General features: G+C 41.6%; 54 protein-coding genes and 2 tRNA genes. 20 read left to right on the forward strand and 36 right to left on the reverse strand.

Features of this window, described 5'->3' with window-relative positions; all coding sequences use genetic code 11:
• From G561_RS0108855 to G561_RS0108870, 4 genes are all read left to right on the forward strand, one after another.
• On the forward strand, nucleotides 1–331 hold a 331-nt coding region (locus G561_RS0108855), incomplete at its 5' end, for an IS5 family transposase (protein WP_028859232.1).
• Between the two features lie 186 nt (nucleotides 332–517).
• Nucleotides 518–593 (forward strand) — tRNA-Val (locus G561_RS0108860).
• 57 nt (nucleotides 594–650) lie between these two features.
• Nucleotides 651–727 (forward strand) — tRNA-Asp (locus G561_RS0108865).
• A gap of 309 nt (nucleotides 728–1,036) precedes the next feature.
• Nucleotides 1,037–2,464, forward strand: a complete 1,428-nt coding sequence (locus G561_RS0108870) for an aldehyde dehydrogenase family protein (protein WP_028859233.1) — start codon at nucleotides 1,037–1,039, stop codon at nucleotides 2,462–2,464.
• A 138-nt stretch (nucleotides 2,465–2,602) separates the two neighbouring features.
• Here the strand turns inward: G561_RS0108870 and G561_RS0108875 are convergent, their stop codons facing one another.
• Nucleotides 2,603–3,115 (reverse strand): Rrf2 family transcriptional regulator, encoded by a 513-nt coding sequence (locus G561_RS0108875; protein WP_028859234.1) that lies wholly within the window; start codon nucleotides 3,113–3,115, stop codon nucleotides 2,603–2,605.
• 141 nt (nucleotides 3,116–3,256) lie between these two features.
• Here G561_RS0108875 and G561_RS0108880 point away from each other — a divergent pair, with 141 nt between their 5' ends.
• Nucleotides 3,257–3,697 carry a CopD family protein gene (locus G561_RS0108880; RefSeq protein WP_028859235.1) on the forward strand — a complete coding sequence of 147 codons (441 nt, stop codon included), beginning with the start codon at nucleotides 3,257–3,259 and terminating at the stop codon, nucleotides 3,695–3,697.
• 51 nt (nucleotides 3,698–3,748) lie between these two features.
• Here the strand turns inward: G561_RS0108880 and G561_RS0108885 are convergent, their stop codons facing one another.
• Nucleotides 3,749–4,981: an NnrS family protein gene (locus tag G561_RS0108885; protein WP_028859236.1), complete on the reverse strand. Its 1,233-nt coding sequence runs from the start codon at nucleotides 4,979–4,981 to the stop codon at nucleotides 3,749–3,751.
• A gap of 504 nt (nucleotides 4,982–5,485) precedes the next feature.
• On the opposite strand from G561_RS0108885, the gene G561_RS0108890 reads away from it, so the two are divergent.
• Nucleotides 5,486–6,253 (forward strand): HesA/MoeB/ThiF family protein, encoded by a 768-nt coding sequence (locus G561_RS0108890; protein ID WP_172462173.1) that lies wholly within the window; start codon nucleotides 5,486–5,488, stop codon nucleotides 6,251–6,253.
• Nucleotides 6,254–6,339: 86 nt separating this feature from the next.
• On the opposite strand, the gene G561_RS0108895 is transcribed toward G561_RS0108890, so the two are convergent.
• Nucleotides 6,340–7,638 carry an ABC1 kinase family protein gene (locus G561_RS0108895; RefSeq protein WP_028859238.1) on the reverse strand — a complete coding sequence of 433 codons (1,299 nt, stop codon included), beginning with the start codon at nucleotides 7,636–7,638 and terminating at the stop codon, nucleotides 6,340–6,342.
• A 158-nt stretch (nucleotides 7,639–7,796) separates the two neighbouring features.
• A complete protein-coding gene (aroQ, locus tag G561_RS0108900; RefSeq protein WP_028859239.1) occupies nucleotides 7,797–8,282 on the reverse strand; it encodes a type II 3-dehydroquinate dehydratase in 486 nt (161 codons plus the stop codon).
• A gap of 473 nt (nucleotides 8,283–8,755) precedes the next feature.
• On the opposite strand from aroQ, the gene G561_RS0108905 reads away from it, so the two are divergent.
• Both G561_RS0108905 and G561_RS0108910 read left to right on the forward strand, forming a co-directional pair.
• Nucleotides 8,756–8,971 carry a cold-shock protein gene (locus G561_RS0108905; RefSeq protein WP_037032066.1) on the forward strand — a complete coding sequence of 72 codons (216 nt, stop codon included), beginning with the start codon at nucleotides 8,756–8,758 and terminating at the stop codon, nucleotides 8,969–8,971.
• A 351-nt stretch (nucleotides 8,972–9,322) separates the two neighbouring features.
• Entirely contained in the window at nucleotides 9,323–10,474 is a 1,152-nt protein-coding gene (locus G561_RS0108910; protein WP_028859241.1) for a DEAD/DEAH box helicase, read from the forward strand.
• A 192-nt stretch (nucleotides 10,475–10,666) separates the two neighbouring features.
• On the opposite strand, the gene G561_RS14360 is transcribed toward G561_RS0108910, so the two are convergent.
• The 8 genes from G561_RS14360 to ilvA form a co-directional block, all read right to left on the reverse strand.
• Nucleotides 10,667–11,509: a sulfite exporter TauE/SafE family protein gene (locus G561_RS14360; protein WP_051584473.1), complete on the reverse strand. Its 843-nt coding sequence runs from the start codon at nucleotides 11,507–11,509 to the stop codon at nucleotides 10,667–10,669.
• Nucleotides 11,510–11,566: 57 nt separating this feature from the next.
• Nucleotides 11,567–11,845: a cbb3-type cytochrome oxidase assembly protein CcoS gene (gene ccoS, locus G561_RS14365; protein ID WP_037032067.1), complete on the reverse strand. Its 279-nt coding sequence runs from the start codon at nucleotides 11,843–11,845 to the stop codon at nucleotides 11,567–11,569.
• A 165-nt stretch (nucleotides 11,846–12,010) separates the two neighbouring features.
• Nucleotides 12,011–12,964 (reverse strand): YdcF family protein, encoded by a 954-nt coding sequence (locus tag G561_RS0108925; RefSeq protein ID WP_227674019.1) that lies wholly within the window; start codon nucleotides 12,962–12,964, stop codon nucleotides 12,011–12,013.
• Between the two features lie 21 nt (nucleotides 12,965–12,985).
• The gene (gene murB / locus G561_RS0108930) at nucleotides 12,986–14,140 is read right to left on the reverse strand and encodes a UDP-N-acetylmuramate dehydrogenase (protein WP_051584474.1); all 1,155 of its coding nucleotides are present in this window, start codon (nucleotides 14,138–14,140) and stop codon (nucleotides 12,986–12,988) included.
• A 102-nt stretch (nucleotides 14,141–14,242) separates the two neighbouring features.
• Entirely contained in the window at nucleotides 14,243–14,743 is a 501-nt protein-coding gene (locus tag G561_RS0108935) for a low molecular weight protein-tyrosine-phosphatase (protein ID WP_081794425.1), read from the reverse strand.
• Between the two features lie 267 nt (nucleotides 14,744–15,010).
• Nucleotides 15,011–15,439 (reverse strand): RNA-binding S4 domain-containing protein, encoded by a 429-nt coding sequence (locus tag G561_RS0108940; RefSeq protein ID WP_028859245.1) that lies wholly within the window; start codon nucleotides 15,437–15,439, stop codon nucleotides 15,011–15,013.
• 144 nt (nucleotides 15,440–15,583) lie between these two features.
• A complete protein-coding gene (locus G561_RS0108945) occupies nucleotides 15,584–15,970 on the reverse strand; it encodes an energy transducer TonB (protein ID WP_028859246.1) in 387 nt (128 codons plus the stop codon).
• A 133-nt stretch (nucleotides 15,971–16,103) separates the two neighbouring features.
• Nucleotides 16,104–17,657 (reverse strand): threonine ammonia-lyase, biosynthetic, encoded by a 1,554-nt coding sequence (ilvA, locus tag G561_RS0108950; protein WP_028859247.1) that lies wholly within the window; start codon nucleotides 17,655–17,657, stop codon nucleotides 16,104–16,106.
• A 344-nt stretch (nucleotides 17,658–18,001) separates the two neighbouring features.
• On the opposite strand from ilvA, the gene rpiA reads away from it, so the two are divergent.
• Nucleotides 18,002–18,661, forward strand: a complete 660-nt coding sequence (gene rpiA, locus G561_RS0108955) for a ribose-5-phosphate isomerase RpiA (protein ID WP_028859248.1) — start codon at nucleotides 18,002–18,004, stop codon at nucleotides 18,659–18,661.
• A gap of 176 nt (nucleotides 18,662–18,837) precedes the next feature.
• The gene (locus G561_RS0108960) at nucleotides 18,838–19,671 is read left to right on the forward strand and encodes an alpha/beta fold hydrolase (protein ID WP_028859249.1); all 834 of its coding nucleotides are present in this window, start codon (nucleotides 18,838–18,840) and stop codon (nucleotides 19,669–19,671) included.
• 122 nt (nucleotides 19,672–19,793) lie between these two features.
• Here G561_RS0108960 and argF read toward each other — a convergent pair whose 3' ends face one another.
• The 6 genes from argF to G561_RS0108990 form a co-directional block, all read right to left on the reverse strand.
• Entirely contained in the window at nucleotides 19,794–20,714 is a 921-nt protein-coding gene (argF, locus tag G561_RS0108965) for an ornithine carbamoyltransferase (protein ID WP_028859250.1), read from the reverse strand.
• Nucleotides 20,715–20,914: 200 nt separating this feature from the next.
• Nucleotides 20,915–22,060 carry an alanine racemase gene (gene alr / locus G561_RS0108970; protein ID WP_028859251.1) on the reverse strand — a complete coding sequence of 382 codons (1,146 nt, stop codon included), beginning with the start codon at nucleotides 22,058–22,060 and terminating at the stop codon, nucleotides 20,915–20,917.
• A 212-nt stretch (nucleotides 22,061–22,272) separates the two neighbouring features.
• On the reverse strand, nucleotides 22,273–23,913 hold the full coding sequence (locus tag G561_RS0108975) for an ABC1 kinase family protein (protein WP_028859252.1): 1,641 nt from the start codon (nucleotides 23,911–23,913) through the stop codon (nucleotides 22,273–22,275).
• Between the two features lie 276 nt (nucleotides 23,914–24,189).
• The gene (locus G561_RS0108980; protein WP_028859253.1) at nucleotides 24,190–24,900 is read right to left on the reverse strand and encodes a ubiquinone biosynthesis accessory factor UbiJ; all 711 of its coding nucleotides are present in this window, start codon (nucleotides 24,898–24,900) and stop codon (nucleotides 24,190–24,192) included.
• A 74-nt stretch (nucleotides 24,901–24,974) separates the two neighbouring features.
• The gene (ubiE, locus tag G561_RS0108985; RefSeq protein ID WP_081794426.1) at nucleotides 24,975–26,060 is read right to left on the reverse strand and encodes a bifunctional demethylmenaquinone methyltransferase/2-methoxy-6-polyprenyl-1,4-benzoquinol methylase UbiE; all 1,086 of its coding nucleotides are present in this window, start codon (nucleotides 26,058–26,060) and stop codon (nucleotides 24,975–24,977) included.
• Nucleotides 26,061–26,309: 249 nt separating this feature from the next.
• Nucleotides 26,310–26,990 carry a DUF8198 family protein gene (locus G561_RS0108990; RefSeq protein WP_028859255.1) on the reverse strand — a complete coding sequence of 227 codons (681 nt, stop codon included), beginning with the start codon at nucleotides 26,988–26,990 and terminating at the stop codon, nucleotides 26,310–26,312.
• A gap of 449 nt (nucleotides 26,991–27,439) precedes the next feature.
• Between G561_RS0108990 and G561_RS0108995 the strand changes: the two genes are divergently transcribed.
• A complete protein-coding gene (locus G561_RS0108995; RefSeq protein WP_028859256.1) occupies nucleotides 27,440–29,101 on the forward strand; it encodes an ATPase in 1,662 nt (553 codons plus the stop codon).
• 235 nt (nucleotides 29,102–29,336) lie between these two features.
• On the forward strand, nucleotides 29,337–30,950 hold the full coding sequence (locus G561_RS0109000) for an inorganic phosphate transporter (protein ID WP_028859257.1): 1,614 nt from the start codon (nucleotides 29,337–29,339) through the stop codon (nucleotides 30,948–30,950).
• Between the two features lie 191 nt (nucleotides 30,951–31,141).
• Here the strand turns inward: G561_RS0109000 and G561_RS0109005 are convergent, their stop codons facing one another.
• On the reverse strand, nucleotides 31,142–31,663 hold the full coding sequence (locus G561_RS0109005; protein WP_028859258.1) for a hypothetical protein: 522 nt from the start codon (nucleotides 31,661–31,663) through the stop codon (nucleotides 31,142–31,144).
• A 330-nt stretch (nucleotides 31,664–31,993) separates the two neighbouring features.
• Between G561_RS0109005 and recJ the strand changes: the two genes are divergently transcribed.
• Nucleotides 31,994–33,772: a single-stranded-DNA-specific exonuclease RecJ gene (gene recJ, locus G561_RS0109010; RefSeq protein ID WP_028859259.1), complete on the forward strand. Its 1,779-nt coding sequence runs from the start codon at nucleotides 31,994–31,996 to the stop codon at nucleotides 33,770–33,772.
• Nucleotides 33,773–33,895: 123 nt separating this feature from the next.
• Here the strand turns inward: recJ and G561_RS0109015 are convergent, their stop codons facing one another.
• The 10 genes from G561_RS0109015 to mrdA all read right to left on the reverse strand — a co-directional run bounded on the left by G561_RS0109015 (nucleotide 33,896) and on the right by mrdA (nucleotide 42,790).
• Entirely contained in the window at nucleotides 33,896–34,531 is a 636-nt protein-coding gene (locus tag G561_RS0109015; protein WP_028859260.1) for a trimeric intracellular cation channel family protein, read from the reverse strand.
• Nucleotides 34,532–34,697: 166 nt separating this feature from the next.
• Entirely contained in the window at nucleotides 34,698–35,141 is a 444-nt protein-coding gene (locus G561_RS0109020; protein WP_028859261.1) for a ClpXP protease specificity-enhancing factor, read from the reverse strand.
• A 28-nt stretch (nucleotides 35,142–35,169) separates the two neighbouring features.
• Nucleotides 35,170–35,784, reverse strand: coding sequence for a glutathione S-transferase N-terminal domain-containing protein (locus G561_RS0109025; protein WP_028859262.1), 615 nt, complete (start codon nucleotides 35,782–35,784; stop codon nucleotides 35,170–35,172).
• Nucleotides 35,785–35,939: 155 nt separating this feature from the next.
• Nucleotides 35,940–36,659, reverse strand: a complete 720-nt coding sequence (locus G561_RS0109030; protein WP_028859263.1) for a cytochrome c1 — start codon at nucleotides 36,657–36,659, stop codon at nucleotides 35,940–35,942.
• The gene (locus G561_RS0109035; protein WP_028859264.1) at nucleotides 36,659–37,864 is read right to left on the reverse strand and encodes a cytochrome b; all 1,206 of its coding nucleotides are present in this window, start codon (nucleotides 37,862–37,864) and stop codon (nucleotides 36,659–36,661) included. The genes G561_RS0109030 and G561_RS0109035 overlap by 1 nt, the downstream gene beginning before the upstream one ends.
• 23 nt (nucleotides 37,865–37,887) lie before the next feature.
• Nucleotides 37,888–38,472 carry a ubiquinol-cytochrome c reductase iron-sulfur subunit gene (gene petA, locus G561_RS0109040; RefSeq protein ID WP_028859265.1) on the reverse strand — a complete coding sequence of 195 codons (585 nt, stop codon included), beginning with the start codon at nucleotides 38,470–38,472 and terminating at the stop codon, nucleotides 37,888–37,890.
• Between the two features lie 307 nt (nucleotides 38,473–38,779).
• Nucleotides 38,780–39,166: a 30S ribosomal protein S9 gene (rpsI, locus tag G561_RS0109045; RefSeq protein WP_028859266.1), complete on the reverse strand. Its 387-nt coding sequence runs from the start codon at nucleotides 39,164–39,166 to the stop codon at nucleotides 38,780–38,782.
• A gap of 21 nt (nucleotides 39,167–39,187) precedes the next feature.
• Nucleotides 39,188–39,616 carry a 50S ribosomal protein L13 gene (gene rplM, locus G561_RS0109050; protein WP_028859267.1) on the reverse strand — a complete coding sequence of 143 codons (429 nt, stop codon included), beginning with the start codon at nucleotides 39,614–39,616 and terminating at the stop codon, nucleotides 39,188–39,190.
• A 260-nt stretch (nucleotides 39,617–39,876) separates the two neighbouring features.
• Nucleotides 39,877–40,659: an RsmD family RNA methyltransferase gene (locus G561_RS0109055; protein ID WP_028859268.1), complete on the reverse strand. Its 783-nt coding sequence runs from the start codon at nucleotides 40,657–40,659 to the stop codon at nucleotides 39,877–39,879.
• 142 nt (nucleotides 40,660–40,801) lie between these two features.
• A complete protein-coding gene (gene mrdA, locus G561_RS0109060) occupies nucleotides 40,802–42,790 on the reverse strand; it encodes a penicillin-binding protein 2 (protein WP_028859269.1) in 1,989 nt (662 codons plus the stop codon).
• Nucleotides 42,791–43,091: 301 nt separating this feature from the next.
• Here mrdA and G561_RS0109065 point away from each other — a divergent pair, with 301 nt between their 5' ends.
• The 6 genes from G561_RS0109065 to adk all read left to right on the forward strand — a co-directional run bounded on the left by G561_RS0109065 (nucleotide 43,092) and on the right by adk (nucleotide 50,679).
• Nucleotides 43,092–44,420 carry a DUF445 domain-containing protein gene (locus G561_RS0109065; RefSeq protein ID WP_028859270.1) on the forward strand — a complete coding sequence of 443 codons (1,329 nt, stop codon included), beginning with the start codon at nucleotides 43,092–43,094 and terminating at the stop codon, nucleotides 44,418–44,420.
• 474 nt (nucleotides 44,421–44,894) lie between these two features.
• Nucleotides 44,895–46,847: a heme lyase CcmF/NrfE family subunit gene (locus G561_RS0109070; RefSeq protein ID WP_028859271.1), complete on the forward strand. Its 1,953-nt coding sequence runs from the start codon at nucleotides 44,895–44,897 to the stop codon at nucleotides 46,845–46,847.
• Nucleotides 46,848–46,948: 101 nt separating this feature from the next.
• Complete coding sequence (locus G561_RS0109075) at nucleotides 46,949–47,569, forward strand: DsbE family thiol:disulfide interchange protein (RefSeq protein ID WP_028859272.1); 621 nt, start codon at nucleotides 46,949–46,951, stop codon at nucleotides 47,567–47,569.
• A gap of 20 nt (nucleotides 47,570–47,589) precedes the next feature.
• Nucleotides 47,590–48,150: a cytochrome c-type biogenesis protein gene (locus G561_RS0109080; protein ID WP_051584475.1), complete on the forward strand. Its 561-nt coding sequence runs from the start codon at nucleotides 47,590–47,592 to the stop codon at nucleotides 48,148–48,150.
• 183 nt (nucleotides 48,151–48,333) lie between these two features.
• Nucleotides 48,334–49,725, forward strand: coding sequence for a c-type cytochrome biogenesis protein CcmI (gene ccmI / locus G561_RS0109085; RefSeq protein ID WP_037032071.1), 1,392 nt, complete (start codon nucleotides 48,334–48,336; stop codon nucleotides 49,723–49,725).
• Between the two features lie 300 nt (nucleotides 49,726–50,025).
• Nucleotides 50,026–50,679, forward strand: a complete 654-nt coding sequence (adk, locus tag G561_RS0109090; RefSeq protein ID WP_172462172.1) for an adenylate kinase — start codon at nucleotides 50,026–50,028, stop codon at nucleotides 50,677–50,679.
• Between the two features lie 308 nt (nucleotides 50,680–50,987).
• Here adk and secB read toward each other — a convergent pair whose 3' ends face one another.
• The 4 genes from secB to rsgA all read right to left on the reverse strand — a co-directional run bounded on the left by secB (nucleotide 50,988) and on the right by rsgA (nucleotide 53,784).
• Nucleotides 50,988–51,437, reverse strand: a complete 450-nt coding sequence (gene secB / locus G561_RS0109095; RefSeq protein ID WP_028859276.1) for a protein-export chaperone SecB — start codon at nucleotides 51,435–51,437, stop codon at nucleotides 50,988–50,990.
• 65 nt (nucleotides 51,438–51,502) lie between these two features.
• On the reverse strand, nucleotides 51,503–51,766 hold the full coding sequence (grxC, locus tag G561_RS0109100) for a glutaredoxin 3 (RefSeq protein WP_028859277.1): 264 nt from the start codon (nucleotides 51,764–51,766) through the stop codon (nucleotides 51,503–51,505).
• A gap of 247 nt (nucleotides 51,767–52,013) precedes the next feature.
• On the reverse strand, nucleotides 52,014–52,448 hold the full coding sequence (locus G561_RS0109105; RefSeq protein WP_037032072.1) for a rhodanese-like domain-containing protein: 435 nt from the start codon (nucleotides 52,446–52,448) through the stop codon (nucleotides 52,014–52,016).
• A 154-nt stretch (nucleotides 52,449–52,602) separates the two neighbouring features.
• The gene (gene rsgA, locus G561_RS0109110; RefSeq protein WP_028859279.1) at nucleotides 52,603–53,784 is read right to left on the reverse strand and encodes a ribosome small subunit-dependent GTPase A; all 1,182 of its coding nucleotides are present in this window, start codon (nucleotides 53,782–53,784) and stop codon (nucleotides 52,603–52,605) included.
• A 303-nt stretch (nucleotides 53,785–54,087) separates the two neighbouring features.
• Here rsgA and orn point away from each other — a divergent pair, with 303 nt between their 5' ends.
• Entirely contained in the window at nucleotides 54,088–54,669 is a 582-nt protein-coding gene (gene orn, locus G561_RS0109115; protein WP_037032075.1) for an oligoribonuclease, read from the forward strand.
• A 113-nt stretch (nucleotides 54,670–54,782) separates the two neighbouring features.
• Here the strand turns inward: orn and G561_RS0109120 are convergent, their stop codons facing one another.
• From G561_RS0109120 to G561_RS14370, 3 genes are all read right to left on the reverse strand, one after another.
• Complete coding sequence (locus G561_RS0109120; RefSeq protein WP_028859281.1) at nucleotides 54,783–55,658, reverse strand: UDP-2,3-diacylglucosamine diphosphatase; 876 nt, start codon at nucleotides 55,656–55,658, stop codon at nucleotides 54,783–54,785.
• A gap of 37 nt (nucleotides 55,659–55,695) precedes the next feature.
• Nucleotides 55,696–56,208 carry a peptidylprolyl isomerase gene (locus G561_RS0109125; protein ID WP_028859282.1) on the reverse strand — a complete coding sequence of 171 codons (513 nt, stop codon included), beginning with the start codon at nucleotides 56,206–56,208 and terminating at the stop codon, nucleotides 55,696–55,698.
• 337 nt (nucleotides 56,209–56,545) lie between these two features.
• The coding region (locus G561_RS14370; RefSeq protein WP_028859283.1) for a transposase at nucleotides 56,546–56,829 on the reverse strand (284 nt) is incomplete at its 5' end.

A 56,829-nucleotide genomic window follows, 5' to 3' on the forward strand; every position in this document is an offset into this window, starting at 1 on the left:
TGAAGTGCACGACAGTCAAGTTGCAAACGACCTAATAGAAGTGATTGAACAGGCAGAATATTTTATAGCTGATAAAGGATACGATTCGCAGAAAATCAGAGATAAAGCGATAGAACATGGCATGAGAGCGGTTATTCCTAGAAGAAAAAATACGAAACAACCTAACCCAGAGTTTGACAGTTACCTTTATAAATTACGCCATCTAGTTGAAAATATGTTCGCTCGATTAAAGCATTTTCGCAGTATAGCAACACGCTATGAAAAGCTAGCACGCAATTTTAAATCTATGCTTTACCTAGCTTGTACTATTATTCACTGTAGGTTAAATTGAGGACACGCCCTAGTGTAACCAATATTTAATCTCCTATATTTTGCTGTATTATCAACATATTATAAAACAAGTGCAGCTTTTCAAGGCTTAAACCAAGGCATTTAAAATTATTTCAATTTTTTTGCAAAAAAGGTTTGACACCAAGTTTTAAATGTATATAATACACACCCACAGAGCGATAGCTTAGGGTGATTAGCTCAGTTGGTAGAGCGTCTGCCTTACACGCAGAATGTCGGCAGTTCGAGCCTGTCATCACCCACCATATTTTAGATACAATCACTTCCTTTAGAAAGTGGCTAAATATTCTAAAGCGACCTAAGCAGCGGTAGTTCAGTTGGTTAGAATACCGGCCTGTCACGCCGGGGGTCGCGGGTTCGAGTCCCGTCCGCTGCGCCATATCTTAAAACTTAATAAGCTTTATCTAGCTTAACAGTTTCAACCTCAAGTATTTATTGCTTGAGGTTTTTTTGTGTCTATTGATTCTACCTACTGTAATATAAATCCCATCTATTTGGTGTTATTTGGGCTAAACATCTCTTATAAAATCAACAACAAAAAACAATGGTATCCACATTGTGCATTATCTATCCTATTAACTGTGTTATATCATCACGAACGTATAAATAAGGCTTCTTTAAGCCAAGAAAACTTTAAAAATTAAATCAATAAAATCTCTAATAATACCAACAAAATAATAGGTGAATTATGCAGCATTTTTATCCTTTATATTTAGCCAATAAAGCCCATGAAGGCGCGGATGAGGCTTTAGAAGTGGTCAATAAGTATGATCAACAAATGGTGGCTGAAGTGGCCCGTGCCGATGAACAACTATTGGAAGAAGCCATTGCTGCAGGGGTCAAAGCTATTCCGGCGATGCAGGCCTTAAAGCCTTATCAAAAGCAGCGTATTTTGCTGGACTGTGTTGCTAAATTTAATGAAAGGTTTGATGAGTTTACTGAAGCATTGATTGCAGAAGGGGGTAAGCCAGAAGGTGCTGCTAAAGCAGAAGTTAAGCGTTTAATTGCTACCTTCCAGTTTGCTGCTGATGCAGTGACTAATCTACCTGAAGGCGAGGTTATCCCATTAGAGGTTACCGAAGCCGGTGCCGGGTATCGCGGCTTTAGTAAGAGAGTGCCTATTGGGCTGTGCGGCTTTGTCTCCCCATTTAATTTCCCCCTAAATCTAGTGGCTCATAAAATAGCACCAGCCATTGCTGCAGGGTGTCCTTTTATCCTAAAACCAGCGAGTTACACCCCTATTGGGGCACTGTTAGTTGCTGAAGTATTGGCCGAAACAGATCTGCCTGAAGGAGCTTTCTCTATCTTACCAATGTCGTCAAAGATTGCCGATAAGCTAGTCACTGATGAGCGTATCAAACTCTTGTCCTTCACAGGTTCTGATAAAGTGGGCTGGGATATGAAAGCGCGTGCTGGTAAGAAAAAGGTAGTGCTAGAGTTGGGCGGTAATGCAGCGGTGATGATTGAGCCAGATGCGGATCTAGAAACAGCACTGCCTAGAGTGATTACGGGCGGGTATAGTCAAGCAGGGCAGGTATGCATTAGCGTGCAGCGGGTACTTATTCATAAAGATATTTACTCACAAGTCAAAGACAAGCTTGTGGCTTTAGCCAAAGAGGTGAAAGCGGGCGACCCTAGCGATGCTGACGTGGTCATTGGTCCTATGATCGATAAAGCAGAATTAGAGCGTGTTGATCAATGGATTCAAGAAGCAGTACAAGAAGGGGCGACGTTATTGTGCGGCGGTAAGATTGAAGGCCCAGTTATGAATGCCACTATTCTTGAAAATGTGAGTCATGACTCTAAACTATATAAAGACGAAGTTTTTGGTCCTGTTATGATTTTGGAAGCTTATGATGACTTTGATAAAGGAATTGAGCTTGCCAATGACAGCCGCTTTGGGCTACAAGTAGGGGTGTATACCTCCAATATCAAAAAGGCAATGCAGGCCTGGGATACTATTGAAGCGGGCGGTGTGATTATTAATGATGTGCCTACCTTCCGAGTTGATAATATGCCCTATGGCGGTGTGAAGGACTCAGGCTTTGGCCGTGAAGGGGTCAAATATGCCATTGAAGATATGAGTGAAATACGTTTGATGGTGGTAAAAGACTAGAGCTTAAATATATAGCCATACAAATGGCTATAGATGAGTCACTGATGTATAAGTAACTTATGTATAAGTAACTGATATTTAAACAATAAAAAAGCAGCCTTACTCTATGGCAGGGCTGCTTTTTTTATTAAAGAGCTTTTAGTTCGACGTTTTTTGGAATTTAAGAATTTGCCATAATTCTTCTTCATTGGCGACTATATCAGCAAGAGTATAGCTGTCCATGACTTGCAAAAAGGCTTGAGTCGCCTGATAAAACACCGACTTTAATTTACAAACTGGGGTTATTTCACATATTTCAGCTGGTTTTTTAGGGGTTTTGACAAGGCTAGGCTCAGTATTCTTGCCCGTTAACTTCGTAGTGACTTGAGCAAAACAGGGGACCATTTGAAAATCAGGCTCTGTTTGACGAATAACTTCACCAACAACGATATCTTCCGCAGGCTTTGCCAAACGGATGCCCCCATTTTTACCACGAATACTTTCAATGTAACCAATTTGAGCCAGCTGGTGAATAACTTTAGTTAGGTGACTGCGAGAGATTTGATAGCTATTGGCAATGTCGGTTATCGTCGCTAATGTTTCACTTTCTGGAGTGACAGCAAGGTACATCAAGGTGCGTAGTGCATAATCACTATAGTTGGTAAGGCGCATATATTTTACCCTTTAGATAATAATAAAATAGAATAAAAGTTAAAGGGATTAACCGCTTTATTCGTCTTGGCTTTAGTCAATACTGTTATAATTGTTGTTAATACGCTTTGGGCGTTAGACAACAGGCAGGTAGTGGTGGTTATGATAAATTATATATTGATAGCTCATTTATTAGGAGCGACAATTTGGACTGGAGGGCATTTAATACTATCTTTGGTTGTGCTGCCAAAAGCATTAAAAGCCCAAGAGTTGACGGGTTTAATGGCCTTCGAAGAGCAGTTCGAAAAAATAGGAATGCCGGCCTTGGTGTTGCAAATTATAACAGGGTTGTGGATGGCCTACAGACTGCTGCCTGATGTTAGTCTGTGGTTTGGTTTTGACAATGATTTAAGTCTGTTAATTACGACAAAAATAACGCTATTGGCTATGACTATTTTGGTTGCATTGCATGCCAGATTTAGAGTTATACCTACTTTATCAGTCGCTAAACTAGGTTTCTTTGCCCTACATATTGTGACCGTCACGCTACTGTCCGTAAGCTTCGTTGTCGTCGGTTCGTTATTTAGAACGGGGCTAAGTTAATTATAACAAACTGACTAAATCTTTATAATTAACTTGTCTCGCTAAATCTACTTAACCAAATAAACCATCACCTCTGGGTTTAGCAAGGATAGCCAAATAACTGAAGCAAAATAAAACGAAACAGGCTACCCAAGCACTTTGAGCCAGCATAATCCACATTAGGTAAGCATCAGGTGCAATCAGCGGCATTATTACTCGAAATACGAAAGCCAGTGCCATCAAAGCAAACATTAGGTTTAAGGTTGTTGGTGGTGAGTGAATGCTGCGCCCGGTATGTCCTAAAGAAACTCTTGCCATCATTGCTACAGTCATCATGCCCACGCCCGATAAAGCTAACGCGTGAACAGCAATGCTATGATTAAAGGCAAGCCAAGGCTGGAGGGCAAACAAAAAGAAGCTGATACACATGCCCATAAAGGCGACAAACAGCGACCAGAGTAACGGTTTTTGCCACAATCTAGGATTATACCAACCTATTAGGCGTAGGGAATTAACGACAGCCACAATAAAGGCACTAGCACTGACCAGATAAGGGTTGGGGTAAAACACATCGGCAATCATAAATATCAAAAATGAGCCTAGGCTAAGGGCATCTAACGTTTTACTGTTTTTGACATTAACTTCCTGATCACTATCGAAGCTGAGTCCTCGCTCAATGAAGAAGGGGACCACTCGGCGACCAATGGTGAGCACTATTCCCATGACCAGATATAAGCCCAAATAGACCCCAATACGTAAATAATCCTGATCTGCTGTAAAAATTCCCCAGTAACATAAGCCATTACCTACCGTCAGTAACACAAGCTTCGAGATAATCCCCATCTGCTTGTATTGCTTGACCGCCATTACTGCCTTAATAATTACCCAAGCAGTCAGTCCCATAAATAGCAAATCAAATATAATGGCCATGGCCAACCAAACAGGGAAGGCAGTTAAACCAATGCCTAATGCTGCCCAAGCAATACGTGCCAGCAACCAACAGCCAAAAATGGCCCCTAAACGATAACCATAAGGCATCATTATCCCAGTCCAAGTTTTCACCGCGGTTAATAAAAAACCAGAAATGATGGCCATAGCGTAACCATAAAGCATCTCATGCGCATGCCAATAAAAAGGATTAATCTGGGCCGCATCGATCTGGGTGTGGCCAAAAAAGATAACCATCCACAGCACCATGATAAGGATAGCAAAAATAGCACCCCCGCTAAAAAAAATGCGGAAGCCTAGGTTTAAAATAGGGTGAGGGGAGTAAGGGGCTTTATTTGGGGGCTGAATCTGTAACATATAGCGCCTTTAAGTAAGCAGAATAAATGAATACGCTAAATAGAAAATATTGAGGGTGGATGATATTTTAAACATTCATAAATAATGAATGTTATTATACCCAGTTCATAGCCAGATTGATAGAGTGTTGATTTAGGTTTATAGGAGCCACGAAAAAACCCCTAGATGACCGTAGTCAATTAGGGGGTGGAGAAAGCGATATTTATGGTTCTAGTTATTATTATACGAATGTTAAAGCTTAGACTTAATATAGTTAATCTTTATAAATCAAAAGAATATATTAGTAATTGATAATTATTAACTAACAAACATTATAAAGTAAAACTATTGAAAAGTAAATGATAGTAATTATCATTATCGAGGATTAGAGAAAGTTTATCGTTCTCTCTAAACTCAGTAATTTGTTACTATAGGCACAGCCTAATCGCTATAAAAAAGAATTTGTAAAAGGATAAGTTTGTGTCAAATCAAGTGTACGATGTCACGCTAAGCGATAATGAATTAATGCGTTATTCGCGTCAGATACTACTGCCAAGTTGGGATATCTCTTCTCAAGAGAGGTTAAAGGCCAGTACGGTGGTTATGCTAGGGGCAGGTGGGCTGGGCTGTCCAGTTTCAGAAACTTTGGCCCGAGCAGGAATTGGCGCAATTCACCTTATTGATGATGATGTTATTGAGCCGAGTAATCTACAGCGGCAAACCTTGTTTACGGTAGAGGATATTGGACAAGGCAAAGCAAAGACGGCGTATGAAGCGTTATTAAAGATCAACTCATTTGTAAAGGTAAGCTATGCTGATCAACGGCTGACTGCCGCAAATGCTGCCTCATTGCTATTGGTCGATAAGGCCAAAGCCAGCGATAATCCATTTCTACTGCTGGACTGTACTGATAACTTCGCAGCTAGAGAGTTACTGAATCAGGTCAGTGTGACGCACAATATCCCCTTACTGTCTGCCTCTGCAATTGGGATGTCAGGACAGTTGGCCTTATATGAGCCAAGCAAAAAAAATGGGTGTTATCATTGTGTATTTGGTGAGGCGCTAGAGTCTGAGGCAACTGACAGCAGCCAGACCCAGACTTGTGCCAACTCTGGGGTATTGGCCAGCACCACTACGATTATGGGTAATCTTCAGGCCAATGCGGCGCTGCAGTACTTGGGCCGAGGACTTAATCCCCTTGAAGGTCAGTTACTTATTTGGGACGGCAGTGCCATGACCCAGCATAAGCTGCGTTATAGGCAAGATAAGAAATGCCGAGTCTGTGCCGGCTAGCTGATAGTCTGATTAACCCTGTCAAGCCAACCGACCAATATCAGAATTACAGCTTAATATTAACATTTAACATCAGGATATTAAGCTTAAAACTCAATATACTGCTCAACTAGCGGGCTAAGATCAATCTCAACCCCTAGGTTAACCAGGTTCCAGTATTGTCCAGACACGGTGCGATCTACCATCATCGTCGAGGCTGAGGGCTGAAATTGCTTAAAGTATTTTAGCCCTTGTTTGGCTTGGCTCATCACATCAAAGTGAATGCTGCTGTTGCCAAAATCAAATGGCCCGGTATGGTAAGGGGCGATGGACAAAGGCGTTAGCCCTATCTGCAGCCACTGCTCATAAAAGCTGCCCGGCACCAACACTTCATCTTCTCGGCGGATACCTAGTGCCACCAAATCTTGCTCCAGTGCGGTAACATCTCCTTTTAAAGCATGCTTGGCAAAGCGTCTAAACAATTGGATTTCTGCATCACTGTAGGTTCGAATACCGCCGAAGTCATAGGCAATAACGCTGCCATCTGGACGAAAAGCAAAGTTACCTGGATGGGGGTCACAATGCATACGATATAGCTCAAACAGCTGCCCGGCACTAAAGTGAAATAGGCGAGTAGCAATCTTTTGTTTTATCTCATTATCCCAAGTAGCGGCCACACTCAGTGGCTCACCCAACTCCTCAGTGAGGGTTAAAATACGTTTGGTGGAGTGGCTTTTGATAACCTTGGGTATGATCAACCCTGGGTCATCAGCATGAAAAGCACCAAATATGGCTAGGTTTTGAGCCTCTTTGAGGTAATCTAGTTCGTCTCTTAAACTGTCACGTATTTCGGCAAATATCTGATCTTGTAGTTCGCGGCTCATGTTTAGAACGCCGGTCATCTTCAGCGCCATCCTGACTTGTTTTAAGTCGCTGTCACAGTTTTTATCAACATCTGGATACTGAACTTTGACTACCACAGCTTGACCGCTAGGCAATACCGCTTTGTGCACTTGTCCGATAGAAGCGGCTGCAAAGGGCTGTTCTTCAAATTCAAGGTAAGCTTCATCAATAGGCAGGCCAAGCTCACTCTCGACTTGTGACTTAATTTGGGAGTAGGGCATAGGCGGGGCGTTGTTTTGTAGTTTCTCTAACGCAGTGGCAACCTCGGGAGGAAATACTTCTTTATACTGTGAAGCTATTTGACCCACTTTCATGACGGCCCCTTTCATCTCGCCTAAAGTTTCGGCGATTTGAATTCCCACTTCTTGCAGCATTTGTGAGCGAGCTTCTGCGCGCTTATTTTCATCGCTTGAGAAGGTTTTGATAGAGTTTTTTGCCGCTTTACCTGCGATGCTTGCCGTCATGCCGGCGAGTTTCATAAAACGTTTGCTTGAGGATGCCATAGTAAATTGCCTTAACCCTTAATCGGGCTTTTAAAAGGGGGACAAATATTCAAAAATGTCAAAACCAGTAGTCATAAGTATAGGTCATTTTCTGACCTATATCGTTAGTGTAGCGTTGGCTAATTATTAATTATATAAAGAGTGCTGATAAAGGGTACTTATGCCTTGTAAAAGCTTTCTATAAAATAGGTTAGCGCCATATCATAGCCTAAGTGACCTAAGCCACATATAACGCCTACCGCTTTATCACTAAAGTAAGAGTGCTCTCTAAAAGGCTCACGGCTGTGGATATTGGAGAGATGCACCTCTATAAAAGGCTTGTTGATTGCCAATAAAGCGTCGCGTAGAGCCACTGAAGTATGAGTGAAAGCTGCTGGGTTAATAATGACAGCATCAACTTTATCTTCACTGTCTGCTAACAAACCATGATGTTGTACCGCATCTACCAGATCACCCTCATGGTTGGATTGGATACTGATTAACTCAATATTATGCTGGTTAGCAGCGTTGTTTAGACGCTGCTCGATATCTTGCAGGGTAGTGTGCCCATAAATTTCAGGCTCGCGTAACCCCAATAAATTTAAATTAGGGCCGTTGATTAATAAAATTCTACGATGAATTGGCTGTGAAGTAGGCTGGGTCATAATAAGCTCGATAAAAATAGCGGTTATATAATTAGAGGCTATCTGTTATTTTGGTTTTTGGCTGAGTGATAGCTGAGAGATAATTATAATACTATACCGAGTTTTATATCATTAATATTGAATAAGTGCAGATATTTAAAGGTTTTAGTCGCCAAAAGATGAAAAAAAGGTCAAAAAAATAGCAAGATAGTGTGAAAGTTATGTTAAAACACTTTGTGTTAATAAAATGCCGTGCTATGATTAGTTTTAGATAACAAACATGTCTGTAATGTAACAGAAGTAGAAATATGCTGTTTTAATAGTTTATAAGATAGCAACTGACTCTTAAGTTGTAAGCATTATAAGGTATATGTTGGTTACTAAGTGGTAATAAGCCACTTCTTATACCCAGTATTAGCATTTCAGGCTTCAGCTTATATGCTTTAATTGGGGTCTAATTGAAGTTTTGTTAATTAAGTTTTAGGAAGTAAATTATGTCAGCTCGTGAGCAAGGTACTGTTAAGTGGTTTAATGATGCAAAAGGATTTGGCTTTATTCAACGTGAAAGCGGTGAGGATATCTTCGTTCATTTCCGCGCTATTCAAGGTGACGGCTATCGTTCACTTCAGGACGGTCAAAAAGTAGAATTTGTGGTTACTGAAGGTGAAAAAGGCTTACAAGCTGAAGAAGTTACTAAAATAGACGCTTAATACACTCAATACCACATACACTCAATACCACATACCCTCAATACCACAGAGGTTAATGCTGGTCATTAACCAACCTGTTTATTGATCCAAAAAGTCAATGTGTCAAATCTAAATAGCTTTACTGCTAAATTGGATTTGATATGTTGGCTTTTTTTTATGAACTGTCATAATTAACCCTATCTAACTTAGGCATTGGTGATGGCAATGACCTATAATAGCTTAAAAATAGCCAATAGCTAAGAAGCAAATTCCTTTATTATAAGGCGGTAAAGCATTTTGCCTGCACCGGCTTAGCAATCACCAAAGTAGCGTACTAATAACCATAAATGACGTAAACACTAAGGAAGTTTAATGGATGATTTTATTAAATTTAACGATTTGGAGTTAAGTGACAGTGTCCTAAAGTCTGTGGAAGAGTTAGGCTTCACTCAGTTGACGCCGATTCAGGCCCAAATTTTGCCGCACACGTTAGCGGGACAAGATGCCATTGGTCAAGCACAAACCGGCACTGGAAAGACAGCCACTTTTCTTATTACCATCATAGAAGCTTTATTAAAGCGCCCATTTCAGGCTGATGAAAAGCGATATCTGGGGGAGCCAAGGGCGTTAATTTTGGCACCAACCCGTGAGCTTGCTAATCAAATCTTTGAGGATGCCATTGCTCTGACCAAACATACCCAGCTGCATAGTGTCTGTGTGATGGGCGGGATAGATTATGAGCAGCAGACAGCAGCTTTGGATCAAAGCTTTACCGATATCCTGATTGCAACGCCAGGTCGTTTGATTGATCTAATACATAGGGGTCATGTCTTTTTGGACCGTATCGAAGCATTTGTATTAGATGAAGCAGATCGTATGCTGGATATGGGCTTTATTCCTGATATTAAGCGGTTGATGCGTTATATGCCGCCCAATACTGATAGACAGAGTCTATTGTTCTCAGCCACCTTTAACCAAGATGTTATGAATTTGGCTTATCAATGGTTACTTACCCCCGTCTTTGTTGAGATTGAGCCTGAACATAAAACCAGTGACCTGGTCGAGCAGCACTTCTACCTATTAGCAGAAGCCGATAAATATGAGGCATTGAGCCGTATCTTGGCCTCAGAAAAGGCGGATAAAGTCATTGTTTTTGCCAATCGAAAAGATCAGGTTAAGCGCTTGTATAACCGACTGGGAGCAGAACACAACGTGGTTATGCTCTCGGGTGATGTGGATCAAAGTAAACGTGAACGCTATCTAGATAAGTTCAAAAACGGTAATGCCAAAGTGTTGGTGGCTACAGATGTTGCAGGGCGCGGCATTCATGTGGATGATGTCAGCCATGTAGTGAACTACACTTTGCCCGATCAGCCTGATGATTATGTACACCGTATAGGACGTACCGGACGCGCAGGACAAAAAGGGGTTAGCATTAGCTTTGTGAGTGAAGATGATGCCTTTAATTTACCGGCTATTGAAGCTCATTTAGATACTAAACTGAAGCTTGAGCAGTTTGATTAATTGACAACTGCTGTAATTTAAAATAGAAAATATAAATAGGGCTACTGAATCAGTAGCCCTATTTGTTATTGCTTATTTGCAAGGTGCTAATTTCTATTTAGACAGTTTGCTATTTAGACAGTTTTCTATTTATAACTGCATTCTATTTATAACTGAATTCTATTTATAAAAGATATAGCAGGTCATACTATTTTAGTGAGCGTGATTCTGCATAGGCATCTCTTCTGTTGAATGCATTTCATGACCAGCCATGCCTTCATTAGGCATAGAGTGCTGATCGTGAGCACCGTGTTCGGCAGGCGCAGACATTGAGCTGTCGTGCATTTGATGTCCACCATGCGCTCCGTGATCGCCATGACCGCCCATATGTTTCATTGCCATAGGTAGAGCTATCACTGCCAATCCCGATAGAATCATAATGATCCCATTTAATTGACGTAATTTATAGCGGCCAATTTGTTTGTGTAGCCAGCCCACTGTCTCTTGGGTAGCGACCAGCATAGGAACTGTACCTAAGCCGAAAACGAACATCAATAATGCTCCAGTGGCAATATCATTACCAACTACCGCCATAAGTAGGGCGCCATATACCAAGCCACAAGGCAAGAAACCCCATAGTAAGCCTGCGGCTAAGGCTCTTGGGAAAGTGTTTAACGGAAAAACTTTTTGACGTAAGGGAGATAGTTTTCTCCAAACGCCCATGCCTACTTTTTCAAGTTTATCTAAAAAAGGCATACCCAGCATAGATAGGCCGATGAATACCAATACCAACCCTAATAAAATACGAGGGGTTGAGTTACCCATCAGTATTGGAGCCAAAACGGTAGTGCCAATAATGCCAGCAATAATCCCTAAAATTGAATAACTAATCAGTCGACCAAAGTGATAAGTGGCAATTAGCCCTCGTTTCTTTAAAGGACTGACCTCTTGCATTGATAAACCAAAAGCAGTAACCAAGCCACCACACATCCCTAAACAGTGTGGTGAACCAAAAAAACCCATAGCAAATGCTGCTAACAATAAAGGAGTTGTCATAAAAAATTATCCGTAAGGTTTGGTTTTTGGAGCAAATTGAAGGATCACAGTTAACAACTATTTGCCATCAGCTGATTTATCTTTACTATTAGCTTGAGAGGTATTGCTAGTATCCCATTGATTATTATTAATCTTTGTGGAAGCTGTATCGGTTTGAGGCGTAGCAGGATTGCCACCTAGAGCTTGTCTACGCTCTTGACGATCATCTAAGATAACGCGCTGCGACTCATTATCCAAATCTTCAAATTGATTGGATTTTACGGCATAGCGAACCGCCCAAATACCAATCACGAATAGCATAAGGCTTAACGGAATAAGTAAATACATGCTGACCATATTAGGCATCCATTTTTTAAAAGTACGGTTAATTGAATAAAAATATCAGCTAACAATAAAAGGCACAGTCATCAACTTCAAAAATATAATATATCTTTAAGTATATTATACTGATTTTTAGTAAAAAAATACTAAAAAACAAGGGTTTAATTCTAACAGAGTTGTCTAGAAAGTCTTCACATCTTCAGGCTTTCGACTGCGTAGTAAGGTCTCAAAGCTGACTTCACTGGCTTGACGACAATTATCTTGAGGCACAAACACATCACGAGCATACGCGGCTAACTCATATAAAGTACGACGAGAATGCTGCGCATTATTACTAGGTTCAAGCCAACCTTTTTCCATGGGGAGAGGGGCAGGAATAGGTAAAGCGCGAATACCATTTAATGCAAATTGTCGGCGAGCACGCGTCATATGATAGGCATCAGTGATCAAATACACATTTTGTAAATGCAGACGTTTGGCGGTGAATCTGGCATTTTCACAGGTGTTCATACTGGCATTTTCAGTGATGACATTGTCAATATTATAATTATACAACCAATCTTGCATCCAAGGGGCGTCCACTCCAGTCAATATTATCGGCAATGGGTTCTTGCGCTGATATTGCATCACTGTCTGCATACGCTTCAAGGTATAGTCATTAAGTACAATATCTGGCTTATGCAAAGAAGAGGTTGGGGACTTCTGTGCAGGCTCATCAGTCTTTTGTTTGGGCTGATAGCTGGCTGAAATACTAGATTTTATTTGCCGAGCGTTCTCGGTTTTATTGTTTTTGGCCGAGTTTTGTTGGTCCTGATAGGTATCTGCTTCGGTGAGACCGCCGCCCAACACTACATAAGCTGTCGGCTCATTATTGAAGGGTAGGCTCAAAGACATAGGCGTACTGGGCTGCTTATTATCGACGCTTTCCTTCACCGTAGTGGGGGAGGTCAACACTGGACTTGGGTGCTGTGCGACCTTGGGTATAGGCAGATGATTGAGTACCCACAATCCCACAGTAGAAAACACTGGGGTATAAAACCCAACCAAGGTCATCAAACCTAGTAATAAAAATACCAAAGAGGTCTTTATTACGATATTGACCATGGGGACTATCGGGGTGGGCGACTTAGTCATCGAAGGTGACACCAGGGTAAATTAATAATGGGCTTCATTATTTACCCAGACAGGCTCACGCTCTAAGGCAATACCAAACTGATCTTGGATGGTCTGCTGGATAAGCTGCTGTGTGGCTAAAATATCGTGCTGCGAGGCCGGTGTGTTACTGTCTGCTGCGCTGTGATTTACCAATACTAAAGCTTGTTTGTCATGGGTCAAAATGGGGGCGATACCTTTGCCTTTTAGGCCGGCGTTGTCTATCAACCAGCCTGCAGCGACTTTGGTATGCGTATCGTCCACAGGGTAGCCCACGATATTAGGGTACTCAGTAGATAAGGCGGCAAATTGACCATTGGCAATAATGGGGTTTTTAAAGAAGCTGCCGCAGTTCGGAAGCTGCTTTGGATCAGGTAGCTTCGACTGACGGATTTCGATAATGGCCTGCATTACATCTTTGGCGGTGATTTTTGAGCGTGAATCAGCTTCCGCTTTGGTCATTGCCAAGGTAGAGACATCGCCGTAGTTTGCGGTAACCTTATGGGCGTCTTTATGCAGTTTAAAGCCCACACGGGTAATAAGCCATTGGCCTGCTTGCTGTTTAAAGATACTGTCACGATAATTGAACTGACAGTCATCGTTATCAAATTCATGCCAGGTCTGGGTAGGTAAATGAAAGGCCTTGACATGGGTCATATAATCTTCTAGTTGCACCCCATAGGCTCCTATATTTTGTACCGGAGAAGCCCCAACCAGTCCTGGGATTAAAGCTAAGTTTTCTAAGCCATACCAACCTTGATTCACAGTATGAACCACCAGTTCGTGCCAATTTTCACCCCCCATAACCTCAAGCGTAATGCTGTCGCTATCTTCGGCTAAAATCTCGATACCTTTATAAGTAGGATGCAGCACGCTGGCGTGTAGTAGTTCTGGAAGAATGACGTTACTGCCCCCAGAAAGCACAAATATGGGGGTACCAAGCCTATCAAGCTCTGCCACCACAAGTTCGATATCAGACTCTAAGTTCAGGGTAATTAACCTATCTGCCTGACAAGACAGACGCATGGTATTGTACTCAATTAAGTCTGCAGCCACTGTGGTTAGGTCATTTAATGCAAAGCCCTTACTAGCTCTCTGTGCTGAGAGGTTAGTGGTATTGTCTTGTTGGGCGCTGGAGATTTGAGATATCGGGCACATAGGCGATTTGGAACTCAATTAAATAGACTTAATATTATAGCAATCACCCTATCAAATAAATATGACAGGGTCACCAGAGGATCAGAGACTAATAAAAGTCAATTATAGCTGCCAAGTATCTATCCAAGCATCTACCGACGACTCAAGTCTTTTGATCACCTCTTCAAAACCATCCTCACCGCCATAGTAAGGGTCAGGCACATCTTGGTTGAGATAGCTGGCATCTACTTCACTCATTAATGCCAAGCGAGCAAGGTCCTCAGCGCCAGTTTTTTGTGCGGCAATCTCGCGAATTTGTTGCAAGTCTTTTAGATTTTGAGAATCCATTGCCAAAATTAAATCAAAATCCAAGAAGTCTTGTGGGCTTACTTGACGAGCGACCAGTTTACTAATGTTATAACCATGTTGTTTGGCATGGCTTTGGGCGCGAGGGTCAGGGTGTTTACCGATGTGCCAGTCTCCAGTTCCTGCTGAATCAATTTTCAGAGTTAACCCAGCAATGGCGGTACGTTGTCTCATGATGCCCTCTGCTGTAGGAGAACGGCAGATATTGCCAAGACAAACTAGTAGAACTGACTTAGGTGTCGTATCTGACATAGGCATAAGATAACCTTTAATAATTATTTTAATGAAGTAGGAGAAAAGGGCGGTGTTAGTAGCTTCTTGCGCTAAAACTAGTTGCCGATAGACTAACTAAAGTTAAGTCGCTTAAATAAAAATAGCCCTCTTAAAGTGAAGGCTATTCTAACAAGGTTATAGGGTAAACGATAGTAGAAGACTGCTACGCAGAGGTCAGCATTTAGCACAAATAGCTGCGGTTATGAAGCTGATAATGAGCTTTATGTTAAGTATAGCCCATTAACAGCCTTCTTAATCGGCTTGGTATTTAAAGCGCTGTAAATCACGGCGCTGTTTTTTATTAGGTTTGGTGTCTGGACGAGCTAGATTGGCAAGCTTTCTTTGTTCTGCAAAGTATTCGCGTCTTTTGATACTCTCTTCTGTCTCTTCATACAAAGTTTGAGCCACGGTAGCATTACCGCGTTGAACCGACAAGTCTTTAACCACCACTGTTTTTTCGGTCATAGCAGTGGCTGAGCCTTGACGAATAGTAAGCTCATCACCGACGCTAATCTCTTTACTGGTTTTAACTCTACTTCCAGCAAAATGTACCTTACCGCCCTCAATGGCTTGCTTGGCTAGGCTACGGGTACGATAAAATCGTGCTGCCCATAGCCATTTGTCTAAGCGAACCTTTTGTAGCGAATTGCTATTGTTATCACTGTTTTTTGATTTTGCCATAATTGCCTTACTAATTTTAACCACTGAAGTAGTTGGTTTTTTATGAGCACCTTCTTTATATATGGGGCTAAATTTAATAAGTTCAATTGAAGAGCTTTGATGAAAGTTAGATTATAAGGGTTTTAGCCATAATTTTGTTAGTAATCACTCATTGGCATAGACAATAGGGAGTATAACTCTACCCATTACCGCCTCACCATTGTGATAAAAAGGATGAAGCTTAGCCTGCCTTACTGAACGTACAGCGGATTCATCTATATAACTATTCCCACTAGATTTAGCAATATCAACAGCAACAATATTCCCCAATTTATCAACGATTAAACTTAATATGACCTTATATTCAGCTCCAGATTGGACCTCTGTTATAGCTTTCCAAGGCACTTTTATTTTAGGTTTTATTTTCCAAGAGGCACCACTGGTAGATAAATCGTAGACATAGCCATTTGTGAGATCTACAAGCTCGGCTTGTGCCGGAACAACAGCTATTAAACAGGCGCTAAGCAGCCATTTTAGAGGAGAGTTAGACATAAATTTATCACTTTAATAAGTGGTAGATTAAGGTGCAGTGCTGAAATTAAGTCCTGTTATATTTGGAGCGGGTCAGAGCTAGACTAATTAATCTAATATCAGCACTTATAATCAGCACGCATTTATTCATTATTTACTTCAAAAACAGCTGATAACCCACATTGTCAGTTACTGGGGTACAGTCATAACCAATCTCTTGTAGCATATCTCGTACCTCAAGTGAACTGGTGGCTGTGGCCTGAATTCCAACCAATACTCTGCCATCGGCAGCCCCATGATTTCGATAGTGGAATAGGGTAATGTTGTAATCTGTGCCCAACCTTTCTAAGAAATTGAGCAAAGCGCCAGGACGCTCTGGGAAGCTGACTTTAAACAACTGCTCATCCGTCAGTCCGGCATGACCCCCAATTAAGTAGCGGATATGAGATTTTGCAATATCATCATCGGTTAGATCATGAGCGTCATAACCGGCTTCATGCAAAGAATTTGCAATAGTGTGGCGCTCTTTATCACCCTCTTTTAGGGCAATACCCACAAAAATACTGGCAGGCTCTAAAGAATCAGGTGAAGTGCGACTGCGCGCGCGGTAGTTAAATTCGGTGATATTGCGACCCTTTAAATCACGACAGAATTCTAAGAAAGCACCAGTACGCTCAGGAATAGTAACGGCAAATACTGCCTCTTTTTTCTCACCAATTTCGGTACGCTCTGCAATGTAGCGCAAACGGTCAAAGTTCATGTTGGCACCGGAGATTATGGCCACACAGTTTTTGCCGCTAATTTTGTTTTTGCTCAAGTACTTCTTCATGCCCGCCAGTGCTAAAGCTCCTGAAGGCTCTACGATGCTACGTCTTTCTTCGAATACATCTTTGACCGCTGCACAGACTTCATCATTAGTGCAGGTCACTACCTCTTGTTCGATAAGCTTACCTGAGTTATCGCTTTTTTGTAGGTTGAGTACCTCATAGGGCAGCTCGCCAATTTGTGCCACTGCGGTTCCATCAACGAATAGGCTGACTTGAGACAGTTTGACACGTTCACCCGCTTCAATCGCGGCTTTTAAGCTAGCGGCGCCTTCAGGTTCAACGGCAATGACCTTAATATGAGGGGCAACATCACCTAAGAAGGCCGCTATACCAGCCAGTAGACCACCACCACCTACTGGCACAAACACATAATCTACGTCTCGCCACTGTTGATTAACTTCCAAAGCTACTGTGCCTTGACCAGCAATAACCAGCTCATCGTCATAAGGAGGAATATAAGTTAATCCCTCTTTGATGGAGCGCTCAATGGCATACTGGTTTGAGACATCAAAGCTGTCACCATACAGATCCACGTTACCGCCCAATGCTTTTACCGCTTTAACCTTAATGTCTGGGGTTGTGGTGGGCATGACAATAATGTTTTTTAGGCCTAACTTATCAGCAGAAAAAGCCACCCCTTGAGCATGGTTACCGGCGGAGGCACAAATGACACCCCGAGCTTTTTGCTCTTCAGTTAGCTGACTAATTCGGTTATAGGCGCCTCGTAACTTAAATGAAAAGACAGGCTGCAGATCTTCTCGCTTCAAACGAATGTCGTTGTTAAAACGAGCAGATAATTTTGGTGCAAAATCTAAAGGCGTCTGAATAGCGACGTCATATACGGTAGCCTGGAGAATGTTACGAACCCATTTTGAAAGCATAGATAGTCCTAAAAAATTTATTTACCGATGATCAGGTTAATGGTTTTTGCCCATGAACGGTGACTCACAATTGATAATGGAGTCGATGTCTTTATTTTTGTAACTGTTAAGCCTATGCTGTTTTTTTTAATCGTGCAAGTTTTAGTGGTGAAATTATTGATGATATTAGTTTATTTTATAAATAACTTTTTTTAAGTGATTAAAAAGGCAGCTTTTAAAGGTAAAAGTGGCGAAAAATAAGGGCAGATTTGCTATTATGGCAACTGCATAATTAACGACTAATGTTGGTTATTTAAACCATTTAATTTTATACCTTATTAATTGCATACATAAAAAGGGCAGCTATGAGTCAGCAACTAAAGCTTAAACAAGAAGTCGCAAAAGCAGCATTGGCCTCAATTGACGATGGAATGATCCTGGGTGTGGGCACAGGCAGTACTGTGAACTGTTTGATTGATTTATTGCCACAAGTCAATCTAAAAGGAGCTGTGGCCAGCTCTAAAGTAACCCAAGATAAGTTAGAAGCTTTGGGAATAGAAGTGATGGACCTGAATTTTGTGGGTGAGTTGGACCTTTATATTGATGGGGCTGACGAGGTTAATCCTAATCTACAGCTGATTAAAGGCGGTGGTGGAGCCTTAACTCGTGAAAAGATTGTGGCAGCTGCCTCAAAAGAGTTTTTATGTTTGGTCGATGAAAGCAAGTGGGTCACCCAGCTAGGGCGTGAATTCCCAGTACCTATTGAAGTTTTGCCACAAGCACGTTCTTATGTGGCTCGTGAATTGGTTAAGTTAGGCGGCGAGCCGGTGTACCGTGAAGGCTTTGTGACCGATTATGGGAATCTAATTTTAGACACTTATAATCTTGAAATTACTAGTGCCAGCGAGATGGAGCAAACTCTGAACAATATCGTTGGGGTGGTGTGTAATGGTATCTTTGCCGCCAATCAAGCAGATAAATTATTAATCGCTAAATCGACAGGGGTAGAGCTGTTACAGCGTTAATATAACTTAGAGCTCTATTGTTCTGTTTTATTGTTTTATTAGCATTGGGTTTATGGTTAAATAAAGAGTTGGTAATAGTTTGTGGTTAGTTTTACTTTATATTTGATTTAGTATTGATAACGACACACTAAATTTTGCCACTTGTTTATTAACTCACTGACAAGGATGTCAAACCCATGCCTATCATCTCCCTTAATGGCGCTGAAATTTATTACGAAGACAGTGCTCCTGAACAAACTAACTTACCCCTAGATCAACGAAAACCTGTGCTGCTATTTGCGCACGGATTATTATGGGGTACCCACCTTTATGACAAGCAAGTCGAGTATTTCAAACCAAATTATCGCTGTATTGCTTTCGATTTTCGAGGACAGGGTAAATCTGAAATCACCAAATCTGGTTATGATATGGACAGCTTGGCAGAAGATGCTATCGCTTTATTAGAAGCATTAGAGATTAAACAATGCCATTTCGTTGGCTTATCCATGGGCGGCTATGTCGCACAGCGCGTGGCGTTAAAGCGTCCGGATTTATTGCAGTCCTTGATTTTGTTAGACACAGCAGCCGAAGCTGAAAGTCCAGAAAAGAAAGCGGGATATGAAAAGCTACTAAGGGCAATTCACTGGTTAGGGGTTAAACGAATCAGTAAAAAGGTGATGCCAATTATGTTTGGGGAGACCTTTTTAAACGATAAGTCCCGTAGGCAGGAGTATAAAACTTGGCTTGAGCACCTTAAGCGAAATAACAAAAAAGGGGCTACTAGGGCTACTATTGGAGTTATAGAGCGTGATGAGGTATTAAGCCGCCTGCCTGAAATTCGCCTGCCAACTTTAATTGTTGTCGGGGACGAAGATAAGCCCACTCCTTATGAAGACGCACAAAAAATGCACTTTGCTATTAATGGCTCGAAGCTAGCAGTTATTAAGCACTCAGGGCACAGTACCCCTGTAGAGCAACCAGAACAGCTAAATGAAGTGATAAGTACTTTCTTAACGCAGCTTACTGCTTAACTGCGCGTAGCGTATATGAAAGTTGTGTCGTAAAGTTAACCCTTCACCCAATAAAAAAGGCTAAGCCATTAAATGGTTTAGCCTTGTTACTATTATCAGTGATAATTCATATTCATGACCATTTAGCTTAGTTTGATTTTGTCTTTTAACAAAAATTCCATTAAAGCTTTTTGGGCATGCAATCTGTTTTCCGCCTCATCCCAGACCACAGAACGTGGATCATCAAGTAGGTCATGTGAGATCTCCTCCCCGCGGTGTGCTGGCAAGCAGTGCATGAATAATACATCAGGGTCTGCTTTGTCTAGCAAAGAGGGGGTCACTTGGTAAGGGGCAAAACGACGGGCGCGAGTATTCTGCTCGCTTTCTTGACCCATACTGGCCCAAACATCGGTCACAATTAGATGAGCATCTTTAGCAGCTTCCTGAACGTCTTCTACTAAGCTGACACAGTGCTTAAACTTGTCCATCAACTCAGGGTTTGGCTCAAAGCCATAAGGAGCAGCAACCCTTAGCTCAAAGCCAAATTGATTGGCAGCGGCCATAAATGAAGAGCACATATTATTACCATCACCCACCCAAGTAACGATTTTGTCTTTGATACTACCGCGGTGCTCATAATAGGTCTGCATGTCCGCTAATAGTTGGCAGGGGTGGAAGTCATCGGTTAAGGCATTGATGATAGGTACAGAGGAGTACTCGGCAAATCTTTCTACTTTTTCGTGCTCAAAGGTACGAATCATAATAATATCAACCATGCTTGAAATTACTCTGGCTGAATCTTCAATAGGCTCACCACGACCCAATTGCGTGTCTTTAGGCGATAAAAAGATGGCATGTCCACCAAACTGTCCCATACCCGTTTCGAATGAGATACGGGTACGAGTAGAGGACTTTTCAAAGATCATACCTAACGTACGACCTACAAAGGGTTGATATACTTCGCCAGCATGTTGCATCTTTCGAAGCTCACTTGCACGCCTAATTAAGGCTTCAAGCTCGGTTGGAGATAAATCGAGTAGAGTTAAAAAATGACGCACGCTCATGTGGCTCTCTTTAAATAACAGTTAATTTAGGTAGAAGGTTTTAACAATTAAGTGACAAACTATCAGTATAGCGAACTTTATGGCTATGTGAAAATAGTTCGCTATCATTTATATAAATGCAGTTAATCTAAATGCATATAATATCAATACAGTTAATATAAATGCAGCTGGTCTCAATAGTTAGTAGTTGTCATTGACGCTTAAATTACCACACGAGTAGGGCGCTGTGTCACCCGGCATAATAACTCATAGCCTAAAGTATGAGCGGAGTTGGCAATTTCATCGACGCTAGGTTCTGCTTGATCTGGGTCACCCCATAAGACAACTTTGTAGCCCACAGTAGGGTTAGGCACTTCGGTCAAATCAATGGCAATCATGTCCATGGCCACCCGACCAATGACTGGACATTTATAACTTACTGCTGCTTCAGACTCGGCACTATCGCTAGCTGTCTGCTTCACAGTAACCCACGCTGAGCCGTCAACTACTCGGGGGTAGCCGTCACCATAGCCAATACTAACAATACCTTTAACAATGGGACGGTTGGCGACAAAACGACTGCCATAGCCTACTGGAGCGCCAGCCGCAATGTTATGAATAGCCATTAAGCTAGCTTCAAAGGTCATTACGGGCTTTAATTGTAAATCCTGTGCACTGATGCCCTCTAAAGGCGTGCTGCCATAAAGCATTATGCCAGGACGTACCCAGTCAAAATGGCACTCAGGAAAGTTGATTATACCGGCTGAGTTGCATAAAGAAGCTTTTATATTGCTATCTACTTGCTGTCTTAAGTCTGTTAAAGCCCCAGTAAATACCTTAATCTGATTGGCATTAGAGGGATGGTCAGGGCGATCGGCATTGGCGAAGTGGCTGGTTAGGATAAGATTATATCCGGCATCAACCAGGGTTTTTGCTACTGCCACAATCTCTTCGGGTTCAAAACCTAAGCGGTTCATCCCGGTATTTAATTTTAACCACAAAGTTCGGCAAGCAGAGTCAGCGGCAGGTAACTGCTGTAAAGCCCACTGTACTTGGTTTTGATGATGAATAATACTTTGGCATTCAGCTTCAATAGACTCTGCCCATTCTTGTTGACTAAATACCCCCTCGATCAGCACTATGCCTTTTTGCCAACCCAAACTGCGAATCTGCTTTGCTTCATCAAAGCAAGCCACACCTAGAGCATCTGCTTGTTGCAAACTTGGAATACATTGCTTGACACCATGACCGTAAGCATCCGCTTTTACCATTGCCAAAATCTTGGTTTTTTCCGGGATTTTTTTTATGACTTGGTTTAAGTTGTGGGTTAAAGCGGCAGAGTTCAGAGTAATTGAGGCATTACGCATGGTTAACACTCACTAAGATATCTAAAGAATGGAAGTAAGTAATATAGGCTGATAGCTTGGCTAACGATAGTCATCGGTTTGACTACCGTTATCGGCGGTCAGCTTAAATGTAAATGGCAAGTTAGGGGTTGGTTCATCTTATTTTGGTTGGACATTTATTTATAGCTAGGCACTTATAGCTAAGTACTTATAACTAGCCACTTAGTTGTCATTTAGCCCAAAATACGCCATAGCACAAACAAAATGGCCAAGATATAAAATATAGGTGACAGCCAAGTGATGATCTGTGTGGCTATGGCCACACTGATGATGAAACCGGCTAAGGCAATCCAATCCTTGCGTCTATCATTCAGCATATCGGCACGAATTTGCTGTATTTCTCGCAGTTGTTGGTCCTGCCTTGCCCCTTGCGAAGCCATACTTTGCAATCCTTGGTCTAATAGCTTCGGCACTTGAGCGGTTGACAATAGCAGCTCAGGTAGCTGTTCACGCAGTTCACGCATATTGCGTGCAGGATCAAGTTGCTCTTTTACCCACCCGGTCAAAATTGGCTTGGCCAAAGACCAAATATCAAGCTCAGGATATAAGTCGCGACCTAGACCTTCAACGTGTACTAAGGTTTTTAGTAGCAACATAAGCTGAGGAGGAATGCTCATATGATGACGGCGAGCAATGTCTAAAATTTGCATTAATACCCCAGCGAAGTCTATTTCATTAATAGGCTTCAATACCATTGGCGATACAGTACGGCGCATGTCACGGGTTAGGGCATGCTTGTCGGTATTGGGTGGTATCCAGCCCGCTCGGCTCACAATATCCACCAAGTTGCTGAAGTTGTTATTCATCACTGCCAGTAGCATACGAGCCACTATCATCTGATCTTCTTTTGATAACTCACCCATAATGGCACAATCAAGGCCAATGTATCTAGGGTAGAAACGATAGGGCTCTGGGGTATCTGCGGGCAAGGTTTCGACGAAGACATTCCCTGGATGCATGTCTGCATGGAAGAAGTTGTCTCGGAAAACTTGAGTGAAGAAGATAGTTAGCCCTTTTTCTGCTAGAGCAGCACGGTCATAGTCTACCTCATCGAAGACTTGAGTCTGCGAGATGGGCACACCGACAATACGCTCCATTACCATTACGCTTTTTGCAGCGGCATAAACCTCGGGCACATACATCATCGTAGAGCCCAAGAAGTTATTACGCATCTTGGTGGTATTGTCGGCCTCAAAGGTTAAGTCCAGCTCATTGAGCATAATTTGACGATAGTCTTCTACCACTTCGATAATACGCACCGCACGTGCCGCTTCAATACGCGCAGATGCCCACTGTGCCATGTCACGTAGTAGCTCAAAGTCAGAGACAATACGCTCACGAATATCGGGTCTGACTACTTTGACCACCACTTCACGGCCGTCATGCAAGGCAGCAGTATGTACTTGGGCAATAGACGCCGCAGCTAAAGGCTTAGTATCAAAACGTGAAAACAGTTCATTAATGGATTTGCCTAGGCCAAATTTTGGGTCTTCAATTTGGGCAATGGCAATATTGACATCGAACGGCTTCACTCGGTCTTGAAGCTGAACCAATTGCTCGATAATCTCAGGAGGAACGAGGTCACGACGAGTTGACAGCAGTTGACCTAGTTTAAGGAATAACGTCCCCATTTCTTCTAGTGCAAGCTTCACCCCATTTGGCTGATGCTTCTTGCCCCAAGCAGCAGGGTGAGATTTAATCATACGTGCCACAGACTGTAGCTGGGGAGCTTCTTCTAAAGGAAGGTGAGTGTCAAGGCGGTGAAGAGCGGCGATGCGCCAAAGCTCAAGTAGTCTTTTGCGATGAGATAACAGCATGTGGAGCAACCCATATCAGGAGTATAAACAAAGCCATGACCCACTTCGGAGCCTTAATTAGCTTAAATAATTGGCATTAATGATACCACGGCAGAAGTATTTTAAGAATGGCTGAAGCAGCATGAATAAGATAAATTGACGGAAATTAGCGTTAAATTAGCTTCATAAAAAGCTCTAAAAAAAAGCCACCTTAAACTTAAGATGGCTTAGTTTAGCAGGTAGCTAAAGCCCTGCTTGTGACTTATAAATCGTGGCTGATAACCTGAGTCTGTTTTAAGACTGGTTGTCCCCTCTGAGGCGAGCTTGTTCAGCTTTAATCATCGCCAGTCGAGCCTCTTCGCGTTGAACATCAGCACGTAGTTTCAGAAGCTGCTGCTTTAAATCGTTGGCCTCTTGTTCCTGCACTGGATCAGGAGATGGATTACCAGCTACTTCATTGGCCCAATCGGCTACATCATTAAACGCATGCTTGGCAGTATGACGCACGTTACCTTTTAAGGATTTAATTAAAAGATTCAGCTGCATCGCAAGAGGTTTACCAATTAACGGCTCAAGCTGACCTGCAATATCTGGATTGAACCCAGAGATAAGCTGTTTCACCTGCATTAATACTCGATAGTCACCTTCAATGGGTAGATTGCCACTGGCATCACGCATCAGGTTCATCAGCTCAGCTGGGTTGTCCACCTTAATAGTACAGTCTGGCAAAATGCTGCCGATAGACACATATTCTTGCCAAGCTTGATCTCGGTCAGAGGCTGCGGTACCTGGCGTTTCAAACACGCTTTGCTCAACTTTAGACACAGGCTCAAATCTGATGTGATCCTCACTGAAATGCACATCAATGCTAAATTCAGGCATGGCCATAGTTAAGCGTAGAACTTTACCTGATAGAGGTGCTAACCCAGATTTGGTGATTTCATCGCTCAAAATAGCAAAGTTTATAAGTTTTTCTATGCCGGTTAATAAGAGAACTGTAATCATAAATCGCTGCCTAAAAAGTTGTTGTGTCTGCTCACTGTGAAAGAGTAGTTAGTACCGTCTTGCACTGGTGTGCTTTATTTTTTAAAGCCACGGTGAACGGCCACGATACCTGCGGTTAGGTTGTGGTAATCACAGTTTACAAAGCCTGCATTTTCCATCATGTTTTTCAGGGTTTGCTGATCAGGGTGCATGCGAATAGATTCTGCTAAATACTGATAGCTTTCTGAATCATTGGCCACAATTTTGCCCATTAAGGGTAGGGCAGTAAATGAATAAATATCATACGCTTTTGATAATGGCTCGAAGATAGGTTTAGAGAACTCTAAAATCAACAAGCGGCCACCAGGCTTCAACACACGGTACATAGCACGTAAAGCCGCATCTTTATCGGTAACATTACGTAGACCAAAGCTTATGGTTAATAAGTCAAAGCTTTCATCCTCAAAAGGGGCTAGGGTTTCGGCATTTGCCAATACGAAGTCAACGTTATTACAGCCTGCATTGATTAAGCGCTCACGTCCCACATCCAGCATCGCTGCGTTGATGTCTGATAAAACCACTCTACCGTTACGACCTACTTCACGACTAAATGCTTTGGCTAAATCTCCGGTACCGCCTGCGATATCTAGCACGTGTTGTCCTGCGCGTACGCCTGATAGGCTGATGGTGTAACGCTTCCATAAGCGATGGATACCAAAAGACATCAGGTCGTTCATGATGTCATACTTCTTGGCGACAGAGGTAAATACATCGGCTACTTTGGCTTGTTTTTCCGCTTTCTTAACTTTCTTATAACCAAAGTGAGTCTCTTCTAAGCCATCCGTATCAGGAGTATGTGGGTTATTGATATCATCTTTAGGATTAAAGCGAGGCAGGTCACGCTGACCGGTGAAATTTTCAAAGTCTTGAGTGGGCTGAGAGCTATTTGGCTCGGTTTGAGTAGGGTTGTAAGGACGGGTAGTCTGTTGACCTTGGGGCGTACCTTCTGGTAATTGACTGACATCGCTAAACTTGTCATTTAGCACTGTTTGCTTATTGGAATTGGATTGTAAAGACTGCTGCACTTGAGCATTAGTTTGATGGGTATGGTCAATGGTGTCTTGGACCAATTTATTTTGCAGACTTGCAGTGTCTTTGTTTTGATTATTGGACTGGCTCATTGTAGATCCTGATTGTAGTATTTATCAATTAAAAATAATGCTGGGAGGTTAGCAGCCGAGTGTAGAGTAAGTTGAGATTACTTATATATGGATTTAACCATATACTTTTTTTCTAAGTTTTTTACTCAGTTGCTAACCGAAAAATAAAAGCTATTGATGGCTGTTATCATACATCAAATAGGCAGTGGCTGCTTATGCTTATATAGCGGTTTATATAGGGCTGCTGATATAAAGCGGTAACCTTAAGTTTTAGGCACCTTGGTGCACTTCGTCAATAATAGCCAGCTCACGCTCACAGAAAGGATCAATAAAGCTACCGACACTTTTCAGAGGCTTCATTGCTGAAAAACCAGCATCGATAAAGTCATATAAAGGCTGAAGGTTACGTTTGTAAGCCTGTTTTTTTACCAGTTTAAAAGACTTTTGTAAGATAAATGAGTTTAAGTATTTATCACTGCGGTAACATACTTGCTTTAAGTCTTCGAGCTGTTGACGACGAGCAGCTTCATCATTAACGGCCAAATAAGCTTGTTTCATATTGGCTTCATTAACCTCAAGGTCATTATCTATTAGCCACTGAGCCAACTTTAGATCTAGTTTGGTAGAGGTAATAGCAGTTTCTACCCCTAAAGTGCCTGTTTCTAAAGCGTTAGATGGCGCTAATTTTTCGACCTTTTGCGCTTTTGGTACAATCTTCTCAAGTTGGCTGACGATTTGATTTAAGCTATCGCCGCCATATAAATGAGTCAAAAAATAGTCTGCCATAGGTTTGTTTTTTGGTTGAGAAAAAAGATCAGCATGGGTTTTACGGATACGCTCTTTTTGCCAGTTTTGAACTTCTGCTAACTTTGTAGCTAGCTTAGGGTCATTGTGATGTGGTAGTTCCCAAAACTGTTTTAACTCAACACTTAAATCGGATAGGGCAGACATAAGTAAACTCCTGATTAATTTTAATAAATTATTAAATATGAAAATTTTAGTAAAAATGTTAGATAAAAAACAAAGAGTGTAGACCAAATACCATCAATTAACCAAGAACATACCGCTTAATTTGGTATGAGTTAAATAGGAATTATGTAGCAAGCGATATTCGTTGTCATAAATCTATGGCATTGTATTTATGTAATTTTGTATTTATCTGCGGCACTGTATATATTTGTAGCACTGTTTATATCTGTAGCATAGCATTTAACATATGCAGTATAGTGACATTAGTACAATTTGACCTTATTTTACCAAACCTAATTTTAATTTTGATAATACTATATGTAAGCGCTACATAATATCAAAGCCTATCATCAATAATAGGTCCAAAAATAATAGGTACAAAGCCTGTATAAACCTTACAAAAGGTAGTGATTTATTTTAAAGGATAAAAAATGTCTAAAGATAATAAAAATGAAAACAAAGAGCTGCGCATTACTGCCGATCCATTGAGTAAGTTTCATATGGATGAGCAGCAACTGCGTTTTGAGTTGGTTAAGGCCCAATATGCGCTGCGTGAAACCCGTCAGCAAGGGCAGGCTACAGGTCTGTTGGTATTAGTTAATGGTATGGAATATTCAGGCAAAGGAGCGGCTGTAACTCAGTTGCGCCAGTGGGTAGATCCAAGATTGTTAAACGTGGAAGCGACCATAGGTAGTGTGCCTAGTAAATATGAGCCTATATGGCAGGCACACGTGGCAAAGCTGCCACGGCATGGCAATATCACCGCTTACTTTGGTAACTGGTATGCTGATCTGATCGAGGGCGCGCTGCTGTTGATGAAGCAGGAGAGGTCTCATGGCAAAGATGATGAGTTTGCAGCTTGGGAAGTCTATTTGCGTCATCAATTAAACTTGTTGGCTGAGTTTGAGATGGATTTAATGAACAACCATACCAAACTATTAAAATGTTGGTTTCATATAGATGAAGATACCCTAAAGTATCGCATCAAAGATGATAAAGACGATCCAGAGTGGCTGTATCACATGGACTGGCGGGATAAAAAGAAGGTTAAGCGTTTTAATAAGATTGCCAAAGTTATTTTAAGCCAACAGCAAGACTGGATTATCCTTGATGGCAGTGAGCCGGAAGAGATTACCGAAAATAAATCCAAAAAAGATTATAAAGATCAGGGCTATTCTGAAGAAGCTAACCTACAGTTTTGTCATGAAGTACTGCATGCGACCCAAAGCGCTCTGTTAAGTAGTCAGCAAAATGACAGCAAGCATCCGTTGGTATCGGATATTAGTCGCAATATTAATGCGGCATTTTCGTGGGCGGATGTCCCAGATAAGCTGACTGATATCGATGACCCAGACATGGGCAAAATCGACTATCAAAAAGCTTTGGCAAAAAAACAAAGCCGATTGGCTGAGCTGTTACGTGCTCGCGCCGATTATAGAGGTAAAGAGGGAGATGCTGAGCCGACCAATCATCATGTGATATTTGCCTTTGAAGGCATGGATGCCGCCGGTAAGGGCGGGGCTATTAAGCGATTGGTTGCTCCCTTAGATCCTCGGGAGTATCAAATTTATAATATTTCTGCTCCTAACCTTATTGAGTTGCAGCACCCTTATTTATGGCGATTTTGGAAACGTTTGCCTGAATTTTCTCCAAACTTAAAAGAAGAGCGTTTGAGCCGTGTCGCAATCTTTGATAGAACCTGGTACGGCCGTGTATTGGTAGAGAGAATTGAAGGGTTTGCTAGTGAAGCCGCTTGGCAACGTGCTTATGAGGAAATTAATCGTATGGAGCGTGATTTGGCTGACAAAGGCACTATTATTATTAAGTATTGGTTGGCCATTGATAAGCAGGAACAGTTAGAGCGCTTTGAGGAAAGACAAGAAACCCCGCACAAACAGTTTAAACTGACCGAAGATGATTGGCGCAATCGAGACAAATGGCATGAGTATGTACAAGCGGCTGCAGATATGCTGGCACGAACCAATACTAAGTATGCGCCATGGCATGTCGTTGCCACTAATGATAAGCGAACGGCGCGATTGGCAGTATTGGATCATGCCATTGCACGGCTTGAAAAAGTGATAAAAATCTGAGGTTAGAAAAACAGATGTTTCAAGTTCAATCCGACAAGGGTATAATATACCCAATTTATTTATAATGGGCTGTAACGCCTATCAAATAATGTCGATCATTTTACGCTAAAATACAGCTTAAGTCCTATGTAGCGTAGGTTGATAACTGTCTTGATCAAACGGACTTGTTTTAATTCATTGAAGCCCCGATTTTTCGGGGTTTTACATTTTCACCTCCGATTGGCTCAGAAATATCATGCTTCCAAAGTCAACTACACCTAGTGGTACCCATTTTAAGGGATCAACAAAGGCTAACCTTACTTTTGGTCTTTTTCTTTTCGCTTTTACGGCTTATTTTATCTGGTGGGGTCTCGATTATACTAACCATCAACAAACTACGCTGTTTATCGTCGCTACTTTGTTTGGCATATTTATGGCCTTTAACATCGGCGGTAACGATGTCGCTAACTCATTTGGTACCTCCGTTGGGGCAGGCACGTTAACCATCCCCCAAGCTTTAGCAGTTGCTGCTATTTTTGAGGTATCAGGAGCTGTCATTGCCGGTGGTGAAGTTACTGACACCATTCGTAAAGGCATTGTCGATCTAGATATCTTAGGTCCAGCGGTTACGCCCAACTTATTTATTTATGTGATGTTATCAGCACTGATTGCTGCTGCATTTTGGTTGTTGTTTGCCACCAAAAAGGGATTGCCGGTCTCTACCACTCACTCAATTATTGGGGGCGTGGTCGGTAGCTCTATAGTTATGGGTATTCAGATTGGGGGTACCGAGACCGCATTATCAACAGTACAGTGGGACCAGGTAGGGCAGATTGCCATCTCTTGGGTCATTTCTCCTTTATTAGGCGGTGTTTTGGCCTATGTCTTATACGGTCAAATTAAGGTAAATATCTTAGCTTACAACGACCGTGCAGAAGAGCGGGTTAAAGAGTTAAAAGCGGCCAAAAAAGCACTCAAAAAGCGTCATAAAGAGTGGTTAAATGAGCTAGCTGAATCTTTGCAGATTTCCTATACCTCAAAAATGATACGTGACCAAGAAATCTATAAAGATGAAGATACAGAACGTGATGATTTAGAAACCGATTACTACCAAGAGTTATATGATATCGAGCGTGAAAGAGCAAACATTGATACTCTAAAAGCTTTACGTCATTGGGTACCGTTAATTGCAGCTTTTGGCGGTGTGGTAATGACCGCTATGGTGGTATTTAAAGGCTTAAGCAATGTTGAGATGACTTTGACCTCATTACATGGCTTCTTATTAATGATCATGGTAGGGGCACTGATTTGGCTAACCACCTATATCTATACTAAGAGTATTAAAGGCAAGCAAAAAGAGGACTTAACTCGAGCTACTTTTATTTTATTTAGCTGGATGCAGGTCTTTACCGCTGCTGGTTTCGCATTTAGTCATGGTGCCAACGATATTGCCAACGCAGTGGGTCCTTTTGCAGCCATTATGGACGTTATCCGTACCAATGCTATTGCTAGTGAAGCTGCAGTACCCGCTCCGGTTATGGTCACCTTTGGTGTGGCACTGATAGTGGGCTTATGGTTCATTGGTAAAGAGGTTATTCAAACGGTAGGGACTAACTTAGCCCAAATGCACCCAGCTTCTGGATTCTCAGCTGAATTGTCAGCTGCAGCGGTGGTAATGGGAGCATCTATGTTAGGTCTGCCGGTATCTAGTACGCACGTATTAGTGGGCGCAGTATTAGGTATTGGTATGGTTAATAAAAATACCAACTGGGGTCTAATGAAGCCTATCGGTCTAGCTTGGGTCGTTACCCTGCCAGCAGCAGCCACCATGTCTATGATCAGTTACCTGATTTTGACCAGCATTTTCTAATGTAGTAAATAGACTGTTATATCGAATAAAACAAAGCCCCCAAATATATGGGGGCTTTGCTTATTATTGAGACTTAGTTTGTAGTTACTGAGGTTTAGATTGTTGTTACTGTTGATAGTAACTGAGTTTCAGACTATATCCAGTAACAAAACTAGGTATCTGCTGTCAGTTTGCAGCATTAGACAAGACGATTAAACGTTTTGACTTTGCTGATGCTGCTTTTGTTGAATGCTTTTTGCTAGTTTGTAGCACTCATTGATGTGGTCATTAGCAATTTTTTTGAAGATCATATAACCCATAGTTGCTGCAACCATTTGACCGCCTAGTGGGATAAATTTGGTTACTTGCTTGGCCACAATACGTCCCCCGTAACCTTGTACGGTCTTCTTCACTACACCACGAGTGGCCATTAAGCCGGCAAAGTCTACCGCACGATTTTTCATTTCGCTCCAATGAATCTCTTTAGCATTTAAGTCGATAGCAGATTCAGGCTCAGAGATTAGACCAAAACGGGCACTGATTTCTGGAAGTAATTGAGTTAAGATGCCAGCATCGATTGCAATATCAACAAAAGGCACCGGAATAATGGCAGCACCGGCTGAATATTTAGCGCGCTTTTTTACCATTTTTTGGCATTCTTTTTTGATCTTTTCTAGGTTTAAGTTAGGATCAATGGTTTCTGGTAGTTTTTCAGCGGCGGGAAGAGTTATCATGAAGCATCCTTATAGTAGAGCTATTTTAAAAAACTGCTTCTAAGACGGAATAAATAAAGACCTAATATAAAAACGAAGTCATTTATCGCCTTAGAAAAATTCACAGTTTAATTAATAAGCTATTGGTTTAATTAATAAGTTATCGGTTTATAGTATGAATTTTAAAGATTTCATAGCTTGAAACAAGTGTGAGTTTGTTTCCACAATGCCAAACCGCGTAATTTTTGTAAAAAATTATAAATTTAATTTAAAAATAAGCCATTGCCCTAATTGTCTGTTATTAACTTATGTGTTTCCCATCCTCCTTAATGAGATAAATATTTAAAAATTATGTTGAATTTGACCCCAAGATTTACTGGAACCCTACCTGCTGATTTGCCTGATAGCTTACAAGATTTATATCAATACTCTCCGACTTTAACCCGCTTATTTCTAGCCCGAGGAGTAACCAGTAGTGAGGCTTTAGATTATGGATTGGCCACTTTGCTGCCTGCTGATGGGCTAAAAGACATTGACCAAGCTGTTGAGATTCTAGATAACGCAATTGAAAATCAACAGCGTATATTAATCGTAGGCGACTTTGATTGTGATGGGGCAACCAGTACTGCATTAATGATGCGAGTATTGGGCGAGATGGGGGCACAAGTAGATTTTGTAGTACCAGACAGATTTAAGTACGGTTATGGGCTAACCCCTGAAATAGTGCAGTTAGGAATTGATGAGTATAACCCTGACGTTATTGTTACGGTGGATAATGGTATCTCAAGTCATGAGGGAGTCGATAAAGCACTAGAGAATGGTATCACAGTGGTAATTACCGATCACCATTTAACCACTAAACCTAACCCTGAGGCCCACGCTGTGGTTAATCCCAATCAATTGCAATGTGACTTTGATAGTAAGGCGTTGGTGGGGGTGGGCGTGGCTTTTTATTTATTAGGCCGACTATCTAAGTATCGACGCGAAGCTGGGCGCTCAAGTGCTCAGGTTAGCCGTTATTTGGACTTGGTGGCGTTAGGCACTGTGGCCGATGTTGGCGTGCTAGATCACAATAATAGAACCTTAGTTGCCCATGGGTTAGCTGCGATACGGGAAGGTCGATGCTCATTGGGCATTTTGGCTTTGTTGGAGCTTGCGGGTCGTGATCCACACAAGATGAGCGTACAAGACTTTGGTTTTGTCATTGGGCCTCGTATCAATGCTGCTGGGCGTATGGACAATATGCGTATTGGTATTGAGTGCTTGATGGCAGACAGTATGCAGGAGGCGAAACGCTTAGCTTTTGAGCTTGATAAGCTCAATAAAGAGCGCCGCTTCGTAGAGGGCGGGATGCGTGAGCAAGCCGATGATATCTTACGACAGTTACAGGCTTCTGAGGGGCAGGCTACAGATACCAAGACAAAGCCAAGTGAACTACGTAGCTTAATACTATATCAAGACGACTGGCATCAAGGGGTTATTGGGATCGTGGCTGGGCGTCTAAAAGAAACGCACTATCGACCAGCGATCGTATTTGCGCCTGCTGATGATTCGAAAGTGGGGGCAGAAGATGCGATCAAAGGGTCGGCCCGATCTATTCCAGGAATTCATATCCGAGATGCCATTGAGAGTATTGCAGAGAGCCATCCTGAGCTGATTACTCATTTTGGCGGCCATGCTATGGCAGCAGGTCTCACCCTGAAAAAGAAAGATTTTACAGCCTTTGCCGAAGCGTTTGAGCAATTAATGCAAAATTTGGAGGCCTCAGTATTTGAAGAAGAGCAATTTACTGATGGGGAGCTGGTCGCAGAAGACTTTAGTTTGCAGTTTGTCGAAGCATTAACCCACAGTCATATCTGGGGTCATGGCTTTGTGGCCCCACAATTTGATGGGCTATTTGAGGTATTGGACAGCCGAATTTTGAAAGACAAGCATTTAAAGCTTTCTTTAAAATATCCCGGTGTCTTGTATCCGGTTGATGCCATCTGGTTTAATTATGATACCGATAAATGGGATTATAGGGCCAAAGAGGTACATATGCTATTTGAGCTAAATATTAATGAATGGAATGGCAATCAAAATATCCAAATGATGGTTAAGGATTTAGCAGTAACCCAAATAGTGCCATAAGACATCTAGCCGATTAGGGTTAATAAGACCATAGCTAATAAGATTTAACCAATAAGTAACAACCACCAATAAAGAGCCTAAACTATGACGTTTAGGCTCTTTTTGTTTTTATTCTATAAGCTACTAATCTACTAAACGGATAGAGGGTAAGTGCCAGTCGAAAACCAGTGCCAATATACGAATGAAGAAAATAATAGCTAGCGTTAATAAGTCGTTAATACCTGGTTCGATACCAATGGCTTGCATCACAAAGTAACAGCATGAGCCAATCACGCTAGCAGTTATATAAATCTCTCTTTGTAATACCAATGGAATTTCATTACAGATAATATCTCGAACCATACCACCGACAATAGCTGTACAGACCGCCATCAAGACCGCAATCGCCGGTGCAACACCTTGTGAAAGGGCAACTTTTAGGCCAATAACACTAAAAGCGGCAAGACCAATGGCATCAAAAAACTTTAATGCGGTGTCGATTTTATGATAAAGATGAAAGAATATCTGAAGGATTAAGGAGGTAATGGTAATCACAATGATGTAGTTTAAGTCTGTCATCCAAAACAGAGGATGACGATCGATTATCACATCACGAATGGTACCGCCACCGATGGCATTGGCCATAGAAACCAAGATACAACCTGCAATATCAAATCCTTTGTGCTGAGCAAGTAGAGTGCCGGCAATGGCACAGGCAATAACACCGACCATATCGAATAGATAAATTAATAGGTCTGGAGTAATGTAATAATTGGGCATGTTTCATCACATAATAAGTTAATGGGGTGGTTTATTATTCATAACATTACAACTATTTATTGGCGCAAATAAAAGGCCTCTAAAAAGAGACCTTGCTATTATCAATAGTTTTGAACTATTTGGATAGTTTAACTTATGACAGCTAGTGGGTTTATCAGTTAGCTGCTTATTTTAGGATTTTTAGCCCCGCTTTTTTAGCCCGCTCTATAGTATCTGCTTTGGAAGCCGGAGTGGGCTTAGCTTTAGTAGGTTCGGGCTCTTCTGGGGTAAAGTTATCATACTCTGCAGGATCAAACGGCATAGCGATTGATTGATTTTCTTTGGCAAAAAGTGCCATCACAGCCTGCATAGGAATCCATAGCTCACGAGAAACTCCGCCAAATCGGGCATTAAAGTTAATATAATTATTATCAATATTCATATTGCCTGTGGCTTGGCTGGCAATATTTAATACGATTTGTCCGTTTTGAACGTGCTCTGTTGGTATCACTAAATTATCTTGAGTGGCATCAACAAGCAAGTAGGGGGTTAGTGAATTGTCTTCTAGCCACTCATAAAAAGCTCTGATCATATAAGGACGAGTAGGGGTTAATTTTAGGTCTTCTGTCATGGTAACCTCTGTTATATTTTAAATTTGTTTATGCCATGGTTTGTAAAAAGCTGTCGCGCTCAAATAGACGTTTTTGATACTCAAATAATGGTCGACATAAATGAGTAGGTAACTCTATCTGCATTTCATCCAGACGATACAGCATGGCCCCCAGCAGAACATCACACCAACCAAATTCATCCGACATAAAATAGTTAGTTTGACCAAATATTGGCGACAAAGTCACTAAGGCATCGGACAGCTTTTGATGCGCAATTTTGGCTTGTTGCGGATTAATGCTGTCTTTGTGAGTTAATAAAATACGGCCAAGCTTCAACCAGTCATTTTGGATACGCCAAGCAAGTTGTCGTTGTAGCGCTTTTTGCTTGGGGCTATCGGGCAATAGCTTATGACCATGAAATCTGTCTTCTAAATACTCAAAAATAACATTGAGTTCGTATAAGCTGAAGTCGCGATGTACCAAAACCGGAATGGTGTTGTAGGGATTTAACTGACGCAAATCTTCTGGTCGTTCACTATAAAGAAGCGATAAGTAATACTTTACTTTTTTTTCAGCTAATAATAGTCGGATCACATGGCTATCGTACCCATCATCAGCATACAGCACAATCTGGCTATCAGGAATGTCTTTAGGATCAATCATAGACTACATAAAGCAATGAATAGACTAGCATAGTAACCAAACTGTCTAGGTTAATCAATTGCATAATCTTTACCAAATTTAAGGCATAAAAAAAGACGATAGATTTCTATCGTCTTTTCTTTCAGTTTTCTATGATTATTAAAAGTTAGGAGAGGTTATTTTACGTCTTTCCAGAACTCTTTGTTTAATAGATAAACTGGGATTAATAAAATTAATAAGAAGATCATCACGAAGAAACCATAACGCTTACGGTCTTCACGAACAGGCTCTGCCATCCAAGCCATGAAGTTGACTAAGTCACCCACACGGCTACGATACTCTTCTTCGCCTAATTCATTCTGTAAGTTGATTAGAACGTGAGGCATCGCTGCGTTCTGTAGCACCAGGTTATTGGCACCCCAAGGACGACTTGGATCTTCGTAGAAGCTTAGTAAGTAGGTATACACCCAGTCATCACTACGTAAGCGAGTTTCTAGCGATAAATCTGGTGGTGGCGCACCGAACCAACCTGCTTGAATGTCTGGATCAACACCGTTATCAATATGGTCACCAATTTGATCAGAGGTTACCAATAAGTATTTTTCAACTAATTCTGGTGGAATCTCTAAGTCTTGAGCAATACGCGAGTGACGTACATATTTTGCAGTGTGACAGCCAGCACAGTAGTTCATGAACATGGTAGCACCACGTTGTAGCGAACCTTTGTTAGCAAAGTCGATTGGCGCAGTACTACAAGCTAGGTGTTCTTCAACCCCATCAGCGTTAGTGAAGGTACCACAGCCCTCACCACCTGCCGCTTGGGCAGATGTGGTGGCAGCTAGTGTTAGAGCAACACCAATTCCGAAGCCGGTCAATGATTTAGTTAAAGCACTCATTAGTGACCTCCAGTAACGCGTTCAGGTGGCTGCTTACATGTCTCAATTGATGTATAGATTGGCATCAATAAGAAATATAAGAAGTACAAGATAGTAAAGATACGACCTAGGATAGTGTTAACTGGAGTAGCAGGGGCCACACCTAAGTAACCTAATACCAGGAAGCTAACTACGAAGATACCTAGAGCAATCTTAGATAAGATACCTTTGTAACGAATAGACTTCACAGGTGAACGGTCTAACCAAGGTAATAAGAATAGCATGGCAATCGCACCACCCATGGCAATAACACCACCTAACTTATCAGGAACCGCACGTAAGATTGCATAGAATGGCGTGTAGTACCAAACTGGTGCAATGTGTGGTGGCGTTTTCAGAGCGTTAGCCGCTTCAAAGTTTGGTTTTTCTAAGAAGAAACCACCGCCTTCTGGGAAGAAGAATACCACAGCAAAGAAGATAATAAAGAAGACCACGATACCAACCATGTCATGCACGGTGTAGTATGGGTGGAATGGAACACCGTCTAAAGGCACACCATTTTTATCTTTTAGCTTCTTAATATCAACACCGTCAGGGTTGTTTGAACCTACGTGGTGTAGTGCTACTAAGTGGATAAATACCAGACCAACTAATACTAGAGGAATTGCCACAACGTGAAGGGCGAAGAAACGGTTTAGGGTAATACCAGAGATTAGGTAGTCACCACGAACCCATTCAGCCAGGCCATCACCGATTACAGGAATAGCAGCAGGTAAGTTAAGAATAACCTGAGCACCCCAGAATGACATGTTACCCCAAGGTAGTAGATAACCGAAGAAGCCTTCCGCCATTAGACATAGGTAGATACCCATACCGATTAACCAGATAAGCTCACGAGGCTTCTTATATGAGCCATAGAGCATACCACGGAACATGTGTAGGTAAACCACCACGAAGAAGGCAGATGCACCCGTAGAGTGCATATAGCGAATCAACCAGCCGCCTTTTACATCACGCATGATGTATTCAACAGAGGCAAATGCGCCTTCAGCACTTGGGTTAAACATCATGGTTAGCCAAATACCAGTCACTAACTGGTTGACTAACACAATCATCGATAACACACCGAAGAAGTACCAAAAGTTAAAGTTTTTTGGCGCGTAGTACTTTGACATATGGTATTCATACGTCTCAGTAGCAGGGAAGCGGGCATCAACCCAGCTCATCATTTTTTTTCCAAAGCTCATGATTACGCCTCCCCAACAGTTAAGATAGGACCATCTACGCTGTATTCTGGTACTGGTAAGTTAGTCGGAGCAGGAACACCACTGTATACACGGCCAGCTAGGTCATATTTCGAACCATGGCAAGGGCAGAAAAAACCGCCGAACCAGCTATTACCACCTAAATCAGCAGCGCCTACTTCTGGACGGTAGTTAGGTGCACACCCTAGATGGGTACAAACACCTTCTACAACTAAGACGCTAGGCTCGCGAGAGCGAGTAGCGTTCTTGGCATACTCAGGCTGTACTGAAGCGTCCGAATTTGGGTCACTTAGCTGAGGAGTAACCTTTTCTAAGTTAGCCACCATCTCTTCAGTACGTTTAACGACAAAAATTGGCTTACCGCGATATTTAACCACAATCATTTGGCCATCTTCGATAGCACTAATGTCTTGTGTAACGGCAGCACCTGCAGCTTCGGCCTTCGCACTTGGATACCAAGAGCGCACGAATGGTGTGGCCACCGAAGCAACCCCAACTGCGCCTATAGCAGCAGTTGAAGCGATCAAAACTCTACGGCGTTTTATGTTGACGCCTTCGGCATGGCTCATTAAAAACTTCCTCCAGATAAAAGTCATGAAAAGACGAGGCTTAGTATATAAGGTACTCGCAACTTTTCATACTGGTATGTAAAACCCAATGCAATAAGAAGACAATAACGTTTAATTCCATAATGCTATTTGTCATTAATAATAAATGTTGGGTTACATTGGCTTTGCCTAATATTACTAATTGTGTCTATTCTAAGCTATTTTAGTAATAAAATAAATTCGCATCTGTAAAAATAAAAAAACCCTTGAGTCAACAAGGGTTTTTTTAATATTAAATAAGCAAATACAACTCTGCCTATCAAATAAATTAACGCTTAGAGAATTGAGGACGTTTACGCGCTTTGCGTAGACCCAATTTCTTACGTTCAACTTGACGTGAGTCACGAGTAACGAAACCAGCTTCTTTAAGAGCAGGCTTAAGAGTTTCGTCAGACTCGATTAGTGCGCGAGTGATACCATGACGGATAGCACCGGCTTGACCATTGATACCACCACCTTTAACAGTAGCGTAGATATCATATGACTCAGCTGAATCAAGTAATTCTAGTGGCTGACGAACAACCATGCGTGAAGTTTCACGACCGAAGTATTCATCAAGTGGTTTGCCGTTGATAACGATATTACCAGTACCTTTTGATAAAAAGACACGGGCAGTTGACGTTTTACGACGACCAGTTCCGTAATTGCGTTCCATAACTTACTCCTGATTATGCGATTAGATGTCTAGTTCTTTAGGCTGCTGGGCGGCATGTGGATGCTCAGTACCAGCGTATAGCTTCAACTTCTTAATGGTAGCATAACCAAGAGGGCCTTTAGGTAACATACCTTTTACGGCTTTCAAAAGAACTTCTTCTGGCTTATGAGCAATTAACTTAGTGAAGTTAGTCTCTTTGATACCGCCAGGGTAGCCACTGTGACGATAGTATTTTTTGTCTTGGGCTTTCTTACCAGTTACAGCAATCTTGTCTGCATTGATAACAACGATATAATCGCCAGTATCTACATGCGGAGTGAAAGATGGCTTATGCTTACCGCGAAGGCGATGAGCGATTTGAGTGGCAAGGCGACCTAAAGTTTTACCTTCAGCATCGACGATATACCAATCGTGAGTAACCTCAGCGGGCTTTGCACTTTGTGTTTTCATGATTAAACCTTAAGTTATCAAGTGAAGCAGTTATCTGTGAAACAGCGAAACTGCTTCACTGTCGTTGAGAGTGTTGGGGGAAACGGGGCTCTCAAAAAACAGACGCACATTGTAGTCATTGGCTACAAAAAAAGCAATATAAGATTGTAAACAGAGGGGTTTATTTCGCTAAACGGTATTTTAGGCGAGCTAAAACTCGTTTATGGTCCAAATTATAGTCTATTTTGGCGATTAGAGGCGATATCTTTTCAGTAATGCGGTTATATTTTCTCTATTTGCAGCAGGCTTGCAAAAACTTGGCCCATTTTAGTCTGTTTCAGCACATTATATTTATATGATAGCTGTTCAAGAGTCTGATTCAATTCTCGCTTATCTTCTATATAAAACAAAGTTTGTGAATTAACCAATCGGTTATCAATCAGCAAATTAATCATAGGCACCCATAACTCAAGATCATAAGGAGGATCTACAAAGACGATATGATAATAAAATGTATCGCTGGGGCAGTCTGATTTATTGTTATCAATACTGGGGCCATCAATACTAGGATTATCACTACTGGGCAGCTCAATGTTTTGAGCAGAGTTTAGGGGTTTCTGACTAGGTAGCGCGGGAATGATATCTAAGGCATTGCCAATAGACAGTCGAAAGTTATCATTCGATAGTTTAAGCTTTTGTGCCGTTTGTGAAATAAGACTGGCTTGATGGGACTGAAGTTCAATAAAATCGACCCAGCTTGCACCGCGAGATAAAGCCTCAAAACCTAAGACGCCACTGCCGGCACATAGGTCTAACACATGGGCATCATGCAGCTCAAACTGGATCCAGTTAAACAGAGTTTCTCTTAACCGATCAGGGCTAGGTCGTAAGCCATCAGCATCTATAAAGGGCACGAGTTGACGGCGAAACTGACCGCCGATTATGCGGACTTGGCCGGCTGCTTTAGCTTTGCTTCTTGTAGCAGTATTACGAGAGCCAACAGACGTTTTTTTAGAGCGTCTTGCTTCAGCAGCTTTGTGTGGACGGTTTCGTTTGGCGTTCATTACCTTGACCTTTAAGTTTTAACCTTTAAATCCTGATATTTAAATACAGTATTCACGTGCTTTTAGAAACGTTTTGCTTTTATTAAAGCTTTGTATCTATAGGCTGTAAAAGCTTTGAGTGACATAAGTCAATGGTTAAGAGTTAGGTTGCTGGCTTTGTCTCAGGTTTATTGGCCTCAGCTTCTTTTGCCTGTTTTTCTAAAGCTTCTTTTGCCTCACGCTCAGCGTCTAACTTCGCTTTAGCGGCAGCTTTCTCAGCTCTAATGATTTCTAATTCCTCTGCACTAGGAGGATTAATAGGGTCATTGGGTCGACGCAGCATCCAGTAATCAAATAAGGCTCGACCAATAGGCGCAGCTGTTGAGCTACCACCACCGCCGTTCTCTACTAAGACAGCGACCGCAATTTGAGGGTCCTCGACAGGAGCAAATCCAGTAAACCAAGCATGGTCCCAGTGACGTTTATCTAAGGCCGCCTTGTTATAGCTTTTACCTTGAGCAATAGATTTGACCTGAGCCGTCCCCGTTTTTCCGGCAATCCGGTAGCGGTTGGTATAGATGCCTCTACCTGTACCTCGTTTGATGGTCTCCTCCATAGCATCCCGCATCTTTAACCAGTCAGCCTCAGTCCCATTGAATTCAATGGTTCCGGTAGGCTTATCGATGGGGTGCACCTCGGCTGCTCCCTCAGAGCGCTTAAGCATGTGCGGAGTTAGCTTCTTGCCGAGGTTGGCGGTCATGGCTGTCGCATTCGCTACTTGTAGTGGGGTGGCTAAGAAGTAGCCTTGACCAATACTAACAGAAATGGTCTCACCTGGGAGCCAAGCTTTGCCATAGGTATCCATTTTCCATTGTGGTGACGGCATTACTCCTGCTTTCTCATTGGGTAAATCAATTCCTGTAGGGCTACCAAAACCGAAACGAACCATCCAATCATGTAAGCGTTGGATGCCCATTTGATAAGACAGCTTATAGTAGTAGGTATCGACCGACATCACGATGGATTTAGTGAGGTTAACTGTACCATGACCGCCTTTTTTCCAGTCACGGAAGCGGTGGCTATCTCCTGGTAAAGTAAAGTAGCCTGGATCATAAATGGTGTCATTCCAGCCCATTAACCCATAATGAATTACACCCAGTCCTTCAAAGGGTTTAATAGTAGAAGCAGGAGGATACATCCCTTGCAAAGCCCGGTTATAAAGGGGCTGATCGGGGTCGTCGCGTAGGGCGCCATAATCTTTAAACGAAATACCGGAAATGAATGGGTTGGGATCAAAGCTTGGGTTACTTACAAACGCCAGAACATCGCCATTTTGCGGGTCAATGGCGACAATCGCTCCTCTACGACCATTTAGCTGATCTTGCGCTACTTTTTGTAGTCCATAATCTAAGCTGAGGTAGATATCATTGCCAGGCACGGGTGGAGTGTTGTCCAGCTTACGTAAGATATCACCATGAACGTTGGTTTCCACAGCTTGATGGCCTGCTTTACCTAACAGTAAGTCCTCATAGTATTTTTCGATACCGATTTTGCCAATGAGGTCTGTACCGGCATAGCGCTCTTTGTCAATTTCTTTCGACTCTTTATCATTGATGCGACCCACATAGCCAATAACATGAGCAAACAGTTCGTCATGAGGATAGCTACGAGTGAGTTTACTTTGAATGCTCACTCCTTTAAAAAAAGGTTTTCGCTCACTAAACTGAGCCATCTGTTGTTCGTTAATACCAAGTTTAATGGTTACTGGGTCGTTTTTACTTTGCTCTATACGAGCTAAAATATCGACAACCTCTTCATCGGTTAAGTCAAAAATCGGCTTCAACAACTCAAGGGTGCGCTTTGGATCTTGCACCTCATCAGGACTAAGCATGGCGGTGAATACCGGCTTGTTGTCTGCTAATAAATGACCGTTTCTGTCGTAAATATAACCACGAGAAGGGGGGTCTGAGATTAGCTTAACTCGGTTGTTCTCAGCTTGAGTGGTATATTTCTCGTGAGAATATACTTGTAAATACCAATAGCGAGCCATTAGTCCTGATAGGCCTAAGAATATAAATAACGCAGCAAACAAAATGCGGTTTAAAAAACTGCGATTTTCTTGGCGAGTATCTGAGGAGATGGGTTGTTTCATTAAATTTATATACTTAGCAGGATAAAAAAAGAAAATAGGTCTAGAAGGGGAGGTGGTTTGTCAAAGTGACAGTGGTAGCGATTATATCATAACAAATCAAAGCTCATTCTATTGCCTAGTGATTTTTAATGCAGCCTAAGCTATTGCAGTTTAGACTCATATCGAGCTATTATCAGGTCTCACTAGGACAGGTGAGTTGATTTAACTAAATCTATAGCTGGTGTGGTAGAATTTTGCACACTGACACTACAATAACATGGAAATAGGTTCCCTTAACCTAAGTATAAGTGATATATCCAACATGCTTTCTTCTATCTGGCAAGTCTTAAGCGCGCATCCCGAATTTTTTGCAGTGTTAACCATTCCATTTGTAACGGCATTCGTTACCTGGGCGCACGTTTGGATGGCTTTGAAAATGCTGTTTTACCCTATCAAATTCTGGGGTATAAAAATTCCAAACTTACCTTATGGCTGGAAGGGTATTGGCTGGCAAGGCATTGTGCCGGCAAAAGCGGGCAAGATATCCGGAGTTATTGTTGATCAGACCTTATCAAAGCTTGGGTCACTTGATGAGTTCTTCAAGGCGATGGAGCCTGAAGAGATGGCCGACTTTATTACTAAAACCGTCGATGCCAATCTTGAGCAACTCATTGATGAGATTATGAATGAGCGCTCAGCTACACTGTGGAGTAATCTGCCCTATGCTTTAAAGCGCCGTATTTATAATTATGCCCATGAACAGCTACCCTCTATTATGCGGGAGTTGGTGGTTGATTTAACCTATAATGTCGAAGAACTGGTCGATATGCGGCAGATGATCGTGCGTACCATGGAAAATGATCGCCGTTTGATGGTCAATATGTTTTTAAAGGTGGGACAAAAAGAGATTAACTTTATTTGGCACATTAGTGCTCTGATTGGGTTTTTCTTTGGTATCGTGCAAATGTTTATTTATTTATTAGTGCCTCAGCACTGGACGGTACCTTTCTTTGCGGCAATTTGGGGTTTTTTAACCAACTGGATTGCCATTTGGATGGTTTTTAATCCGGTTGATCCCAAGCCAATCAAATATATTCGTTTGTTTAAGCGGGTCGAAGGCTTCCCATTTATTGTGCCAGTGTTGCCGAAAATAGACACCTATAACTGGCAAGGGGGCTTTATGAAGCGTCAGCCAGAAGTTTCTGAAGTCTTTGCTGCTATTGTGGTGCAAGAGTTAGTAACGCTAGAGAACATCATGAATGAAATGATGTATGGACCAAAAGCGGCAGAAACCCGCAATCTAATGAAAAATCATTTGTATGGCATTCTAGAGTCTCCGGTAGTTAGCACCACATTAAAACTAGGTTTGGGTAGACGAGAGTTTGGTCAGTTGAAAAACACTATTATTGATAAATCGATCGATGCCACTATGGTGCCCATTCGTGATCCCGATTTAAATAGAAGTCGAGCTGATAAGATATATGGATTATTCTGTGAGCGCATTAAGGCACTAAGCTCGCACGAATTCCAAAACTTATTACGTCCTGCCTTTAGAGAAGATGAAACTACCTTGATTATCCTAGGCGGACTAACTGGCTTCTTGGCAGGTTGGCTACATTTAATTTTAGTATTTTTCCCAGTGAGCGGATAAAGTGCTAAAATATAGGCTTAGCTAAAGCTATCTATATGATTATCGACACTATACAATATAACTATATATTAAATATTATATGGATATATCAACTGTGATGTACAAATTAAGGTAAAGCCACTCAAACTATAGAGTGGCTTTATTCGTCAAGAGATAGTTAAAAACCTTAATAGACAATAAATAGCATCTAATTAAAGTAAGCTGAAATTATAAGCGGTAATAAAGTTATAGCCCTTTTGTTTTTTGGCCTTCTATTGTTGGAGGGGCTGTATCTGACAATGATTAACCAACATAAAAAGTACATAACAATTTATCTACCCTTTACGGTAAGGTAAAAATTAGATTTGAGTTTAGATCCTGTTATTTGACAAAATAGGTTTTAATAAATATTTATACGCTTACTAGAATAGGGGTTGTTTTTAATAACTCCTACCAAGCTTAAGCAACAGCATAGTAGTATTAGGGCGAGCGAATATGGTAATTACTGAGCTAGGATATTTTGCATTAGTTGCATCAATGATTTTGGCTTTACTGCAAGTGGTGCTACCTACGATTGGTATTGCACGAAATCAGAGTCATTTGCAACGTTTGGCACCAAGCTTGGCTTGGTCACAATTCGTCGCAGTGTTGATATCTTTTTTAACACTTATGGCTGGCTTCTTTTATAACGACTTTACCTTGGTCTATGTGGCTCAGCATTCAAACTCGTTACTGCCCTGGTATTATAAGTTATCAGCAACTTGGGGTGGTCACGAAGGCTCTTTACTACTATGGGTAACCATTTTAGCGGGCTGGTCGGCCATGGTAGCTTGGTTTAGCCGTGGCTTACCGCTGAATATGCGGGCTAGAGTGTTGGTAATCTTGGGCGCTGTGCAATTAATGATGCTGGCCATGCTTATTTTCACCTCATCGCCTTTCGAGAGAACCCTGCCTAATGTGCCAGTAGATGGGGCAGACTTAAACCCATTATTACAAGACCCAGGCCTGATTTTCCACCCTCCTATGCTATACATGGGTTATGTCGGTATGGCGGTTCCCTTTGCATTTTGTATGGCGGCATTATGGGCTGGCCGACTCGATGCGGTATGGACCCGATGGTCTCGCCCTTGGGCATTAGCCGCTTGGGGTTTCTTAACTCTAGGGATCGCTCTAGGCTCATGGTGGGCTTACTATGAATTGGGCTGGGGCGGCTGGTGGTTCTGGGATCCAGTTGAGAACGCTTCACTGATGCCTTGGCTGGCTTGTACCGCATTAATTCACTCATTAGCAGTAACTGAGAAGCGCGGTGTGTTTAAAGCCTGGACCATCATGCTGTCTATCTTTGCTTTCGCTTTGAGTTTATTAGGTACTTTCTTAGTACGCTCAGGGGTTATTACTTCTGTTCACTCATTTGCAGCAGACCCGACCCGTGGTTTAGCTATCTTAGCTATATTAGGCGTGGTTATTGGCTCAGGCCTCATCGTCTTTGCTTTACGCGGTTGGCGTTTAACCGTTGAAAGTAACTATGCTCTTAAGTCGCGTGAGACGCTACTGGTTATTAACAACATCGTAATATTAGTGGCCACCTTGGTAGTACTACTAGGGACGCTGTATCCAATTATCGCTGACTTCTTTAACTTAGGTCAGGTATCTGTAGGCCCTCCGTACTTTAATGCGCTATTTGTGCCATTAACATGGTTGCTATTATTAACTATGGGTATGGGCTCTAACCTGCGCTGGAAACAGGATAAGCGTCCTTTATTAGGCGTCACTTTGACCATTTTAATAAGCAGTGCCTTACTGGCTGCTATCGCCACTTACTTATTTACGCAAAGTTTAAATCTACAGATTGTCGTTACCAGCTTACTATGCTTATGGGTGCTGGGATGGATAATCTATGATATTAAAGATAAAACTAAGAACTCAGCCAGCCTTGGTAAAGGGATTAAGCGTTTAAAAGCTCATTATTGGGGCATGCAGATTGCTCATATTGGGGTGCTTATTGTTGCCTTAGGCATTGGTGTAACAAGTGCATTAAGCGTTGAAAAAGACGTAGCGATGACAGTTGGAGATACTGTTGAAATCAAAGATTATGATTTCACTTTGGTTGATTTCGATGAAGTGCGTGGTCAAAACTATGATGCCATTCAGGCCGAAATTAAGGTAGAAAAAGACGGTAAGTTTGTTACTACTCTATATCCACAAAAACGTAATTATGTGGTGAGTAGCATGCCAATGACCGAAGCTGGTATTCAAACCACTTTCTTCCGAGATCTTTATGTCGCTTTGGGTGAGCCTATTGATGACAATGATCCTGATGGGAACTGGGCGGTACGTATTTATGTTAAGCCGATGATTGCTTGGCTATGGACCGGCGCCATCGTTATGGCATTAGGGGCGCTTATCAGTATGCTTGATCGCCGCTATCGCCTAAAAAAATCTGCCTAGGCGTTATTACCGATAGTTGTTATTGAAAGTCGATTATTGGTAAAAATGGCAAAGAATAACGGCAAATAACTGATGCAAAATTTGTATTAAGGATATGGTAAATGTCTGACCCATTAATGAGTAAGTCACAGTTTAAGGTTTGGTTTTTAATTCCATTGATTGTTTTCTTAGGTCTTATCGTTATGTTCTTTGCCAGGCTAGGTAAGGATACTAACGTAGTATTTGATAATGCGTTAAACCGACCAGTTCCAGAGTTTAACTTGCCGTTATTATCTAATCCTGAGACCAATGTAACCAATGCTGATTTACCAAAAACCCCTTATATTATTAATGTCTGGGGTTCTTGGTGTCCTACTTGTTACGAAGAGCATCCTTTCTTTATGGAGCTGCACCAACAGCAGGTGCCAATTGTTGGGGTTAACTACAAAGATGAGCTTGATAAAGCTCATGAATACCTCGAAAACGGCGGCGACCCTTATGTGTTTAGCTTCAGAGATTATGATGGTAGCTTTGCCATTGACTTGGGGTTAACCGGTGCTCCTGAAAGCTTTGTCGTTGATACTCAAGGCAATATTCGTCAACATATCGTAGGTGAAATTAGTGCGGACAACTGGCAGTCTAGAATTAAGCCCTGTATGGACTTATTGACAGAAATGGGCCAAAAGCAGGTAGCGCTAGATACTCCAGAGATCACGAAGCAGATTGCTGAGGTGTGTAAATGAATACAATAAAGGCGAACCCAATGTCAGCCGTAATTAAGCGTCTTAGTGTTTTGTTTAAAGTGTTGGCTTTGGTGCTTAGCTTAGGTTCAGTGAGCAGTTTATCGCACGCTGCCATTGAGGTGTTTGAGTTTGATAACCCGAGACAAGAAGCACAGTACCAAGCTTTGATTGAAGAGTTTCGTTGTCCAAAGTGTCAAAACCAAAATTTGGCAGGATCAGATTCTGTTATCTCTCAAGATTTGAAAAGAAAAACTTACGAAATGGTTATGGCAGGGCAGTCCGATGCTCAGATACGAGAGTATATGTATGAGCGTTATGGAGACTTCATCAGCTATAAACCGCCGGTAAGGCCTTCGACCTGGATTTTATGGTACTTTCCGCCAGTGATTTTATTATTATTAATAGCAGGCTGGCTAATGCGTACTAAAGCCCAGAATAAAAAACAGGTTAGTAGCGTACAAAGCGGCACTCAAGCTGTTGACTTAGATAAGGTAGGGTCAGGTTTAAGTGATGAGGAAGCCCAAAAGCTAAAAGCATTACTTAAAGAGCATAGTAACGACGACATTAGCGATAAAAAGTAATGGATTGCTAACAATTGTTTATCCAAGACTAATATTTATCTAAGACTAAAGTTTATCTAAGACTAAAGTTTATCTAAGACTAAAGTTTATCTAAGACTAAAGTTTATCTAAGACTAAAGTTAAGCAGTGCAGTTTTGCTGTCACCACCATTGCGGTATATCTCAACTTTTAAGGAGTTAAATCATGCCAACGTTAGTGATTTTTGTCGCGCTGGCAATTTTATTGGCAATCATATTAGCAATTATCGTGCTTATGCCATGGCTGCGGGTGGACAGATCTGCTCAAAATGACCAGCTAATAGCGCTTAATGTTGAGGTATTTAAAGAGCGACTAGAAGAGCTAACCGCTGACTTTAATGCTGGAGCAATGACAGAAGCTGAATTTAAGACTCAGAAGACAGAGCTTGAGCGCCAGCTATTATTAGCCAGTGATGATAAAAATAGTGTGGTGCTAAGTGAAGGGCTGAAAGAAGAGAACTTTAGCCGTGAGCAGCTGTTAAAAGCAAAGCGTGAGCAACAATTTACGCGCAGTAGCAAAGCGCGCTTAACACTGCTAATTTGTGTGCCTATTCTAATGATATTAGGCTATTTCCTAGCAGGAGACAGATCGCCGGTGGTGAACTTATGGCAAGCACAGGATAAAGTAGGTCAAGTAGCCGACGATCTATTGACTGGTAAAATTGATGCGCCGCCAGAATGGGCTACTGAAGACTCAGTGGGCTTAATGGGTGCCATTCAAACCAACGTCCATCATCATGCTCACGACCCTATGCGCTGGATGCGATTGGCGGATATCCTATTGGCTTTTGAGGCCAATCAGCAAGCCGTGGAAGCACAGGCTCGCGCTTATCGCTTAGCGCCTGAGGATGAAACCATCGCTGTTAGCTACGCTCAAACTAACTTCTTCACTAGCGGAGGCATGTTAGATGCCAGTAGTCGCAAAGCTTTAGAAGGGGTACTACAAAAGAATCCAGAGCATCAAGGGGCTCAAATGTTGATGGCAATGGGTGAAGCCCGTGCGGGTAACTATCAGCAAGCCCAAGCCTGGGTTGAAAGATTGAAAACAGGGATTATGGCTAGAGATGGTGATCACAGTGAGGCTCTAAATAGCTTGAATGAGCTGAGCCGTAATATTGCCCAACAGCAGCAAGCAAGTCTCTCTGCAGCCAATAACAGTACAGCAAATACAGCGACCCAAACAGTGGCGGTAACGGTCACCCTAAACCCTAGCTTGACTCCATTATTGGCACCTTCAGACATCCTATTTGTGACCATTCAACAGGCTTCAGGTGGTGCTCCGTTAGCAGTAAAACGTCTACCAGCTTCAGAGTTAGCAAATGCAGTAAATGGCTTTAATATCGAGCTGAGTGATGAAGATGCTATGATGCCAACACAAACCCTGTCAAAAGCAATGCAGGAAGGCAAACAATTGGTATTGAAAGCTAGAATAAGTAAGTCAGGCCAAGCGATGCAAGAAGCAGGTGATTTGGCCGCGAATGACTTACCGCTTAACTATCAAGACAATACTGAGGGTCAGCTAAAAGTAACTACTGAAATTAATAAACAGCTTCCGTAGTTTATTGATAGCAAAAATTTGAAGTTTGTTTGACTACTAAGTTTTAATTATAGCGGTATTTATTATTAAAATAGCTTGAGCTTTTTTTCATCTCAATGTAAGGTATTTATGCTTAATATAACAGTCAAACAAGACTTGTCTGAGGCGTCATTAGTTGCGTAACCATCTAATGAATCAACCCTATTCAGGGCTAGGGCTTGTGGTTACCATTATATTTTTATTTAAGATATATTGTTATTTAAGACGCTTATTTTTTAAGATGATTGTTCATCGACATAATTCAAGAGGATTACCACTATGATGCGTATTATTCTGCTAGGGCCTCCAGGGGCAGGTAAAGGAACCCAAGCACAGTTCATATCTAAAGAATATGATATTCCACAAATTTCAACTGGCGATATGCTACGTGCTGCTATTAAAGAAGGAACAGAGTTAGGCAAAAAAGCTGAAGGCATCATGAAGTCAGGTGGTTTAGTCTCTGATGACTTAATCATCAACTTGGTAAAAGAGCGTATTGAGAAGCCTGACTGTGCAAATGGCTGTATCTTTGATGGTTTTCCACGTACTATCCCTCAAGCAGAAGCTTTGATTGAAGCTGGTGTTGATATCGACCATGTGGTAGAGATTAGCGTTCCAGATGATGAAATTGTTTCTCGCTTGTCAGGTCGCCGTCAGCATCCAGGCTCTGGCCGTGTTTATCACCTAAAATACAACCCACCTAAGCAAGAAGGCTTAGATGATGTTACTGGTGAGCCACTAATCCAACGTGAAGATGACAAAGAAGAGACCATTCGTGATCGTCTGGCCACTTACCATGAGCAAACTTCTACATTAGTTGGTTTCTATCAGAACAAAGCCAAAGAAGATGCCAATGCACCTAAGTATCACCAGTTTGATGGTACTAAAGACATCGATGTGGTTAAGCAAAATATCCTTGGTGCACTAAAAGGCTAGTTTGTTTTATTACTGAATCTCAATCTAAGTCTGAGTTGAGTATTTAGTTTATAAGCCACTATAAGGCCCCGCTATCTTGTTAGATGCGGGGCTTTTTTATTGGGTTTTATATTTTAATTGGCTCTATATTTTATTTGGCTTTATATATTAAGTTTATCGAGTGGGTTTGGTTTTGAGACTGAATAGGGCAAACAGTCAAATATAACAGATATTAAAAAAGCCACTATAAGTAGCTTATAGTGGCTTTAATTAGACCAGCCTAGTCAAATAGTAGCTAGGTCAGTTAATTGCAGTTGCAGTACAACTAATTAAGCATTGCCTTCAGCATCAGCGGCTTGTTGCTGGCTTTGAGCGTAAGCTTGGTCAAAGTTAACAGGAGCTAACAATAACTGTGGGAAGCTACCACGGGTTACGATATCACTGATAACTTCACGGGCATATGGGAACAAGATGTTAGGGCAGTAAGCACCTAAAATTTGACCAATTTGATCTTCAGGAATGTCTTTGATCAAGAAGATACCAGCTTGATGAACTTCAGCGATAAAGGCTGCTGAACCTGCGTTTTGTGCATTAACAGTAACAGTTAAAACCACTTGATAGTGATCTTCATCTAGTGGTTCAGCGTTAGTAGCTAGATTAATGTCTAACTCTGGTTGCCATTCTTTAGTAAATACTTCTGCACCAGCTACTTCAAGTGACATGTCTTTTACATAAATACGTTCAAGGGCTAGTTGAGGTTGTGCTTGTTGTTCAGCCATAAAAATGTCCTTTTTTAAGTTAAATTTTATGATTATAAAATTATAGAGTTACTAAATGCTCAAAATTAGGCATTCAGCATTTCATCAAGTTTACCACTTTCATTCAATGCGTTTAGCTGATCAAAGCCACCGATGAAAGTTTCTCCGATAAAGATTTGTGGAACAGTTCTGTAGTTATTGGTCTTTTTCATTAAAGCCATACGCTCATCAGAACTCATATCATGCATACCGATTTCTTTATACTCAATGTTTTTTGATTTCAAAAGCTGTTTGGCGTTTGAGCAATAAGGGCAAATAGGGGTTGTATATACAGTAACAGGAGCAGTCATGAGCAATCCTTTTGGTTATAAAATATTTATTGGTGTAGCTTTAAAGTCAATTGTACCAAAACAGCGTCCATTATAATTAAGGGTTTGTCTGGCATTTTGTACCAGATATATTACTTAATGTGTGTAGGGTATTGTCTGGTAACGCAGCCTAAAAATAATCACTGCTTTAATGACCAAATAATAAAGTAATAATAAAACTAAGGTCGTACTAAACTACATAAACACGTACGACCTTATTGTCTAATATTTATTTTGCTTTGGCCTTGGCTTTTCCATCCACAGTTTTTGATTTTTTTACTGTGGCCCCAACCAGCGGCATACCTGCTGCTTGCCAACCGCCAATACCGCCATCAAGACGATATACGTTTGGTTTACCAATCAATTGTACCGCAGCACCTGCTTGAATACCCATATCACAAACCACAACAACTGGAGCTTCAATGGCTCTGATCTCTTCTAAGCGGTCTTTTAATTGGGTGAAAGGGATGTTGCGGCTACCCTGGATATAACCTGTCTCAAACTTTTTCTTGGCACGAATATCAATAATTTGTGCATTTTGAGAGTTAACTAAGGTACCTAAAGTATTGGGTGAAATCTTTTTACCACTGCGTTTATTTTCAACCGTGAAAAATAAAAAGATAAGTACAGCCAAAGTACCAAATAAGAAAGGGTGGTTCCCCATAAATTCAAGCCAACGATCTAGTGACAAAACACTTCTCCAGTAAAATTTTTATGGCGATTATTATAACGTGATAAGCGTTAGAATGCATTAACGACAATAGAGAATTGCTAACTTAACGGTTACAATCCTCTATTAAAAGTATTTGAGTCAATATCTAATAAGTGGGGGTGTCTGCCTCTGCTTGCAAGGTCACCAAACTTTCGACGCGGCGCTGCATGACTTTGCCTTCTGCTACCGCCTGCCATAAAGCACACCCTTTACTATTATGAGTGTGTTTGCAGTCTCTAAACTGACAGTCGCCGGCCAACGGATATAGTTCAACAAAGCCTGCAATAATATCATATGGGGTTAAGTGCCAAATGCCATATTCACGAATACCTGGGGTATCGACAATACCGCCTTGAGTAAGGTCTTCAGGATTAAAAGGCAATAATCGACTGGTAGTAGTAGTGTGTTGACCTAGCTTGGAGTTGGTAGAGATTACATTAACGCTTTGATCGGAGTTGGGCAGTAAGGCGTTAACTAAGGTGCTTTTACCGACGCCTGATTGACCAGCGAATATCACCAGTTTATCTTTAATTTTCTGTTGCAGATCAGTTAGTCCTAGCTCAGCCTGCTGCTGTAAAGGCTCAATATCAGTCAGCTTAGTCTTGGCAGCAGCTTCTTGGCTGCTCTTACTACTAATTTGTGAGGGGTTGAGTAAAATATTTTCAGGGCAGGGGGCTGCTGTTAATACAGTCTCATAGCCTAAGCTTTGATATTCGCTAAGTAAGTTTTTGGTGAAAGCATAGTCTTCAATCGCCAACAGATCTGCCTTATTTAGTACCAAAAGTGGCTTAACATCGGCATGATGGCAAACCACCAAGTAACGGTCTATAAGATTAGGGGCAGCAGCGGGCAGCGGGGCAAAAACAATGGCTAAAATGTCAACGTTGGCAGCCACAGGCTTAAGCTTATGGTAACGGTCTGGGCGCGAAACTAAAGAGGTTCGCGGCTGAACCGACTCAATACGACCAAAGCCGGTATTAGGGTCAGCCACCCAGCGAACCTTGTCTCCCGTCGCTAACATAGGTAAGTTGGTGCGGACATGACAGCGCCAAATATCACCTAACTCAATGGCCTGCCAAAAAGGCTCAGGCTCACCCTCATCCACGACAGGTGGGTTTGGAATAATGGCTGGTAAGGAGGTAACTTGAACCTCCAACTGTTTGCCATAATGAGCCATCACCACGCCATCCATCAAGCTACCATCAATTGACTCTTGTTGCTGAGCTTGTTGTTTATCAATGCGTCTAAGTTGTTGCTTGGTTAGCTTACGTTGTCGTATCAAAGCCATAAATTCAAGTTACCTATATTTAAGTTACCTATAATATTGAAGTGTGCTTAAGTAATCGCGAGGGTTACCAAAAACAGTGAGTATCTGAGTGTCTAGGATATAGTTTATTGGGCGTTGGTACAATAAATTCAAAGTTTAACTGTTATATTGCGTGAATAGTTAAGGTCTTAGCGGCTAAATTTGGTAACATACTCGGATTGAGTATTCTGTCTAGCTGCAGATCATAATAAAGGACTTGGCTGTCTACAATTAACTTTATTTTTTTTATTTATCTTTATGAACTAAAAGTGTCTAGGAAATGTTATGAGCGATCATCCCAATAAAATTAAAATTAGAAACCAAGGTAAAAAAGGTCTTATCTGGATTGATTTGGAAATGACTGGTTTAGATACCATGAATGACGATATCATTGAAATTGCGACCATCGTAACCGATGAAGACTTAAATGTATTGGCCGAAGGCCCAGTGCTTGCCATCAAGGTTTCTGATCAAAAATTGAATGCCATGGATGAGTGGAATACCAAGCAGCACGGTCAGTCAGGGTTAATTGATCGAGTGCGCCGTAGTACTGTGACTCTTGAACAAGCCGAAAAAGAAACAATTGAGTTTTTGAGTAAATGGGTAGATGAGGGCAAGTCGCCCATGTGTGGTAACTCAATTTGTCAAGACAGACGTTTTTTGGCACGTCAGATGCCTCAACTAGAGCGCTTCTTCCATTACCGTAACCTAGATGTCTCTTCAATCAAAGAGCTATGCTATCGCTGGCGCCCTGATATTCTAAAAGGGGTAGAGAAGACGGGCAGTCATTTGGCTATGGATGATATTCGTGACTCGATTCGTGAGCTGAAGCACTACCGCCAGCACTTCTTTAAGTTATTAGATTAATTTATTGATATCAAAAAGATAGCTTTTGGGGGCTAATATCTGCTTTAGAAACTAGTATCTAGGGCTATCTAAATCAAGCCTTTGGCTAACTGAGTTTTTGATTAAACCTTATTTTAGGCTTTAATCATAAATCTAACCAGCTGAAGGCTTTCTTTTTGCTCTAATTCTGTGCTTGTGCTTACTGCGATAACTGCTTCAACCTGTTGATAAGAGTTGTCAGGATTTATCACTCGCCAATCCCCCAAGACGTAACGGGGTTTGGTTGGATTGTTTTGTTTATCAGTGACAACCGCATGGACAGCAGGACGGTGAGTGTGACCATGCAATAAAACGTCTACAGGCTTTAAGGCCCTAAGTACCGCCTGTTGATTGACATCCATAATTGACATGGATTTATGGGTTTTATCTAAGGCACTTTTTTGACGAATTTTTTGTGCCAAAGCTATTCTTTTGTGCAGTGGTCTTTTTAGTAATGTCCATTTGATAAGGGGGTTACGAATTATGGCACGGAAACGTTGGTAGGATTTGTCATCGGTACATAGCCCATCGCCATGCTCAAAGCGGAAGTTTTGATTGCCGATAGTAACTAAGTAAGGCTCAGTAATTAGCTCGCCATGAAATAGATCACAGAAGCTTTGTCCAATCAAAAAGTCCCGATTGCCATGCATTACTTTTATCTGGCAACCTTGCGCACTTAGCTGGGTTAGCTTGTCGATAATAGGGGTGAGCCAGTGTTGTTTGACTTCAACAGCGGTTAAGCTTAAGTAGCTGTCATCACCGACCCAGGCATCGAACCAATCTCCAAGAATATAAAATTCAGTCAAATTGGGTAAAGCGATTAAATCATCGACTAAAGCTAAAAAAGCCTGCACTAAGGCAGGCTCATCAGCTGATAAATGCAAGTCACTGATAACCACTCGGCGCACATCATAGGGCCGAGTAGTTATTAGATGGCTGTAATCGATAACAGCAGAGTCATTTATTAGCATCATATCATTAATAACTTATAATTAGCGCTAGGCTAAATTATTCAGAAACCATAACTGCAGATTCGATAATAACTGGCTCTTTTGGCACATCAGCATGCATGCCGTAACGACCTGTTGGAACGCCTTCAATTTTCTTAACCACATCCATACCGCTAGTTACTTTACCAAATACTGTATAGCCCCAACCTTGCATATTTTTGCCAGAGTGGTTTAAGAAAGCGTTGTTTTTTACGTTGATGAAGAATTGGCTAGTGGCTGAATGTGGGTCTTGAGTACGGGCCATAGCAATGGTGCCTTCTTCGTTCTTAAGGCCATTGTCTGCTTCGTTTTCGATAGGAGCATTGGTGCTCTTTTCATTCATGTTAGCGTCCATACCACCGCCTTGTACCATGAAGTCTGGGATAACGCGATGGAAGATAGTGCCATCATAATGACCAGATTTTACGTAAGATACGAAGTTCTCTACAGTCTTAGGCGCTTTTTCAGCGTTTAATTCGATAACTACTTCACCCATCGAGGTGTTTAACTGAACTACAGGCATATCACTCATTTTTGTATCCTTAACATTAGATGTAACATTGGTGTTGGTATTGGTGCCGGCATTATTAGTTGGGGTTGTATTGGTGTTGGTACAGCCCATCAAAAAAAGAGGCATCATTAAAGTGCCAAAACCTAAAGTTTTAAGTGCATTCACAAGATGTCCTAGAGGGCTTTTATTGGACTGAGTGCCAAATAAACCCAAGTTTTATTCATAATTCGTTTCTTTAGGGGATAAAAATATTAACTATAGCCAAAGCTTGGTTAATTTATTTCTGCTAGTAACAGATAACCCCCTTGTTTAAAAAGCGTATTAACACTATATAGGTATTAACATTAATACCCCACTCTCAACACTTTATTAGCAATTCAAACTGAGGAGGCGGGTTACCAAGTTTTTTATTTAAAAGAAAACAGAAATTATGCGCCAGAATCTTACGCGTTAAACGATGAGACAAATGCCATAAATCTCTAGCACGTACTTTCTGTATATTAAAGCAGTCAGACAATTGACCAATAACAGTCTCAATATTACGTCGATAACGCATCAATCGATTAACATCAGACTTAGGTCTATTATCTGTCATATTGCGTCTTAGCGGTGTTTGCAAATCAATACCCTTTGATGCAAAGT

Source organism: Psychrobacter phenylpyruvicus DSM 7000 = NBRC 102152, from assembly GCF_000685805.1.
In the GTDB taxonomy this organism is placed as follows: Bacteria; Pseudomonadota; Gammaproteobacteria; order Pseudomonadales; family Moraxellaceae; genus Psychrobacter; species Psychrobacter phenylpyruvicus.

What these genes read in the sequence shown, in the direction of transcription:
- G561_RS0108870 (WP_028859233.1), top strand. Translation starts at nt 1,037, where the DNA reads ATGCAGCATTTTTATCCTTTATATTTAGCCAATAAAGCCCATGAAGGC.
- G561_RS0108875 (WP_028859234.1), bottom strand. Translation starts at nt 3,115, where the DNA reads ATGCGCCTTACCAACTATAGTGATTATGCACTACGCACCTTGATGTAC.
- G561_RS0108880 (WP_028859235.1), top strand. Translation starts at nt 3,257, where the DNA reads ATGATAAATTATATATTGATAGCTCATTTATTAGGAGCGACAATTTGG.
- G561_RS0108885 (WP_028859236.1), bottom strand. Translation starts at nt 4,981, where the DNA reads ATGTTACAGATTCAGCCCCCAAATAAAGCCCCTTACTCCCCTCACCCT.
- G561_RS0108890 (WP_172462173.1), top strand. Translation starts at nt 5,486, where the DNA reads ATGCGTTATTCGCGTCAGATACTACTGCCAAGTTGGGATATCTCTTCT.
- G561_RS0108895 (WP_028859238.1), bottom strand. Translation starts at nt 7,638, where the DNA reads ATGGCATCCTCAAGCAAACGTTTTATGAAACTCGCCGGCATGACGGCA.
- aroQ (WP_028859239.1), bottom strand. Translation starts at nt 8,282, where the DNA reads ATGACCCAGCCTACTTCACAGCCAATTCATCGTAGAATTTTATTAATC.
- G561_RS0108905 (WP_037032066.1), top strand. Translation starts at nt 8,756, where the DNA reads ATGTCAGCTCGTGAGCAAGGTACTGTTAAGTGGTTTAATGATGCAAAA.
- G561_RS0108910 (WP_028859241.1), top strand. Translation starts at nt 9,323, where the DNA reads ATGGATGATTTTATTAAATTTAACGATTTGGAGTTAAGTGACAGTGTC.
- G561_RS14360 (WP_051584473.1), bottom strand. Translation starts at nt 11,509, where the DNA reads ATGACAACTCCTTTATTGTTAGCAGCATTTGCTATGGGTTTTTTTGGT.
- ccoS (WP_037032067.1), bottom strand. Translation starts at nt 11,845, where the DNA reads ATGGTCAGCATGTATTTACTTATTCCGTTAAGCCTTATGCTATTCGTG.
- G561_RS0108925 (WP_227674019.1), bottom strand. Translation starts at nt 12,964, where the DNA reads ATGACTAAGTCGCCCACCCCGATAGTCCCCATGGTCAATATCGTAATA.
- murB (WP_051584474.1), bottom strand. Translation starts at nt 14,140, where the DNA reads ATGTGCCCGATATCTCAAATCTCCAGCGCCCAACAAGACAATACCACT.
- G561_RS0108935 (WP_081794425.1), bottom strand. Translation starts at nt 14,743, where the DNA reads ATGCCTATGTCAGATACGACACCTAAGTCAGTTCTACTAGTTTGTCTT.
- G561_RS0108940 (WP_028859245.1), bottom strand. Translation starts at nt 15,439, where the DNA reads ATGGCAAAATCAAAAAACAGTGATAACAATAGCAATTCGCTACAAAAG.
- G561_RS0108945 (WP_028859246.1), bottom strand. Translation starts at nt 15,970, where the DNA reads ATGTCTAACTCTCCTCTAAAATGGCTGCTTAGCGCCTGTTTAATAGCT.
- ilvA (WP_028859247.1), bottom strand. Translation starts at nt 17,657, where the DNA reads ATGCTTTCAAAATGGGTTCGTAACATTCTCCAGGCTACCGTATATGAC.
- rpiA (WP_028859248.1), top strand. Translation starts at nt 18,002, where the DNA reads ATGAGTCAGCAACTAAAGCTTAAACAAGAAGTCGCAAAAGCAGCATTG.
- G561_RS0108960 (WP_028859249.1), top strand. Translation starts at nt 18,838, where the DNA reads ATGCCTATCATCTCCCTTAATGGCGCTGAAATTTATTACGAAGACAGT.
- argF (WP_028859250.1), bottom strand. Translation starts at nt 20,714, where the DNA reads ATGAGCGTGCGTCATTTTTTAACTCTACTCGATTTATCTCCAACCGAG.
- alr (WP_028859251.1), bottom strand. Translation starts at nt 22,060, where the DNA reads ATGCGTAATGCCTCAATTACTCTGAACTCTGCCGCTTTAACCCACAAC.
- G561_RS0108980 (WP_028859253.1), bottom strand. Translation starts at nt 24,900, where the DNA reads ATGATTACAGTTCTCTTATTAACCGGCATAGAAAAACTTATAAACTTT.
- ubiE (WP_081794426.1), bottom strand. Translation starts at nt 26,060, where the DNA reads ATGAGCCAGTCCAATAATCAAAACAAAGACACTGCAAGTCTGCAAAAT.
- G561_RS0108990 (WP_028859255.1), bottom strand. Translation starts at nt 26,990, where the DNA reads ATGTCTGCCCTATCCGATTTAAGTGTTGAGTTAAAACAGTTTTGGGAA.
- G561_RS0108995 (WP_028859256.1), top strand. Translation starts at nt 27,440, where the DNA reads ATGTCTAAAGATAATAAAAATGAAAACAAAGAGCTGCGCATTACTGCC.
- G561_RS0109000 (WP_028859257.1), top strand. Translation starts at nt 29,337, where the DNA reads ATGCTTCCAAAGTCAACTACACCTAGTGGTACCCATTTTAAGGGATCA.
- G561_RS0109005 (WP_028859258.1), bottom strand. Translation starts at nt 31,663, where the DNA reads ATGATAACTCTTCCCGCCGCTGAAAAACTACCAGAAACCATTGATCCT.
- recJ (WP_028859259.1), top strand. Translation starts at nt 31,994, where the DNA reads ATGTTGAATTTGACCCCAAGATTTACTGGAACCCTACCTGCTGATTTG.
- G561_RS0109015 (WP_028859260.1), bottom strand. Translation starts at nt 34,531, where the DNA reads ATGCCCAATTATTACATTACTCCAGACCTATTAATTTATCTATTCGAT.
- G561_RS0109020 (WP_028859261.1), bottom strand. Translation starts at nt 35,141, where the DNA reads ATGACAGAAGACCTAAAATTAACCCCTACTCGTCCTTATATGATCAGA.
- G561_RS0109025 (WP_028859262.1), bottom strand. Translation starts at nt 35,784, where the DNA reads ATGATTGATCCTAAAGACATTCCTGATAGCCAGATTGTGCTGTATGCT.
- G561_RS0109030 (WP_028859263.1), bottom strand. Translation starts at nt 36,659, where the DNA reads ATGAGTGCTTTAACTAAATCATTGACCGGCTTCGGAATTGGTGTTGCT.
- G561_RS0109035 (WP_028859264.1), bottom strand. Translation starts at nt 37,864, where the DNA reads ATGAGCTGGGTTGATGCCCGCTTCCCTGCTACTGAGACGTATGAATAC.
- petA (WP_028859265.1), bottom strand. Translation starts at nt 38,472, where the DNA reads ATGAGCCATGCCGAAGGCGTCAACATAAAACGCCGTAGAGTTTTGATC.
- rpsI (WP_028859266.1), bottom strand. Translation starts at nt 39,166, where the DNA reads ATGGAACGCAATTACGGAACTGGTCGTCGTAAAACGTCAACTGCCCGT.
- rplM (WP_028859267.1), bottom strand. Translation starts at nt 39,616, where the DNA reads ATGAAAACACAAAGTGCAAAGCCCGCTGAGGTTACTCACGATTGGTAT.
- G561_RS0109055 (WP_028859268.1), bottom strand. Translation starts at nt 40,659, where the DNA reads ATGAACGCCAAACGAAACCGTCCACACAAAGCTGCTGAAGCAAGACGC.
- mrdA (WP_028859269.1), bottom strand. Translation starts at nt 42,790, where the DNA reads ATGAAACAACCCATCTCCTCAGATACTCGCCAAGAAAATCGCAGTTTT.
- G561_RS0109065 (WP_028859270.1), top strand. Translation starts at nt 43,092, where the DNA reads ATGCTTTCTTCTATCTGGCAAGTCTTAAGCGCGCATCCCGAATTTTTT.
- G561_RS0109070 (WP_028859271.1), top strand. Translation starts at nt 44,895, where the DNA reads ATGGTAATTACTGAGCTAGGATATTTTGCATTAGTTGCATCAATGATT.
- G561_RS0109075 (WP_028859272.1), top strand. Translation starts at nt 46,949, where the DNA reads ATGTCTGACCCATTAATGAGTAAGTCACAGTTTAAGGTTTGGTTTTTA.
- G561_RS0109080 (WP_051584475.1), top strand. Translation starts at nt 47,590, where the DNA reads ATGTCAGCCGTAATTAAGCGTCTTAGTGTTTTGTTTAAAGTGTTGGCT.
- ccmI (WP_037032071.1), top strand. Translation starts at nt 48,334, where the DNA reads ATGCCAACGTTAGTGATTTTTGTCGCGCTGGCAATTTTATTGGCAATC.
- adk (WP_172462172.1), top strand. Translation starts at nt 50,026, where the DNA reads ATGCGTATTATTCTGCTAGGGCCTCCAGGGGCAGGTAAAGGAACCCAA.
- secB (WP_028859276.1), bottom strand. Translation starts at nt 51,437, where the DNA reads ATGGCTGAACAACAAGCACAACCTCAACTAGCCCTTGAACGTATTTAT.
- grxC (WP_028859277.1), bottom strand. Translation starts at nt 51,766, where the DNA reads ATGACTGCTCCTGTTACTGTATATACAACCCCTATTTGCCCTTATTGC.
- G561_RS0109105 (WP_037032072.1), bottom strand. Translation starts at nt 52,448, where the DNA reads ATGGGGAACCACCCTTTCTTATTTGGTACTTTGGCTGTACTTATCTTT.
- rsgA (WP_028859279.1), bottom strand. Translation starts at nt 53,784, where the DNA reads ATGGCTTTGATACGACAACGTAAGCTAACCAAGCAACAACTTAGACGC.
- orn (WP_037032075.1), top strand. Translation starts at nt 54,088, where the DNA reads ATGAGCGATCATCCCAATAAAATTAAAATTAGAAACCAAGGTAAAAAA.
- G561_RS0109120 (WP_028859281.1), bottom strand. Translation starts at nt 55,658, where the DNA reads ATGCTAATAAATGACTCTGCTGTTATCGATTACAGCCATCTAATAACT.
- G561_RS0109125 (WP_028859282.1), bottom strand. Translation starts at nt 56,208, where the DNA reads ATGAGTGATATGCCTGTAGTTCAGTTAAACACCTCGATGGGTGAAGTA.